General features: G+C 75.8%; 51 protein-coding genes (2 of these 51 only partly in view). 25 read left to right on the top strand and 26 right to left on the bottom strand.

The window, feature by feature from the left end; translation table 11 throughout:
• Positions 1–1,478, bottom strand: the 5' portion of a protein-coding gene (locus ACZ407_RS15125) for a collagenase (protein ID WP_468128500.1). Its footprint begins 886 nt before the window's first position; only the first 1,478 of its 2,364 coding nucleotides appear in the window; it begins with the start codon at positions 1,476–1,478; its stop codon lies beyond the left edge, outside the window.
• 200 nt (positions 1,479–1,678) lie between these two features.
• On the opposite strand from ACZ407_RS15125, the gene ACZ407_RS15120 reads away from it, so the two are divergent.
• The gene (locus ACZ407_RS15120) at positions 1,679–3,055 is read left to right on the top strand and encodes an aminopeptidase P family protein (RefSeq protein ID WP_468128499.1); all 1,377 of its coding nucleotides are present in this window, start codon (positions 1,679–1,681) and stop codon (positions 3,053–3,055) included.
• A gap of 28 nt (positions 3,056–3,083) precedes the next feature.
• Here ACZ407_RS15120 and ACZ407_RS15115 read toward each other — a convergent pair whose 3' ends face one another.
• A complete protein-coding gene (locus ACZ407_RS15115; RefSeq protein WP_468128498.1) occupies positions 3,084–3,482 on the bottom strand; it encodes a RidA family protein in 399 nt (132 codons plus the stop codon).
• On the bottom strand, positions 3,479–4,588 hold the full coding sequence (locus ACZ407_RS15110) for an acyl-CoA dehydrogenase family protein (protein WP_468128497.1): 1,110 nt from the start codon (positions 4,586–4,588) through the stop codon (positions 3,479–3,481). The genes ACZ407_RS15115 and ACZ407_RS15110 overlap by 4 nt, the downstream gene beginning before the upstream one ends.
• Before the next feature lie 304 nt (positions 4,589–4,892).
• On the opposite strand from ACZ407_RS15110, the gene ACZ407_RS15105 reads away from it, so the two are divergent.
• The 3 genes from ACZ407_RS15105 (at position 4,893) to ACZ407_RS15095 (ending at position 8,264) form a co-directional block, all read left to right on the top strand.
• On the top strand, positions 4,893–6,497 hold the full coding sequence (locus tag ACZ407_RS15105; RefSeq protein WP_468128496.1) for an AMP-binding protein: 1,605 nt from the start codon (positions 4,893–4,895) through the stop codon (positions 6,495–6,497).
• A 4-nt stretch (positions 6,498–6,501) separates the two neighbouring features.
• Entirely contained in the window at positions 6,502–7,332 is an 831-nt protein-coding gene (locus tag ACZ407_RS15100; RefSeq protein WP_468128495.1) for a PaaX family transcriptional regulator, read from the top strand.
• A gap of 95 nt (positions 7,333–7,427) precedes the next feature.
• Entirely contained in the window at positions 7,428–8,264 is an 837-nt protein-coding gene (locus ACZ407_RS15095) for a GNAT family N-acetyltransferase (RefSeq protein WP_468128494.1), read from the top strand.
• Positions 8,265–8,324: 60 nt separating this feature from the next.
• Here ACZ407_RS15095 and ACZ407_RS15090 read toward each other — a convergent pair whose 3' ends face one another.
• The 9 genes from ACZ407_RS15090 to ACZ407_RS15050 all read right to left on the bottom strand — a co-directional run bounded on the left by ACZ407_RS15090 (position 8,325) and on the right by ACZ407_RS15050 (position 20,558).
• A complete protein-coding gene (locus tag ACZ407_RS15090; protein WP_468128536.1) occupies positions 8,325–10,607 on the bottom strand; it encodes a bifunctional salicylyl-CoA 5-hydroxylase/oxidoreductase in 2,283 nt (760 codons plus the stop codon).
• Entirely contained in the window at positions 10,592–11,419 is an 828-nt protein-coding gene (locus ACZ407_RS15085; protein ID WP_468128493.1) for an enoyl-CoA hydratase family protein, read from the bottom strand. Before ACZ407_RS15085 ends, ACZ407_RS15090 begins: the two co-directional genes overlap by 16 nt.
• Before the next feature lie 129 nt (positions 11,420–11,548).
• Positions 11,549–12,559: an ornithine carbamoyltransferase gene (gene argF, locus ACZ407_RS15080; protein WP_468128492.1), complete on the bottom strand. Its 1,011-nt coding sequence runs from the start codon at positions 12,557–12,559 to the stop codon at positions 11,549–11,551.
• A gap of 144 nt (positions 12,560–12,703) precedes the next feature.
• Positions 12,704–13,933 (bottom strand): arginine deiminase, encoded by a 1,230-nt coding sequence (locus ACZ407_RS15075; RefSeq protein WP_468128491.1) that lies wholly within the window; start codon positions 13,931–13,933, stop codon positions 12,704–12,706.
• Positions 13,934–13,983: 50 nt separating this feature from the next.
• On the bottom strand, positions 13,984–14,451 hold the full coding sequence (locus ACZ407_RS15070) for a hypothetical protein (protein WP_468128490.1): 468 nt from the start codon (positions 14,449–14,451) through the stop codon (positions 13,984–13,986).
• Between the two features lie 190 nt (positions 14,452–14,641).
• Positions 14,642–17,191, bottom strand: a complete 2,550-nt coding sequence (locus ACZ407_RS15065) for a polynucleotide kinase-phosphatase (RefSeq protein WP_468128489.1) — start codon at positions 17,189–17,191, stop codon at positions 14,642–14,644.
• On the bottom strand, positions 17,188–18,666 hold the full coding sequence (locus tag ACZ407_RS15060; RefSeq protein ID WP_468128488.1) for a 3' terminal RNA ribose 2'-O-methyltransferase Hen1: 1,479 nt from the start codon (positions 18,664–18,666) through the stop codon (positions 17,188–17,190). The genes ACZ407_RS15065 and ACZ407_RS15060 overlap by 4 nt, the downstream gene beginning before the upstream one ends.
• Before the next feature lie 69 nt (positions 18,667–18,735).
• Entirely contained in the window at positions 18,736–19,608 is an 873-nt protein-coding gene (gene mmuM, locus ACZ407_RS15055) for a homocysteine S-methyltransferase (protein WP_468128487.1), read from the bottom strand.
• On the bottom strand, positions 19,608–20,558 hold the full coding sequence (locus ACZ407_RS15050; protein WP_468128486.1) for an LLM class F420-dependent oxidoreductase: 951 nt from the start codon (positions 20,556–20,558) through the stop codon (positions 19,608–19,610). The genes mmuM and ACZ407_RS15050 overlap by 1 nt, the downstream gene beginning before the upstream one ends.
• Positions 20,559–20,762: 204 nt before the next feature.
• Here ACZ407_RS15050 and ACZ407_RS15045 point away from each other — a divergent pair, with 204 nt between their 5' ends.
• Positions 20,763–21,035, top strand: coding sequence for a hypothetical protein (locus ACZ407_RS15045; protein ID WP_468128485.1), 273 nt, complete (start codon positions 20,763–20,765; stop codon positions 21,033–21,035).
• Between the two features lie 63 nt (positions 21,036–21,098).
• Here the strand turns inward: ACZ407_RS15045 and ACZ407_RS15040 are convergent, their stop codons facing one another.
• The 4 genes from ACZ407_RS15040 to ACZ407_RS15025 form a co-directional block, all read right to left on the bottom strand.
• Positions 21,099–21,608, bottom strand: a complete 510-nt coding sequence (locus ACZ407_RS15040) for a DUF6099 family protein (RefSeq protein WP_468128484.1) — start codon at positions 21,606–21,608, stop codon at positions 21,099–21,101.
• A 125-nt stretch (positions 21,609–21,733) separates the two neighbouring features.
• The gene (locus ACZ407_RS15035; protein ID WP_468128535.1) at positions 21,734–22,093 is read right to left on the bottom strand and encodes a nucleotide pyrophosphohydrolase; all 360 of its coding nucleotides are present in this window, start codon (positions 22,091–22,093) and stop codon (positions 21,734–21,736) included.
• Positions 22,094–22,260: 167 nt separating this feature from the next.
• On the bottom strand, positions 22,261–23,661 hold the full coding sequence (locus tag ACZ407_RS15030; protein ID WP_468128483.1) for an AAA family ATPase: 1,401 nt from the start codon (positions 23,659–23,661) through the stop codon (positions 22,261–22,263).
• Positions 23,662–23,717: 56 nt separating this feature from the next.
• On the bottom strand, positions 23,718–24,110 hold the full coding sequence (locus tag ACZ407_RS15025) for a cell division protein SepF (RefSeq protein ID WP_468128482.1): 393 nt from the start codon (positions 24,108–24,110) through the stop codon (positions 23,718–23,720).
• A 139-nt stretch (positions 24,111–24,249) separates the two neighbouring features.
• Here ACZ407_RS15025 and ACZ407_RS15020 point away from each other — a divergent pair, with 139 nt between their 5' ends.
• The 5 genes from ACZ407_RS15020 (at position 24,250) to ACZ407_RS15000 (ending at position 30,314) form a co-directional block, all read left to right on the top strand.
• Complete coding sequence (locus ACZ407_RS15020; protein WP_468128481.1) at positions 24,250–24,873, top strand: TetR/AcrR family transcriptional regulator; 624 nt, start codon at positions 24,250–24,252, stop codon at positions 24,871–24,873.
• A 127-nt stretch (positions 24,874–25,000) separates the two neighbouring features.
• The gene (locus ACZ407_RS15015; RefSeq protein WP_468128534.1) at positions 25,001–26,245 is read left to right on the top strand and encodes a YncE family protein; all 1,245 of its coding nucleotides are present in this window, start codon (positions 25,001–25,003) and stop codon (positions 26,243–26,245) included.
• A gap of 177 nt (positions 26,246–26,422) precedes the next feature.
• Positions 26,423–26,779, top strand: a complete 357-nt coding sequence (locus ACZ407_RS15010; protein WP_468128480.1) for a trypco2 family protein — start codon at positions 26,423–26,425, stop codon at positions 26,777–26,779.
• A gap of 3 nt (positions 26,780–26,782) precedes the next feature.
• Positions 26,783–29,713 carry a trypsin-like peptidase domain-containing protein gene (locus tag ACZ407_RS15005; RefSeq protein ID WP_468128479.1) on the top strand — a complete coding sequence of 977 codons (2,931 nt, stop codon included), beginning with the start codon at positions 26,783–26,785 and terminating at the stop codon, positions 29,711–29,713.
• 148 nt (positions 29,714–29,861) lie between these two features.
• A complete protein-coding gene (locus ACZ407_RS15000; RefSeq protein WP_468128478.1) occupies positions 29,862–30,314 on the top strand; it encodes a GNAT family N-acetyltransferase in 453 nt (150 codons plus the stop codon).
• 49 nt (positions 30,315–30,363) lie between these two features.
• Here ACZ407_RS15000 and ACZ407_RS14995 read toward each other — a convergent pair whose 3' ends face one another.
• The 8 genes from ACZ407_RS14995 to ACZ407_RS14960 form a co-directional block, all read right to left on the bottom strand.
• Entirely contained in the window at positions 30,364–31,035 is a 672-nt protein-coding gene (locus ACZ407_RS14995; RefSeq protein ID WP_468128477.1) for a hypothetical protein, read from the bottom strand.
• Positions 31,036–31,041: 6 nt separating this feature from the next.
• On the bottom strand, positions 31,042–31,578 hold the full coding sequence (locus ACZ407_RS14990) for a hypothetical protein (RefSeq protein WP_468128476.1): 537 nt from the start codon (positions 31,576–31,578) through the stop codon (positions 31,042–31,044).
• 113 nt (positions 31,579–31,691) lie between these two features.
• A complete protein-coding gene (locus ACZ407_RS14985; RefSeq protein WP_468128475.1) occupies positions 31,692–32,747 on the bottom strand; it encodes a pyridoxal-phosphate dependent enzyme in 1,056 nt (351 codons plus the stop codon).
• Complete coding sequence (locus ACZ407_RS14980; protein WP_468128474.1) at positions 32,668–33,753, bottom strand: GHMP family kinase ATP-binding protein; 1,086 nt, start codon at positions 33,751–33,753, stop codon at positions 32,668–32,670. The genes ACZ407_RS14985 and ACZ407_RS14980 overlap by 80 nt, the downstream gene beginning before the upstream one ends.
• Entirely contained in the window at positions 33,750–34,601 is an 852-nt protein-coding gene (locus ACZ407_RS14975) for a Rossmann-like domain-containing protein (RefSeq protein ID WP_468128533.1), read from the bottom strand. The genes ACZ407_RS14980 and ACZ407_RS14975 overlap by 4 nt, the downstream gene beginning before the upstream one ends.
• Positions 34,602–34,710: 109 nt before the next feature.
• The gene (locus ACZ407_RS14970; RefSeq protein ID WP_468128473.1) at positions 34,711–35,493 is read right to left on the bottom strand and encodes an ABC transporter ATP-binding protein; all 783 of its coding nucleotides are present in this window, start codon (positions 35,491–35,493) and stop codon (positions 34,711–34,713) included.
• A complete protein-coding gene (locus ACZ407_RS14965) occupies positions 35,490–36,578 on the bottom strand; it encodes a FecCD family ABC transporter permease (RefSeq protein ID WP_468128472.1) in 1,089 nt (362 codons plus the stop codon). Before ACZ407_RS14965 ends, ACZ407_RS14970 begins: the two co-directional genes overlap by 4 nt.
• The gene (locus tag ACZ407_RS14960) at positions 36,565–37,596 is read right to left on the bottom strand and encodes an ABC transporter substrate-binding protein (protein WP_468128471.1); all 1,032 of its coding nucleotides are present in this window, start codon (positions 37,594–37,596) and stop codon (positions 36,565–36,567) included. Before ACZ407_RS14960 ends, ACZ407_RS14965 begins: the two co-directional genes overlap by 14 nt.
• A gap of 253 nt (positions 37,597–37,849) precedes the next feature.
• Between ACZ407_RS14960 and ACZ407_RS14955 the strand changes: the two genes are divergently transcribed.
• Together ACZ407_RS14955 and ACZ407_RS14950 are read left to right on the top strand one after the other, a co-directional pair.
• On the top strand, positions 37,850–39,139 hold the full coding sequence (locus ACZ407_RS14955) for an MFS transporter (RefSeq protein WP_468128470.1): 1,290 nt from the start codon (positions 37,850–37,852) through the stop codon (positions 39,137–39,139).
• Positions 39,140–39,341: 202 nt separating this feature from the next.
• Entirely contained in the window at positions 39,342–39,536 is a 195-nt protein-coding gene (locus ACZ407_RS14950; protein WP_468128469.1) for a hypothetical protein, read from the top strand.
• Here the strand turns inward: ACZ407_RS14950 and ACZ407_RS14945 are convergent.
• Together ACZ407_RS14945 and ACZ407_RS14940 are read right to left on the bottom strand one after the other, a co-directional pair.
• A complete protein-coding gene (locus tag ACZ407_RS14945) occupies positions 39,520–42,789 on the bottom strand; it encodes an AfsR/SARP family transcriptional regulator (protein ID WP_468128468.1) in 3,270 nt (1,089 codons plus the stop codon). The two genes, ACZ407_RS14950 and ACZ407_RS14945, sit on opposite strands and share 17 nt — an antisense overlap.
• 179 nt (positions 42,790–42,968) lie before the next feature.
• Positions 42,969–43,964, bottom strand: a complete 996-nt coding sequence (locus tag ACZ407_RS14940; RefSeq protein ID WP_468128467.1) for a LuxR C-terminal-related transcriptional regulator — start codon at positions 43,962–43,964, stop codon at positions 42,969–42,971.
• Positions 43,965–44,238: 274 nt separating this feature from the next.
• On the opposite strand from ACZ407_RS14940, the gene ACZ407_RS14935 reads away from it, so the two are divergent.
• The 13 genes from ACZ407_RS14935 to ACZ407_RS14875 all read left to right on the top strand — a co-directional run.
• Positions 44,239–44,442 (top strand): hypothetical protein, encoded by a 204-nt coding sequence (locus ACZ407_RS14935; protein WP_468128466.1) that lies wholly within the window; start codon positions 44,239–44,241, stop codon positions 44,440–44,442.
• Positions 44,443–44,451: 9 nt separating this feature from the next.
• Positions 44,452–44,766 carry a hypothetical protein gene (locus ACZ407_RS14930; protein WP_468128465.1) on the top strand — a complete coding sequence of 105 codons (315 nt, stop codon included), beginning with the start codon at positions 44,452–44,454 and terminating at the stop codon, positions 44,764–44,766.
• Positions 44,767–44,777: 11 nt separating this feature from the next.
• Entirely contained in the window at positions 44,778–44,990 is a 213-nt protein-coding gene (locus ACZ407_RS14925; RefSeq protein WP_468128464.1) for an MbtH family protein, read from the top strand.
• A gap of 4 nt (positions 44,991–44,994) precedes the next feature.
• On the top strand, positions 44,995–45,843 hold the full coding sequence (gene ddaH, locus ACZ407_RS14920) for a dimethylargininase (RefSeq protein WP_468128463.1): 849 nt from the start codon (positions 44,995–44,997) through the stop codon (positions 45,841–45,843).
• Complete coding sequence (locus ACZ407_RS14915; protein ID WP_468128462.1) at positions 45,840–46,958, top strand: TauD/TfdA family dioxygenase; 1,119 nt, start codon at positions 45,840–45,842, stop codon at positions 46,956–46,958. Before ddaH ends, ACZ407_RS14915 begins: the two co-directional genes overlap by 4 nt.
• Positions 46,951–48,723: a non-ribosomal peptide synthetase gene (locus tag ACZ407_RS14910; RefSeq protein WP_468128461.1), complete on the top strand. Its 1,773-nt coding sequence runs from the start codon at positions 46,951–46,953 to the stop codon at positions 48,721–48,723. The genes ACZ407_RS14915 and ACZ407_RS14910 overlap by 8 nt, the downstream gene beginning before the upstream one ends.
• Positions 48,720–49,538 (top strand): thioesterase II family protein, encoded by an 819-nt coding sequence (locus tag ACZ407_RS14905; RefSeq protein WP_468128460.1) that lies wholly within the window; start codon positions 48,720–48,722, stop codon positions 49,536–49,538. Before ACZ407_RS14910 ends, ACZ407_RS14905 begins: the two co-directional genes overlap by 4 nt.
• Positions 49,535–50,617 (top strand): 4-hydroxyphenylpyruvate dioxygenase, encoded by a 1,083-nt coding sequence (hppD, locus tag ACZ407_RS14900; protein ID WP_468128459.1) that lies wholly within the window; start codon positions 49,535–49,537, stop codon positions 50,615–50,617. Before ACZ407_RS14905 ends, hppD begins: the two co-directional genes overlap by 4 nt.
• Positions 50,614–51,720: an alpha-hydroxy acid oxidase gene (locus ACZ407_RS14895; protein WP_468128458.1), complete on the top strand. Its 1,107-nt coding sequence runs from the start codon at positions 50,614–50,616 to the stop codon at positions 51,718–51,720. The genes hppD and ACZ407_RS14895 overlap by 4 nt, the downstream gene beginning before the upstream one ends.
• Positions 51,717–53,027, top strand: coding sequence for an aminotransferase-like domain-containing protein (locus ACZ407_RS14890; protein ID WP_468128457.1), 1,311 nt, complete (start codon positions 51,717–51,719; stop codon positions 53,025–53,027). Before ACZ407_RS14895 ends, ACZ407_RS14890 begins: the two co-directional genes overlap by 4 nt.
• A 103-nt stretch (positions 53,028–53,130) precedes the next feature.
• Entirely contained in the window at positions 53,131–54,657 is a 1,527-nt protein-coding gene (locus ACZ407_RS14885) for an AMP-binding protein (RefSeq protein ID WP_468128456.1), read from the top strand.
• Between the two features lie 52 nt (positions 54,658–54,709).
• The gene (locus ACZ407_RS14880; RefSeq protein ID WP_468128455.1) at positions 54,710–56,449 is read left to right on the top strand and encodes a condensation domain-containing protein; all 1,740 of its coding nucleotides are present in this window, start codon (positions 54,710–54,712) and stop codon (positions 56,447–56,449) included.
• Between the two features lie 67 nt (positions 56,450–56,516).
• On the top strand, positions 56,517–57,010 hold the start of the coding sequence (locus ACZ407_RS14875) for an amino acid adenylation domain-containing protein (protein ID WP_468128454.1). 7,396 nt of this gene lie beyond the right edge of the window; only the first 494 of its 7,890 coding nucleotides appear in the window; it begins with the start codon at positions 56,517–56,519; the stop codon falls past the right edge of the window.

Below are 57,010 nucleotides of genomic sequence, written 5' to 3'. Positions count from 1 at the left end.
CGCTCGATGTACACGCCGCCGTTGGCGGTGCCCATGCCGGTCAGGACCGGGTGCAGGTTCACGTAGTCGGCGCGGGAGGCGTACAGCACGATGTTCAGGGTGGAGTTGGGGTCCCCGGCCAGCGGCTGGTCGGTGCCGACCACCCGGTGGAACTGCGCCTTGACCCGCTTGCTCGCGTAGTACAGCTGGTCCACGGTGGCCCGGTCCAGAGCCGTGCGGACCTTGATGGCGCCGTTGTCGTACGTGTAGGTGTTCGGGAACAGCCAGGCCTCGATGTCCTGCTTGCAGACGCCGAACTGCGCGCAGGCCTGGTAGTAGTTGATCCAGGAGACCACGGCCGCCCAGTGCTCCCCGCCACGGCCGAACGCGCCCTGGACCCGCCCGAGCGCCCAGCCGAGGTCGGCGACGGCGGCGTCGCGCAGGCCGTCGACCTGGCCGAACCGGCCGAGCTCCTTCATCGCGTCGCGCACGACCCAGGCGTTGACGGAGTCCTTCAGGTGCCCGTACCCGGCGAAGGCCTTGAAGGCCTCGCGGTACGGGGCGTTCTGGCGGACCGCGTCGTGGAAGGCGGCGTCCCGGTTGCCGGGGTAGACGCCGAGGTAGTTGACCGAGAGGGCCGCGAGCGCGGCGCCCGCCCAGTCCGCGTCGTGGTGGGTGGCGGGGCGGTCCGGGCCCATCGTGGCGAGGACCTTGACGATCAGGCCGGTCTGGTGCTGGCGCAGGCCGGGGGCGCTGCCCGCGTACAGGGCCTCGCGCAGGGTGTTCGCGTTGGTGCGGGTGACGTCGAAGGTGCGGGCGGCGGCGCCGAAGTCGGCGATCGCGCGGCGCATGGCGTCGACGGTGGGCGCGTCGGTGACGTCGATCTCGGCCCGCGCGTGGTCGTGGTAGGCGACCGCGTGCAGGTAGGTGAACATCTCCTCCAGGTGGCTGCCGTTCTTCCCGTCGTGGGCGGCGGCCAGGGCGGATATGCGGCGGGAGACGGCCTGCACGTGGGCGTCGGACATCACCGGGGCGAGGCGGGCGTCCCAGGTCCATATCAGCGAGCGCAGACAGACGTTCGCGGTGACCGCGGGGTCGGCGAGGAAGTCGGCGAACTGCTCGGGGCCGAGCCCGGTGATCCCGTCGAGGGTGCAGGGGACGCCCGCGGCGGTGGCGGCGGGCGCGAGGAGGGCGCCCTTCGCGTTCTTCGCGGCGGCCGGCGGCTTGGTCTGCGGGCCGGCGACCCGGCCGGCGGCCTGCCCGCCCGGGGCGGCCGGGGCGACGGCCTTGGCCTTGGGGGCCCTGGCGAGGTGCTGGACCTCGTCGAAGGGGTTGGGGGCCTGCCGGGCCGCGGCCGGGGCCGGCTTGGCCGCGAGGGAGGCGGGCACGGACGGCGTGCTCTCGGCGGCCTGGACCACGGCCTGCCCGGCGGAGGCGAGGAGAGCGGCCGCGATGGCGGCGGCGAGGAACGGCTTGCGCAGAGCGCTGTGCTTCGACACCAAAAACTCCTGGTCTGAAAGCCGATGTGGGGGTGCGGGAAGGCCGAACTTCCCTGCGGGACCGGGGAGTTGACGGGGATGGGACTCACCGCGGTGTGAGCTGTAACATAGTAATGTGAAATTGCACTGACAAGAGCTGTGCACATGCCGTTTTTCGGAGCTTCACATTCCGCCCCCCGCCGCCCCGTTGGGAGTTCCCCGTGTCCGAGCGCCCCTCCGGCCTCCACACCGGCAGCCACGACCTGCCCGTATCGCCCGAGCTGTCACGGTTCATGGCCACCGGTTGGGCGCCCGCCCCGCTCCCGGCCGACCGCCGAGTGAGCGCGTACGAGGTCACCCCGGCCCGCCGCGCCCGGCTCTCGGCCCGCTTCCCCGGCGAGCGCCTGATCGTCCCGGCGGGCGAGCTGAAGGTCCGCTCCAACGACTGCGACCACCGCTTCCGCCCGCACAGCGCGTACGCCTGGCTCACCGGGCTCACCGGGGAGGACCAGGTCGGGCACGTGCTGGTGCTGGAACCCGCCGGTCCGCACGGCCACGAAGCGGTCCTCTACGTGCGCCCCCGCTCCCCGCGGTCCGAAGGCAGCGAGGAGTTCTTCCGCGACCGCCGCCACGGCGAGTTCTGGGTGGGGCGCCGCCCCGACCTCGGCGAGGCCGAGCGGCTCACCGGCCTGCGCTGCGAGCACCTGGACCGGCTCGGCTCGCCCGCCGGCCGCAACGCCGCCACCGACCCCGAACTGGCCGCCGCCCTCTCCGAACTGCGCCTGGTCAAGGACGCCTGGGAGGTGGGCCAGCTCCAGCTGGCCGTGGACCACACCGCCGCCGGCTTCGAGGACGTGGTCCGGGCCCTGCCGCAGGCCCTCGCCCACCCGCGCGGCGAGCGCTGGATCGAGGGGGTGTTCGGCCTCCGTGCCCGCGCCGAGGGCAACGGAACGGGCTACGACACCATCGCCGCCTCCGGCGCGCACGCGTGCGTGCTCCACTGGATCCGCAACGACGGCCGGCTGGACCGCGGCGAACTCCTCCTGCTCGACGCCGGGGTGGAGACCGACAGCCTCTACACCGCCGACATCACCCGCACCCTGCCCCTGTCCGGCCGCTTCTCACCCGTCCAGCGCCGGGTGTACGAGCTGGTGCTCGCCGCCCAGGACGCGGGCATCGCGGCACTGCGGCCCGGCGCGAGCTTCCGCGACTTCCACCGGGCCGGCATGCGCGTCATCGCCGAGGGCCTGGCCGAGTGGGGGGTCCTGAAGCACGCCGGGGACGACCTGTACCGCCGCTACACCCTGTGCAGCAGCGGGCACATGCTCGGCCTGGACGTCCACGACTGCGCCCGGGCGCGCGCCGCGACGTACCTCGACGGGGTCCTGGAGGAGGGCCAGGTGCTCACCGTGGAGCCCGGCCTCTACCTCCAGCCCGACGACGAGACCCTTCCGGCCGAGCTCCGGGGCATCGGGGTGCGCATCGAGGACGACCTCGTCATCACCTCCGACGGGGCCCGCCTGATGTCGGGCGCCCTGCCGCGCACGGTGGACGGCATCGAGGAGTGGATGGGCGGCCTCCTCGACGGGGCCCGCTGACCGGACCGCCGACCGCGGCAGGCGGACGTCAGTCGAGTACGGCGATCCCGTCCAGCTCGACCAGCGCCTCCTCGTCCCACAGCCTCGTGATGCCGACGACCGCCATCGCCGGATAGTCGCGGCCCGCCAGCCGCCGCCAGATGCGGCCGAGTTCGGGGGCGTGCGCGCGGTAGTCCGCCACGTCCACCGCGTACACGGTCACCCGGGCCAGCCTGTCCGGGGTGCCGCCCGCCGCGGCCAGGGCCGCGAGCAGGTTGCCGAGCGCGGTCTCGAACTGCTCGGGCAGGGTCTGCCCCACGACCTTGCCCGCGCCGTCCAGCGCGGTCTGCCCGGCGAGCACCACCAGCCGGCCGCCGGTGGCGACGACCGCGTGCGAGAAGCCGGTGGGCGGGGAGAGCTCCGCGGGGTTCACGCGTTCCAGGCTCACCGGTACAGCTCCTTCGCGATGATCGTGCGCTGGACCTCGCTGGCGCCCTCGTAGATCCGGGGTGCCCGCACCTCCCGGTAGAGGTGTTCCAGCAGGTGGCCGCGCTGGAGGGCGACCGCCCCGTGCAGCTGTACGGCGTGGTCCACCACGTACTGGGCGGTCTCGGTGGCGAGCAGCTTGGCCATCGCGGCCCGCTTGGGCACGTCCGCGGCCCCGCTGTCGTACGCGCCCGCCGCCGCGTACACGAGCAACCGGGCCGCTTCGGTGCGGGTGGCCATCTCGGCCACCCGGTGGGCGACCGCCTGGAGGTCCCCGAGCACCCCGCCGAACGCGCTGCGGCCCGCCGTGTGCCGCACCGCCGCGTCGAGCGCGGCCTGCGCCATGCCCACCGCGAACGCGCCCACGCTGGGGCGGAACAGGTTGAGGGTGCCCATGGCCACCCGGAACCCCCGGCCGGGCTCCCCGAGCAGGTCCTCGGGGCCCACCGGCACCCCGTCGAAGGCGACGCTGCCGATCGGGTGCGGGGAGAGCATGTCGAGCGGCTCCCCGCCGAGTCCGGGGCGGTCCGCCGGGACCAGGAAGGCGGTCACCCCGCGGGATCCGGGCGCCTCCCCCGTACGGGCGAACACGGTGTAGAAATCGGCCTCGGGCGCGTTGGAGATCCACCGCTTCTCCCCCGTCAGCCGCCAGCCGGCCCCGTCCGGTTCGGCACGCAGGGCCAGCGCGGCCGCGTCGGAGCCGGCCCCCGGCTCGCTCAGCGCGAAGGCCGCCACCGCCCGCCCGGCCCGCACCTCGGGGAGCCAGCGGTCCCGCTGGGCCGGCGAGCCGGCGCTCAGCACCGGGTGGGTGCCCAGGCCCTGCAGGGCGAGCGCGGTCTCCGCCTCGGTGCAGGCGTACGCGAGGGACTCGCGCAGCAGGCACAGGTCGAGGGCGCCCGAGGTGAACAGCCGGTCCAGCAGCCCGGTTTCGCCGAGCGCCGCGAGCAGCGGGCGGTTGACCCGGCCCGGCTCGCCCTTCTCGGCCAGCGGCCGCAGCCGTCCGGCCGCCAGCGCGCGCAGCTCGGCGCACCACTGCTCCTGTTCCGGTCCGAGCACGAACCCCGCCATTGCGGCCCTCTTCCTCTCGCCCGTGCGGCGAGCGCCCTCCGGTGAATGCGGTCCTGTGATTACGGTGCTGTGGGTGAGCGGTGGTGCGGTCGGTGCGGTGGTGCTGCCGGTGCGGCGGTGCCGTAAGGGCGGCCGTCGGCCGTGCGCCGGAGGCGGGGGAGGCCCCGCACGGAGTTCCGTACCGCACCCGGTCTATCGCGTTTCACTGATTGCCGTCACCATAACGCTACGCTCGTTTTCGCGACTGCACGGCCGCCGGCACCACATCTCCCTCCCGGACGACGCCGCAAGGGGGCGAACCGCCTTGGAGCTCAAGCCTTCCGCTCACGCAGACACCTTCGCGCGCGACCATCTGCCGCCCCCCGAGGACTGGCCCGAACTCGTCTTCCGGCTGCCCGAGCTGGCCTATCCGGACCGCCTCAACTGCGCCGCGGAGCTGCTCGACACGACCGTGGCGCGGTTCGGCCCGGACCGGCCGGCCTTCCGCACCGCGGACGGCGGGGTCTGGTCGTACGGGGAGCTCCAGGGGCACGTGGACCGGATCGCCCGGGTGCTCACCGGGGAGCTGGGCGTGGCCCCCGGCAACCGGGTGCTGCTGCGCGGCCCCACCAGCCCCTGGCTCGCGGCCTGCTGGCTCGCGGTGGTGAAGGCGGGGGCGGTGGCGGTCACGGTGCTGCCCCAGCAGCGGCCGCGGGAGCTGGCCGCGGTCTGCGAGATCGCCCGGGTCGGGCACGCCCTGTGCCACGAGTCCGTACGGGCGGACCTGGAGAAGGCCGCCGTGCCGGGGCTGCGCATCACCCCGTACGGCGGGCCCGGCGCGGACGACCTGCTGCGGCGGGCCGGGCGGCAGCCGGCGGGCTTCGGGGCGGTGCCGACCTCGGCCGACGACGTGGCGCTGATCGCCTTCACCTCGGGCACCACGGGCCGGCCCAAGGGGTGCATGCACTTCCACCGGGACGTGCTGGCCGTGGCCGACACCTTCTCCCGGCAGGTGCTGCGGCCGGAGCCGGAGGACGTGTTCGCGGGCAGCCCGCCGCTTGGCTTCACCTTCGGGCTGGGCGGGCTGGTGGTCTTCCCGCTGCGCGCCGGGGCCTCCGCGCTGCTCCTGGAGCAGGCCGGGCCGCGGCAGCTGCTGCCCGCGCTGGCGGCGCACCGGGTGTCGGTGCTGTTCACGGCCCCGACCGCGTACCGCACCATGCTCGACGAGCTGGACGGGCACGATCTGAGCGCCCTGCGCCGGTGCGTCTCGGCCGGCGAGAACCTGCCGGCCGCCACCTGGGACGCCTGGTACGAGCGCACCGGGCTGCGGATCATCAACGGCATCGGCGCCACCGAGCTCCTGCACATCTTCATCGCGGCCGCCGACGAGGAGATCCGGCCCGGCACCACGGGCCGCCCGGTGCCCGGCTGGCAGGCCCGGGTGGTGGACCGGGAGGGCAAGCCGGTCCCGGACGGCGTGCCCGGGCTGCTGGCCGTCCGCGGCCCGGTCGGCTGCCGGTACCTGGCCGACCCCCGGCAGCGCGAGTACGTGCAGGGGGGATGGAACATCACCGGGGACACGTACGTCCGCGAGTCGGACGGCTACTTCCGGTACGTGGCCCGCGCCGACGACATGATCATCTCGGCCGGGTACAACATCGCGGGCCCCGAGGTGGAGGAGGCCCTGCTGCGCCATCCGGAGGTGGCGGAGGCGGCGGTGGTGGGGCGGCCGGACGAGCTGCGCGGGCAGGTGGTGGTGGCGTACGCGGTGCTGCGGCAGGGCTCGGAGGCCACCGAGGAGGAGCTGCGGACCTGGATGAAGGCCGAGCTGGCTCCGCACAAGTGTCCGCGGGCCTTCGTCTTCCGGGCTTCGCTCCCCCGCACCGAGACCGGAAAACTTCAGCGCTTCCGGCTGCGCGATCTAGAGTGATCAGGTGGCCGAGCAGCACACCCCGCGATCCCTGATCGTCACGTTCTACGGCGCCTACGGGCGGCCGGAGCAGGGCCCCGTCCCGGTGGCCGCCCTGATCCGGCTGCTGGGCGCCGCGGGCGTCGACGCGCCCTCCGTACGCTCTTCGGTCTCGCGGCTCAAACGCCGCGGCTTCCTCGTACCGGCGAAGGCGGCGGACGGGGCTGCGGCGTACGCCCTGTCCGAGGAGGCCCGCGAGCTGCTCGCGGACGGCGACCGGCGCATCTACCGCGCCCCGGACGGCGGGCGGGCGCAGGCCGGGGAGGGCGCGGAGGCCGAATGGCTGCTCGCCGTGTTCTCGGTCCCCGAGCAGGAGCGGCACAAGCGGCACCTGCTGCGCTCGCGGCTGGCCCGCCTCGGCTTCGGCGCGGCGGCCCCCGGTGTGTGGATCGCCCCGGCCCGGCTGTACGAGGAGACCCGGCACACCCTGGACCGCCTGCACCTGGGCGGCTACGTGGACCTGTTCCGCGGCGCGCACCTGGGTTTCGCCCCGACCGCGGAGGCGGTCTCGCGGTGGTGGGACCTGGCGGCCATCGCCAAGCAGCACGAGGAGTTCCTCGACCGGCACGAGCCGGTGCTGCGCGGCTGGCAGGCGGGCCGGACCGGCGAGGTCGCGGAGCAGGCCTACCGGGACTACCTGCTGGCCCTGGACTCCTGGCGGCGGCTGCCGTACGCCGATCCCGGGCTGCCGGCGGACCTGCTGCCCTCGGACTGGCCCGGCGAGCGGTCCGCGGCCGTGTTCGCGGAGCTGCACGCGCGGCTGCGGGACACCGGGGCGGAGTTCGTGGGCCGCTGAGGGCCGACGGGGGGACGGGCCGACGGGGGCGGGGGCGGGGGCGGCCCGGCGGATAACCCGGTGCGCGAGTCCGCAGGGTCCGGCCATCATGGGCCATGCCGTGGACCTTCACCGAAGACTTCGACGCCTATCAGGCCGCCGCGGGCGCGTACGCGGCCTCCCGGCCCGACTCCCACACCGTGCTGCTGACGGTCGCCGACGCCCTGGCCCGGCGGGGCCCGCACGCCTTCGGGGAGGGAACCCCGTTCTTCGGCTGGTGGCGGGACGCGGGCGGGACCGTGGCCGGGTGCCTGGTGTGCACTCCCCCGTACGCGCTGATGCTGGGGGTGCTGACCGCGCCCGCGGCGGCCGAGCTCGGGGCCGCGTTCGCCACCGAGCCCCGGCTGGCGGCGGCCGGCGGCTTCAACGCGCGGCGCGCGGACGCCGAGGCGCTGGCCGCGGCCTGCGGGCGGGACACCGCGGTGGCCGAGGAGCTGCGGCTGTACCGGCTGGCGGCCCTGGTCCCCCCGGACCCGGCCCCGCCCGGGGCGGCCCGCGCCGCCACCGCGGCGGACCTGCCGCTGCTCATGGAGTGGTACGCGGCCTTCGGCGCCGACACCGGGCAGCCGGCCGGGATCCCCGAATCTGCGGTCCGCGACCGCATCTCCTTCGGCGGGCTGCTGCTGTGGGAGGACGCGGGCGTGCCGGTGTCCATGGCCGGCCGGTCCCGGGTGGCGCAGGGCACCAGCCGGATCGGCCCCGTGTACACCCCGCCGGCGCTGCGCGGCCGCGGGTACGCGGCGGGGGTGACCACCGCCGCCACGCGGGCGGCGCAGGCCGCCGGAGCGCAGGAGGTGCTCCTGTTCACCGACCTGGCGAACCCGACGAGCAACGGCATCTACCGGCGCCTCGGCTACCGGTCGGTCGAGGACCGGCTGCACCTGGTCCTGTGAGCGGGCCCGCACCGTCCGGGTCTGCGCCGTCCACGCCGTACGCCCCGCCCGGCGCCCCGGTCAGAGGCTGAGCCGCGGCTTCGGGGCGTCGGTGCGGCCGGTGGGCGGCCGCCGGGACCCGGCCCGGTAGGGGGCCGGCCAGGGCGCGGCGAGCCCCGTGTAGCCCTGCTCGGCGGCCGCGTGCAGGGTCCAGTGCGGGTCGTACAGGTGCGGCCGGCCCAGGGCGCACAGGTCCGCCCGGCCGGCCAGCAGCAGGGAGTTGACGTCGTCCCAGGAGGAGATGGCCCCCACCGCGATGACCGGGACGCCCACCGCGTTGCGGATGCGGTCGGCGAACGGGGTCTGGTACGAGCGGCCGTACTCGGGGCGCTCCTCGGCCACGACCTGTCCGGTGGAGACGTCGATCGCGTCCGCCCCGTGCTCGGCGAAGGCCCGGGCGATGGCCACGGCCTCGTCCGTGCCGGTGCCGCCGGGCGCCCAGTCGGTGGCGGAGATGCGGACGGTCATCGGCCGGTCCTGCGGCCACACCTCGCGTACGGCGTCGAAGACTTCGAGCGGGAAGCGCAGCCGGCCCGCGAGCGTGCCGCCGTACCCGTCGGTGCGCCGGTTGGTGAGCGGCGAGAGGAAGCCGGACAGCAGGTAGCCGTGGGCGCAGTGCAGTTCGAGCAGGTCGAAGCCGCAGTCGGCGGCCCGCCGCGCGGAATCGGCGAACTGCCGCCGGATGACCGGGAGTTCGCTGGCGGCGAGTTCGCGCGGCACCTGGTTGACCCCGTGCCGGTAGGGCAGCGGGGAGGCGGCGGCCAGCGGCCAGTTGCCGGCGGGCAGCGGTTCGTCCATGCCCTCCCACATCCGCCGGGTGGAGCCCTTGCGGCCCGCGTGCCCGAGCTGGATCCCGAGCGCGGTGCCCTCGGCGGAGGCGTGCACGAAGTCGACGATCCGCCGCCAGGCCTCGGCCTGTCCGTCGGTGTAGAGCCCGGCGCAGCCGGGGGTGATCCGGGCCTCGGGGCCGACGCACACCATCTCGGTCATGACCAGTCCGGGCCCGCCGAGGGCGCGGCTGCCGAGGTGCACGAGGTGGAAGTCGCCGGGCACCCCGTCGGTGGCGGAGTACATGTCCATCGGCGAGACGACCACCCGGTTGCGCAGGGTCAGTCCGCGCAGCCGGTACGGGGTGAACATCGGCGGGGTGCCCTCGGGGCAGCCGAAGTCCCGCTCGACCAGTCCGGTGAAGCGCTCGTCGCGCATCCGCAGGTTGCCGTGGGTGACCCGGCGGCTGCGGGTGAGCAGGTTGAAGGCGAACTGCCGGGCGGGCTGGTCCACGTATCCGGCGAGGTCCTCGAACCAGCGCAGGCTGGCGGCCGCGGCCCGCTGGGTGGATTCGACGACGGGGCGGCGCTCGGCCTCGTAGGCGGCGAGGGCGGCGGGCAGTCCGTCCTGCTCCTCGATGCAGGCGGCGAGCGCGAGGGCGTCCTCGACGGCCAGCTTGGTCCCGGAGCCGATGGAGAAGTGCGCGGTGTGCGCGGCGTCGCCGAGCAGCACGGTGCTGCCGTGGGACCAGCGCTCGTTGACGACCGTGCGGAAGGCGGTCCAGGCCGAGTTGTTGCCGCGCAGCGGGCGGCCGCGCAGGGTCTCGGCGAAGATCTTGGCGCAGCGGGCGGCGGACTCCTCCTCGTCGCACAGGTCGAGCCCGGCGGCCTGCCAGACCTCCTCGCGCATCTCGACGATGACGGTGGAGGACTCGGCGGCATAGGGGTAGCCGTGCAGCTGCATGACCCCGTGCGCGGTCTCCGCGATCTCGAAGCGGAAGGCGTCGAACGCGAAGTCGGCGGCCAGCCAGATGTAGCGGCAGCGGTGGGTCTCGATCCGGGGCCGGAAGGCGGCGGCGAAGGCCTCGCGGGTGCGGCTGTGCACCCCGTCCGCGGCGATCACCAGGTCGTGCCCGGCGGCCAGGGCGGCCGGGTCGGGGGCCTCGGTGCGGGTGCGCAGCTCCACCCCGAGTCCGGCGCACCGCTCGTGCAGGATCTCCAGCAGCCGGCGGCGGCCGACCGCGGCGAAGCCGTGCCCGCCGGAGGTCAGGATCCGGCCGCGGTGCAGGACCTCGATGTCGTCCCAGCGGACGAACTCCCGCCGGAGCGCGGCGAACACCTCCGGGTCGGCCTGTTCGATGCCGCCGAGGGTCTCGTCGGAGAGGACCACCCCGAAGCCGAAGGTGGCCGCGGGGGTGTTGCGCTCCCAGACGGTGATCTCCCGGTCCGGGCCCAGCCGTTTGAGGAGGGCCGCCGCGTACAGCCCGCCGGGTCCGCCGCCGACGACCGCGATCCGCACGGCTACCTCCCTCGCCAGTCGGGCGGCCGCTTGGCCGTGAACGCCGCGTGGAACTCGGCGTAGTCCTCGCCGTTCATCAGCAGGGCCTGGGTGGCCGCGTCGAGTTCGACGCTGGCGGCCAGCGGCATGTCGAGCTCGGCGGTCAGCAAGGCCTTGGTCTGGGCGTAGGCGAGTGCGGGGCCGGCGGCGAGGCGGGCGGCGAGCTCGGCGGCCCGCGCGTCGGCCTTGCCCTCGTCGGTGAGTTCGCTGAGCAGTCCGATCCGTTCGGCCTCCGCGGCGCGCACCGGCTCCCCGAGCATCAGCAGCCGGGTGGCGTGCCCGAGGCCGACCACCCGGGGCAGCAGGTAGGCGGCGCCCATGTCCCCGCCGGACAGCCCGACGCGGGTGAACAGGAAGGCGAAGCGGGCGGAGGGGTCGGCGATGCGGAAGTCGGCGGCGAGCGCGAGGACGGCCCCGGCTCCGGCGGCCACGCCGTGGACGGCGGCGACGACCGGGAAGGGGCATTCGCGGATCGCGCGCACGACCTGCCCGGTCATCCGGTTGAAGTCGAGGAGCTGCGCGGTGTCCATGGCGAGCGTGGCGCCGATGATCTCGTCCACGTCGCCGCCGGAGCAGAAGCCGCGCCCCCCGCCGCCGAGGACGAGGGCGCGCACGGAGCGCTCGCGGGAGAGTTCGGCCAGCAGATCGCGCAGGTCGGCGTAGGCGCCGAAGGTGAGCGCGTTCAGCTTCTCGGGGCGGTCGAGGGTGACGGTGGCGACCCCGTCCCGGCTGGTCAGCCGGAGGTGGCGCCATCGTTCGGTACGGGCTGCGGAACCGGTGAAGGGGCTCACCCCATGAGCGTATCACCGAGTTGTGACTTCCGTCATGGAAACGCGACAACCGAGTACCCGGCGGGGCACCCGGGGGCGGCCTCCACCACCGCCGCCCGGGCGTCAACCCCGACTTGACCTGCTGAATGACTATGCGGCCTCGCCCGCGAGGGTCGCGACGAGCACGGCCTTGATGGTGTGCAGCCGGTTCTCCGCCTCGTCGAAGACGACCGAGTGGGCGGACTCGAACACCTCGTCCGTCACCTCCAGGTGGTCCAGCCCGTGCCGGTCGTGGATCTCCCGGGCCACCGCCGTGCCCAGGTCGTGGTAGGCGGGCAGGCAGTGCAGGAACTTCACGTCCGGGTTCCCGGTGGCCCGCAGCACGTCCATGGTGACGGCGTACGGGGACAGGGCCGCGATCCGCTCGTCCCAGACCTCCTTCGGCTCCCCCATGGAGACCCAGACGTCGGTGGCCACGAAGTCGGCGCCGCCGACGGCCTCGGCGACCTCCTCGGTCAGGGTGACCCGCGCCCCGGAGGCGGCCGCGAGCTTCCGGGCCCGCGCCACGACCTGCTCCGCGGGCCAGTACCTGCGCGGCGCGGCGATCCGTACGTCCATGCCGAGCAGGGCGCCGGCGACCAGGTACGAGTTGCCCATGTTGAAGCGCGCGTCGCCGAGGTAGGCGAGGGCGATCCGGTCCAGGGGCTTGTCGCAGTGCTCGGTCATGGTCAGGGCGTCGGCGAGCATCTGGGTGGGGTGCCAGTCGTCCGTCAGGCCGTTGTAGACGGGGACCCCGGCGTGCGCGGCGAGCTCCTCGATGCTGTCCTGGCTGTCCCCGCGGTACTGGATCGCGTCGAACATCCGGCCGAGGACCCGGGCGGTGTCCTTCACGGACTCCTTGTGCCCGATCTGCGAGCCGGAGGGGTCCAGGTAGGTGGTGGAGGCACCCTGGTCCGCGGCGGCCACCTCGAACGCGCAGCGGGTGCGCGTGGAGGTCTTCTCGAAGATCAGGGCGATGTTCTTCCCGCGCAGCCGGGGGACCTCGGCGCCGGCCCGCTTGGCGGCCTTCAGCTCGGCGGACAGCTCGATGAGGCCGCGGAACTCGTCGGCGGTGAAGTCGAGCTCCTTGAGAAAACTGCGGCCGGCCAGGTGGGTGGCCATGGGCACTCCTAGGTCGCACAGGGCGGGGGGACCTTGGAAGTCTATACGAGCTACCGCATTGCTATGCAGCCCGTCCCGGCATGCGATCCCTCACACGGCCACCGCCCGGCCCGCACCGCTTCCGCCGTCCCCTCCGAGCCTGCCTCACTCCACCGCGTCGCGCTCCACGGGACAGCTCATGCAGCGCGGCCCGCCCCGCCCGCGGCCCAGCTCGCTGCCCGGGATCTCGATCACCTCGATCCCCTGCCTGCGCAGGTGCGTGTTGGTGGTCACGTTGCGCTCGTACGCGACGACCACGCCGGGCTCCACGGCCAGCACGTTGCAGCCGTCGTCCCACTGCTCGCGCTCGGCGGAGTGCACGTCCTGGGTGGCGGTGAGCACCCGGATCCGGTCCAGGCCCAGGGCGGCCGCGATCGCCCGGTGCATGTGCTCGGGCGGGTGGTCGGTGACCTTCAGTTCGGTCTCGCCCGCACCGGGCTCGATGGTGTACGAGCGCAGCATGCCCAGGCCCGCGTACTGGGTGAAGGTGTCCCCGTCGACCATCGTCATCACCGTGTCCAGGTGCATGAACGCACGCCGCTTGGGCATGTCGAGGGCCACGATCGTACGGGCCGACCCGGCGGCGAACAGCCCCCGCGCGAGCATCTCCACGGCCTGCGGGGTGGTGCGCTCGCTCATGCCGATGAGCACGGCCCCGTTGCCGAGGACCAGCACGTCCCCGCCCTCGATGGTCGAGGGGTAGTCGGCCTGCCCCTGCGACCAGTAGTGGAAGGCCCCGGAGGCGGTGAACAGCGGGTGGTGCCGGTAGATGGCCTCGAAGTGGACCGTCTCGCGCTGCCGGGCCGGCCAGCGCATGGCGTTGATCGACACCCCGTCGTAGATCCAGGCCGAGGTGTCGCGCGTGAACAGGTGGTTGGGGAGCGGGCCGAGCAGGAAGCCGTCCAGGTCCAGCGCGTGGAAGCGGACCGAGACGGGCTCCTCGAACCGTTCGAGGTACTCGCGCTTGGTCATGCCGCCGACCAGCGCGTCCACGAGGTCGGCCGCCGGGAGGTCCTCGAAGGCCGCGCGCAGGTGCCCGGTGGCGAGCGGCCCGTACTCCTTCTCGTCGAACACCCGGTCCAGCACGAGGCGTCTGGCCTCCGGCACGTCGAGGGCCTCGCGCAGCAGGTCCCCGAAGAGGTGGACCGCCACCCCGCGGTCCCGCAGGACGTCCGCGAACCCGTCGTGCTCCTGGCGGGCCCGGCGCACCCAGAGCACGTCGTCGAAGAGCAGGGCGTCCTTGTTGCTGGGGGTGAGCCGCTTCAGCTCCAGGTCGGGCCGGTGGAGGATGACGCGGCGCAGCCGCCCGGTCTCGGAATCGACATGGAATCCCATGTGTACACGGTCGCAGACCGGGCGGCCTTTGTGAGCAGGGCGGCTGACGGTCAGTGGAGACCGATGAGCGCCCCGGGGTCGCCCTGGAGGGCGGGGGCGATCAGGCCCAGCTTGGGGGTGACCAGCTCCGGCAGGCCCATGCGGGAGCCGTCGGGCATGCTCAGCGGGGCGCCGACGACCGCGCCGGGGCTCTGGGCGAGCAGCGGCGAGCGCTCGGAGGTGACCTCCGCCTCGTCGGGGTTGCCGGTGCCGAGCAGCCCCGGCAGCTCGGAGCCGACGACGGTGGGCGCCAGGTCCCCGGTCAGCGGGACCGGCGGCAGGAGCGGGCTCGGCAGCAGCTCGCCCTGGTGGTGCGTCGGGCCCTCGACGGCCCCGGGCGTCAGCAGCGGCACGCCGCTCGCGATCTTCGGGGCGGGCACGCCCACCGCCGTCTCCAGCGCCTCCAGGGGCACCGCCACCGGCACGTGTCCGTCGGCCAGGGCCGGCGACGCGGCCACCGCCGTGGCCATACACGTCATGAGCGCCGCAATGCTCCCGCGCGCGGTCATTTTCATTCTGCGTTCCGTCCTTCCAGGCATGCGGACACTCCGCTTCGCTGGAAGAAACGAGCCCGCACCCCGATTCCCCGAAAAGTTCCCCCATTTGCCGTAACCAAGCGGTGGACCGGACAGGTGAAACCAATGGTGGACCGGGGTGCGGCCGCGCCGGCTAGAGGCGCGGGTCGACGGGCTCCGATTCCAGCGCGAGCACCGCGAACACCGCCTCGTGGACCCGCCACAGGGGCTCCCCCGCGGCCAGCCGGTCCAGGGCCTCCAGCCCGAGCGCGTACTCGCGCAGGGCCAGCGACCGCTTGTGGCCGAGGTGCCGGCCGCGCAGCCGGGCCAGGTTCTCCGGGCGCGTGTACTCCGGACCGTAGATGATCCGCAGGTACTCGCGCCCGCGGACCTTGACCCCCGGCTGGACCAGGCGCCCGTCCGCGCCGCGGGCGTACGCCTCCAGCGGCTTGACCACCATGCCCTCGCCGCCGTCGGCCGTCAGCCGCAGCCACCACTGCGTACCGGCCCGCACCGACTCCGGGTCCCCGGTGTCCACGAGGATCCGGCCGGTGGCGCGCAGCAGCCCGGTGCCCGCCTTCTCGTCGGCGGCGACCAGCCGGTCCAGCCACGCGAGCTGCTCGTCGTGCGGCACCGTGGCCAGGTTGCGGCCCTGGCAGGCGAGCAGCTGGAAGGGGGCGAAGCGCACCCCCTCCAGCCCCCGGGTGGGCCAGCAGTAGCGCCGGTAGGCCTCGGTGAACGCGGCTGCGTCGGCGGCCCGTTCGCGCATGAGCCCGCCCAGGGCCCCGGTGTCCACGCCCCGGGCCGCGGCCGCCTCCACGGCCGCCAGCGCCGGGGGCAGCGCCGCGGCGGCGGCCGCCCCGACGGCGGCGTACTGGGTGCGCAGCAGTCCGGTGGCCTTCAGGGACCAGGGCAGCAGCTCCCCGTCGAAGAGCAGCCAGTCGGTGCCGAGCTCCTCCCACAGCCCGGCGTCGGTGACGGACCCGCGCAGCCGGTCCAGCACCTCCTCGGTGACCTTCGGGTCGTCGAAGAACGGGCGGCCGGTACGCGTGTACAGCGCGCCGGTCACCCCGGCGGCGCCGAAGCGTGCGGCGGCCGCGGCGGCGTCCCGGCAGAGCAGCACCACGGCCCGGGAGCCCATGTGCTTCTCCTCGCACACCACCCGGGCGATGCCGTCCGCCCGGTACTGGGCGAAGGCCTCGGCGGGGTGCTCCAGGTGGCCCTCCTCCTTCGAGGTGGCGGTGGGCGCCATCGTCGGCGGCAGGTACGGGACCAGCCGCGGGTCCACCGCGAACCTGCTCATCACCTCCAGGGCGGCCGCCGCGTTCTCCTCGCGCACGGTGACCCGGCCGTGGTGGCGGGTCTCGACGGCCCGGCGGCCCTGTACGTCGGCGAGGTCGAGGGGCCGCCCGTCGGACGCCCCGGGGGCCGGCGCGGCGAGCGGGCGCAGCGGCTCGTACCAGACCCGCTCGGCCGGTACGTCGACCAGCTCGCGCTCGGGCCAGCGCAGCGCGGTCATCCGGCCGCCGAAGACGGCTCCCGTGTCCAGGCAGATGGTGTTGTTGATCCAGGAGGTGTCGGGGACCGGGGTGTGGCCGTAGACCACGACGGCCTTGCCCCGGTACTCCTCGGCCCAGGGGTGGCGCACCGGCAGCCCGAACTCGTCGGTCTCGCCGGTGGTCTCCCCGTACAGGGCGTGCGAGCGGACCCGCCCGGAGGTGCGGCCGTGGTACTTCTCGGGCAGGCCGGCGTGGCAGACCACGAGGCGGCCGCCGTCGAGCACGTAGTGGCTGACGAGCCCGTCGATGAACTCCCTGACGCGGGCGGTGAAGGCCTCGTCCTCGCGGCCGAGCTGCTCCACGGTCTCGGCGAGCCCGTGGGTGAGGCGGACCTTGCGGCCCTTGAGCCAACGGCCCAGCTTGTTCTCGTGGTTGCCGGGCACGCACAGGGCGGTGCCCGCCTCGACCATGTCCATGACCCGGCGGAGCACGCCGGGGCTGTCGGGGCCGCGGTCGACGAGGTCCCCGACGAAGACCGCGGTCCGGCCCTCGGGGTGCGCCCCGTCCCGGTAGCCGAGCTTGGCGAGCAGGGTTTCCAGCTCGGAGCTGCAGCCGTGGACGTCGCCGATGATGTCGAAGGGCCCGGTGAGGTGGCGCAGGTCGTTGAAGCGGCGCTCGCGCACCACCTCGGCCCGGTCCACCTCCTCCTCGCTGCGCAGCACGTGCACCTTGCGGAAGCCCTCGCGCTCCAGTCCGCGCAGGGACCGGTGCAGGTCGCGGCGGTGCCGCTGGATGACCCGGCGGGGCAGGGCGGCCCGGTCGGGGCGGCCGGCGTTGCGCGCCGCACAGACCTCCTCGGGCAGGTCGAGGACCACGGCCACGGGCAGCACGTCGTGGGCCCGCGCCAGGTCGACGAGCTGCCGGCGGGCCTCCGGCTGCACGCTGGTGGCGTCGACCACGGTGAGCCGGCCGGCGGCGAGCCGCTTGCCGGCGATGTGGTGGAGCACGTCGAACGCGTCCTTGCTGGCGCTCTGGTCGTTCTCGTCGTCGGCGACCAGGCCCCGGCAGTAGTCGGAGGAGAGCACCTCCGTGGGGGCGAAGTGGCGGCGGGCGAAGGTGGACTTGCCGGAGCCGGTGGCGCCGATCAGGACCACGAGGGACAGGTCGGGGACGGCGAGGGTGCGCGCGTGGTTCTGCCCGGTCATGCGGCCTGCTCCTCCTTCGGTGCGGCGGCCGTGAAGACGGCCATCTGGGTGGGCGGACCCACCTCGGGGTCCTCGGGTCCCACGGCGGCCCACCGGACGGTGTAGCCGTGGCGGGCGGCGACGGCGTCCGCCCAGGTCCGGAACTCGGCGCGGGTCCACTCGAAGCGGTGGTCGCCGTGCCGGACGTGTCCGGCGGGCAGGGACTCCCAGCGGACGTTGTACTCGGCGTTGGGGGTGGTCACGATCACGCTCCGGGGGCGGGCGGCGCCGAACACCGCGTACTCCAGGGCCGGCAGCCGGGGCAGGTCCACGTGCTCGACCACCTCGCTCAGGACGGCCGCGTCGTAGCCGGCCAGCCGGCGGTCGGTGTACGCGAGGGAGCCCTGGAAGAGGCTGACGCGGGCGCTCTGCCGCTCGCCCATCCGGTCCAGGCGCAGCCGGCGCGCGGCCACCGTCAGGGCCCGCACCGACACGTCCACGCCGACGATCTCGGTGAACGACACGTCCCCCAGCAGCTCCTGGACGAGCTGACCCTGGCCGCAGCCGAGGTCCAGCACCCGGTGGGCGCCGGCGGCGCGCAGCTCCGAGAGGATCGCGGCCCGGCGCTGCACGGCGAGCGGCACCGGCCGCTCCTCGGTGTCCTCGATCTCGTCCACCGCGTTGTCGAGCGCCTCGGCCTCGATGTCGTCCACGGCGGCGAGCCGGGCGAGTTCGAGGCGCTCGATGGCGGTGCGGGTCAGGCCGGGGCGGCGTGTGAGGAACCGGGCGGTGATGAGCCGGTGCTCGGGGTGGCCGGGCAGCCAGCCCTCACCGGCGCGCAGCAGCTTGTCCACCTCGTCCGGGGCCACCCAGTAGTGCTTGGCGTCGTCGAGCACGGGCAGCAGCACGTAGAGCTGGCGCAGCGCGTCGGCGAGGACCAGCTCCCCTTCGAGGACCAGCCGCACGTACCGCGAGTCGCCCCACTCGGGGAACTGCTCGTCGAGCGGCAGCGGTTCGGCGTCCACGGTGTCCCAGCCGAGCGGGGCGAACAGCCGGCGCACCAGGTCGGCGCCGCCGCCGCGGGCCGGCAGGGCGGGGATCTCGATGCGCAGCGGCCGGGCCTGCCCGGCGAGTTCGGGGCGGGCCTTGCAGGTGCCGCCCAGGGCGGTGCGGAACACGGCGGCCAGGGCGACGGCCAGCAGCGAGGACGCCGCGTACGGCCGGTCGTTGACGTACTGCGCGAGCGCCGTGTCGGCCTGCCCGGCCGCCCCGCGCCCGCGGCCCTGCTCCCGTCCCTTGCGGACGAGTGCCACCGCGTCCACCTCCAGCAGCAGCGCGGCGGTGCAGCGCTCGTCGGAGGCCTCGGGATACAGCACGTGGGCGGTGCCGTGCGAGGTGCTGAACGACTGGGCGTTGCCGGGATGCTTGTGCAGCAGGAAGCCCAGGTCGGTCGCGGGTCGGTCAGGGGTGCCGGTGGTGGAGATCGTCAGGAACACCCGTACGAGTATTGCCGCGCCCCGGAGCGGCCACCACGCATTTTCCGCACCGCCCGCCGCCGCCCGGGCTCATCCCCCTCCGCCGCCTTCCAAGGCCGCCGCCAGGGCGGCGATCCGGTCCGGGCCCACCCGGCAGCAGCCGCCGATCAGGCGGGCGCCGTCCCGCTGCCACTCGGCCACCGGCCACGGCACCGGGGCGGCCGGGGGCCGCCACAGCCCGGTCGCCGCGTCCCACACGGAGCCGTCGTTGGGATAGGCCACCACCGGCTTGCCGGAGGCGGCGGCCGCGATCCGGACGGCCGGACCGACCTCCCGCGGATCACAGCAGTTCACCCCGACGGCCAGCACCCCGGGGACCCCGGCGGCCAGCCCGAAGGCCTCGTCGAGCGGCTGCCCGGCGCGGGTGCGGCCGCCCTCGACGGTGTACGAGAGCCAGGCCGGGACCGGGCAGTCCGCGAGCACCCGCAGCAGGGCCCGCGCCTCGTCGGTGTCCGGCACGGTCTCGACGGCGAGCAGGTCGGCACCCGCCGCGGCCAGGGCCTCGATCCGCGGCCGGTGGAAGGCCTCCAGCGCCGCAGCGCTCAGCCCGTACCGGCCCCGGTACTCGGAACCGTCCGCGAGCACCGCCCCGTACGGCCCGACCGATCCGGCCACCCACACCGGCCGGTCGGGCCCGGCCGCGGCCTGCGCGGCCAGGGACACGCTGCGGCGCACCAGGGACGCGTCCGTGACCTGGTAGCTCGCGGTGATCAGCACCTCGGCCCCCGCCCTCAGGTAGGCCGTGTGCGCCGCCACCACCTGTTCGGGCGCCTCGGCGAGCACCCGCCCCGTCCAGAGCGCTCCGGAGAGGTCGCAGCCCTGGTCGAGCAGCCGGTTGCTGAGCCCGCCGTCGAGGAGCACGGTCCGCCGGTCCAGGGGCGGCGGTCCGGACGCGCGGGCCATCAGCCGAGCCGGCCCATCACCTGGGAGGCGATCAGCTCCAGGTGGTCCAGGTCGTGCAGGTCGAGCACCTGGAGGTAGATCCGCGAGGACCCGGCGGCCCGGTACGCACCGATCTTCTCGACGACCTCCGCGGGGCTGCCCGCCAGACCGTTCGCCTTCAGTTCCGCAACCTCCCTTCCGATGGCCGCCGCCCGGCGGGCCACCTCTGCGTCGTTCCTGCCCACGCACACCACGAGGGCGTTGGAGTACACCAGCTCCCCGGGGTCGCGGCCGGCCTCCCGGGCGGCCGCCCGCACCCGCCCGAACTGCCGCTCGGTGTCCGCCAGCGAGGCGAACGGGATGTTGAACTCGTCCGCGTACTTCGCGGCGAGCCGCGGGGTGCGGCGCGCCCCGTGCCCGCCGATCAGCACCGGCACCTTCTCCTGGAGCGGCTTGGGCAGGGCCGGGGAGTCCGTCAGCCGGTAGTGCTTGCCGGTGTGGCTGAACGTCTCCCCCACCTTGGTCCCCCACAGGCCCGTCACGATGGCCAGCTGCTCCTCCAGCCGCCCGAACCGGTCGGCCGGGAAGGGGATCCCGTACGCCTCGTGCTCCCGTTCGAACCAGCCGGCGCCCAGGCCGAATTCGACCCGGCCCCCGGACATCCGGTCCACCTGGGCCACCTGGATGGCGAGGACCCCCGGGAGCCGGAAGGTGCCCGCCGTCATCAGGGTGCCCAGCCGGATCCGGCTGGTCTCCCGCGCCAGCCCGGCCAGGGTGATCCAGGCGTCGGTGGGCCCCGGCATCCCCGGCAGCTCCCCGTCCGGCCCGGTCCGGCCCCCGCCGCCCATCCGCACGAAGTGGTCCGAACGGAAGAAGGCGTCGAAGCCGAGGTCCTCGGCGGCCTTGGCCACCGCCAGCAGCGTGTCGTAACTGGCTCCCTGCTGGGGCTCGGTGAAGATGCGAAGATCCATACCTCCATCCTGCCGCGTGGGCACCCCGGCAGGGTGAATCTCCGTCAACCAGGCCGTCGGTGCCGGTCCGCGCCAGTGACCGCGGCCCGGGGAGATCGTTGGCTCGGACGGAGCCGGACCGCCCGGCCCGCGCGCCGGCGGCCTTTCGCCGGTGCGTCCACCGCACCCTTCCCCTGCGGAAGGGCCCGGGCCGAGGAGGCCGCCATGTCCCAGGAATCCGTGCCCGAGCACACCGGACAGGCTGCACACGACCACGTACGGCAGGAGCACCCGGTGCCCGCGCAGAGCGCACCGCCCAAGGGCCTGCTGCAGCAGATGGAAGAGCTGATGGCCGCACTCAACGCCGACCTCTCGCAGCTCGACGCGGACCTCCAGTCCTCGGCCGAGCGCCCCGCCGCCGGACCGGTGGCGCTGAACCGCTCGGCCCAGCCCGCCCCGGAGGCCGCTCCCGAGCGCCCTTCCTACCGCGGCTTCTGATCCCGCCGCCGCGGTGTGCTGGCCTGCCGGCGCCCCGGGGGCCGGCCGGTCATGCGGCGCGGGTCAGCTGGCGCCGGCCGTCGAGTCGCGGGCGGCGCCCGAGGCGCTGCCCCGCTCGCGGACCGCGAGCCGGCGCAGGATGCCGCGCACCCGGTCGCTCGACTCGTCCGCCGCGTCGATCGCCTCGATGCACTGCCAGTAGAGCCCCTCCTCGTCCGTCTCGCAGGCCACCCCCACCAGGGCTATGCCCACCTCGCCCAGCAGCGCCCCGAGTCCCAGCAGCGCCTGCCGGGGATCGGAGACCCCCGTCAGCTGCGCCGCCCTCGGCACGTAGTCCCCGGTTCTCCCCTCCAGGGCGAGGGCAGGCCGGTCGAGGACCCCGCATCCCCGGCCGCCGGCCTCGCCCAGCCCCCTCGCCTCCGCTCTCAGTTCCGGCGGCCCGGTGACCGCCATCCAACTTCCCACCGCCTGGGCGAGCGCCTGCGCCTGCCAGGCCTCCACCACGATGTCCAGTGCCGCCCGGCTCTGTGCAAGAGCATGGCGGCCGGCCGCGATGAGCCGCACCGCATCCATGAGCCGTCCCCCGTTCGTACGACTTACGCCGTCCCTCCATCACTACCCAGCGTGAAGGCAATGGGACCGTAAAGCCAGGGGTATTCGGAAATCTGTGGACACTCTCGCGGTTGTGGACAGCGCCATCACTCCGAAGAGTGACGATCTCCCCCTTTTTCGCCCTCCTGAGCGCTTCCTGAGCGGGTTTCGGGCACCGGGAAGCGGGTTTCGTTCCGTTCGATCTTGGCGGCGAGCGCGGCCAGCGGGTCCACGCCGAGCACCTCGCAGAACTGGAGGAGGTAGGCCAGGACGTCGGCCACCTCGTCGGCGACCCGGTGGGCGGACCGGGAATCGGCCATGACGCGGGCGGACTGCTCGGGCGTCAGCCACTGGAAGATCTCGACCAGTTCGGAGGCCTCCACGCTCAGGGCCACCGCGAGGTTCTTGGGCGTGTGGTACTGCTCCCAGGACCGGGCGGCCGCGAACTCGGCGAGCCGCCGCTGCAGCGCATCGAGGGTGGGGCGCTGCCCGGCGGGGCCGGGCGCAAGGCCTGGGGCCGCGGGGCCGGCGGACGGGCCGCCGGCCGGGTCGGGGTACGGGCGGCCGGAGGGGCCGGAGGGCGGCCTGCCCTCCGGGCCGGGGGACGGACTGGTGGACGGGTTCTCTGATGGGCTCACGCCACCAGGTCTACCACCGAGACTCCCGGCAGCTCTCGGGCCTGGGCGGCGCCGGCCGCCCCGAGGGTGCCGACCAGCCTGATGTGGCCGCGGGCGCACGAGGCCAGGGCCAGGCGCAGCAGTTCGCCGGTCTGGCGGTGGTCGAGCCCGCGGTCGATGCCGTCCGCGAGCACGGCCAGGGCCTGGCGGGCGGGCAGGAGTTCAGCGGCCGGGTCCACGGCGAGCACCCCCGGGCCGGTGAGCAGCACCAGCGCCAGGGCCAGGAAGCGCAGCTCGCCCTCGGCGAGCCGGCCCAGCGGGGTGCCGGCCGCCGCGCCGCCGCGGCCGAGGACCGCGAGGATCCGCCCGTCGGGCAGGGTCCGGGCGTCGAGGTCGAGCACCGGCCCGGCGCAGCCCCGCCGGGCGGCCTCGACGAGGGCGGCGTGCCGCGTGGCGCACTCGTGCCGGGTGCGGCGCAGCACCTCGGCCAGGTTGTCGCATCCGCCGCGCAGCCGTCCGGTGCCGGCGGGCACCGGCTCGCGCATCCGGCGCGGCTGCGGGTCGCACGCGAACACCGAGCGGAGGGCGACGACCAGTTGCTCCGCCGCTTCGAGCACCTGGCGCTGGCCGGCGGTGCTGCCGGCCACCCGGAGCGGGAGCAGGGAGGTGCCGAGCCGGTCGTCGGGGAGCGGGGCGCGGGTCACGCCGACCGCTCCGCCGGTGAACCAGGCCGCCTGCACCGAGCGGCGTCCGGGGTCGCGCAGGGCGGTGGTCAGCAGGGTCTGCCCGCCGGCGGTCAGGCGTTCGCCGACGATGCGCAGTTCGGGATCGGCCTGGATCGCCACGTCCAGGCGGACCGGTCCGGCCGGGCCGTCCACGGTGCAGCCGATCCGGAAGCCGCGTCTGCCCTGGGCGTCGGGGGCGGCCTGATCGGGCACGCAGGCCTCGGGGTCGGGGAAGACGTCGCCGAGCGCGGCGCCGGAACCGAGCCGGGCGAGGGCCTCGTACGCCTGGAGCACGTTCGATTTCCCGCTGCCGCTCGGACCGGCGAAGAGGGTGACGGGGCCGAGGCGGAAGGCGGCTCCGCGGTGCGACTTGAAGGCGGACAGCCGCAGTTCGGTGACGGCGGGCCGGGCGGGCGGGGCGGGGCGCGCGTCCGCGCGGGCGTGGTCGGCGGCGCGGGTCGGCCCGGAGCCCGGCGGGCCCGCCGGTCCCGCGGCCCGGGCGAACGGCGGCGCGGCCGGCGCGGGGACGGTGGCGATGGCGGCCGGCGGCCCGGCCGGCACCGGCCCCGGGGCAGACCCGGGCCCGCCCGCGGCGAGGGTGCGGGACCCGGCCGCGAGCCCGGCCGGGCCGGCCGGAACGGACCCGGGCGTACGGGCCGGGGCGGTGTGGGCGGTGGTGTGGGGGGAGGTCATGGGGCGGACGGTACGCACCCCCCGTCACGGCGAACCGTTCCGTCCCCCGCGCCTTCCTACGATTGGGGGACGGCCGCCGCGGCGATGCCCTCGACCTCGGTGCCGACCGGGGCCAGCAGGAAGACGTTGCGGTCCACGCGGTGCATCCCGCTGCCGAGCCCGAAGACCACCCCGCTGCTGAAGTCCAGGATCCGCTTGGCCACTTCGGTGTCCGCGCCGGTCAGGTCGAGCAGCACCGGGATCTGCGCGATCAGGTAGTCGGCCACTTCCCGCGCGTCCGCGAAGACCTGGACGCGGAGCACGACGAACCGCCGCTGCTCGGCGGCGAGCTCGCCGGACCGGGGGATGGTGCGGTGGTCGACCCGCGACGGCCATTCGTTGCGGCTGCGCAGGGGCACCACCTGGGCAAGCCCCTCCCACTGCTCGTCGGTGACGTCGTACCTGCTCACCGGCCCACCTCGGCCCCATGCGTCTTGTGCATCCACCCATCCTCTCGCGTTTCACCCGTTCAGCCCAACACCGACACGGCCCGTCCGGCGGGTCTCGGTCACGGATCCGCCGCCGTTCGCCCCGCGTAAGGTCTTGGCCATGACTGACGGTGAGGTGCTCCGGCTGCCGGGCGAGGTACCGGCCGCCGGCCGGCGCACCCCGCGCCGCCGGCCGCGGGCCGACGCCGTGCGCAACCGCGCCCAGATCCTCGCCGCCGCGGAGCAGCTGTTCGCCGAGCAGGACCCGGGCACGGTGACGATGGACCAGATAGCGAGGTCCGCGGGGGTAGGACGAGCCACCCTCTACCGGCGGTTCCCCGATCCGGCCTCGGTCGCCGCAGCCCTGCTCGACGAGCACGAGCGGCTGCTGCAGGGCCGGCTCGCGTACGGGCCTCCCCCGCTGGGCCCGGGCGCCCCGGCGGCCGAGCGCCTGGCCGCGTTCTACGCCGCCTCGGTCGAGCTGCTGGAACGTCACCTCCCGCTGGCCCTGGGGGCGGAGGCGGGCGCCGCGCGCTTCACCACCGGCGCCTACCGCTACTGGCGGGCGCACGTGCGGAAGTTGCTGACCGAGGGCGGCTGCCCGGATCCCGAGGCCTGCGCGGACACCCTGCTCGGCCCGCTGGCCCCCGAGGTGTACCGCTTCCAGCGCCGGCAGATGGGCCTGGAGCCGCAGCGCATCATCAACAGCCTCACGCTTCTGGCCCACCGCATGCTCGACCGCTAGGTTACCGGCGGTAAGTCTTCGTTCCTCCCCTCAGGAGCAGACTGTGAACGCTGGAAACGGAATCCCCGCGAGCAGCACGTCCCAGCACCCCCGCCGACCGCGCCGGACCCGGCCGCGGCGCGCCGCCCTGGCGGCCGCCCTGCTGGCCGCGCTGGCCGCCACCGCCGCCGCCCCGTCCGCCGAATCCGCGGCCGCCCCCGCACCGGCGGTCCCGCGGGCCGCCGGGGAGCTGCGCGAGGTGCTCTTCGTCGGCAACAACTGGGAGGGCACGGCCGATGTGCTCGCCTCCACCGGCAACCTGGAGAAGATCGGCCGGATCAACGTCATACCCGACAAAGCGGAACGACTCCGCGAGATCTGGCTCAACCCCGTGAAGCTCGGCTACTTCCTGGGCATCCGCAACACGGCCGGCGAGGGGCACGACCAGTACGTGGACGACATGTACGCCACCCCCGACGGCACGGCGGTGGTGGCCTCCCGCCCCAGCTTCGCGGACGTGGTCTCGATCGACCTCGCCACCGGCCGCCTGAACTGGCGCTTCCCCGTGTCCGGCTACCGGGCCGACCACATGGCGGTCTCGCCCGACGGCACCCGGGTGGCGGTCTCCGCCTCCACCTCCAACACGGTGCACGTGCTCGACATCGCCACGGGCCGCGCCGTCGGCTCCTTCGGCACCGGGGACAAGCCGCACGAGAACGTCTTCACCGACGGCGGCCGCCTCCTGTGGAACATGTCCATCGGCGACGTCACCAGCTCCCTCGACGCCCCGTGGCTGGACTGGACGAAGGGGGACCGGCGCATCACCGTCGTCGACGCCGAGACCTTCCGCCAGGTGAAGGTCATCGACATGCGGCAGCGGCTCGACGCCTTCGGCCGCCCCGACCTCTCGGACGCGGTCCGCCCGGTCGCCTTCACCCCCGACGGCTCGAAGATGTACTTCCAGGTCTCCTTCTTCAACGGGCTGGTCGAGTACGACGTCGCCGCCGACCGCATCACCCGGGTGCGCACGCTGCCCGCCGACCCGGAGACCAGCAGCGACCGGACCACGTGGGTCAACGACTCGCGCCACCACGGCATGTCCGTGAGCCCCGACGGCAGCAAGCTGTGCGTGGCGGGCACCATGGACGACTACGCCACCGTGGTCGACCGCGCCTCCCTCCTGGAAGGTCCGCTGGTGCCCGCGTCGAAGCCGTACTGGGCCACCGTCAGCGGGGACGGGCGCGCCTGCGTGATCTCCGAGAGCGGCGCCGACCGGATCACGGCCATCGACTTCGCGACGGGGCGGCCCACGGTCTCGGTGCCGGTCGGCGACCACCCGCAGCGGGTCCGGCTCGGCCGCGTCCCGGCCGGCTGGACGGGCCCCGCCGCCTGAGCCGCCGGCCGGGCCGCCGGCCCGGCCGGCCTGCCCGGTTGCCGGGCCGCGGCGCGGGGAGTTGGGCAAACCCCGGGCCGCCGCCCGGCCCTCCGTGGTTAGGTTCGGTGAGGAGCGATCCGGATTCCGGATGGCGGGTCCGGCGGGTCCGGACCGGGGCGAGGACGAGGGGGCCGAATGACGGACACGGGGGCGGCCGCGGACGGCACTGCCGCGGCGGCGGGCGGGGCGCTCGACCTCGCCGACGCGATCACGCTGCTGCGGGACCAGATCGCGGAGGCCCAGCGGCGGTTGGCTGCCGGGGGCGACCGGGGGGTCCGCTTCGGACTGGGCGAGATCACCGTCGAGCTCGGGATGGAGCTGGCCAGCACCCGCGGCGTGGACGGCGGGCTCCGCTTCAGCGTTCTCAAGTGGGGCGGCAGGCGGGAGGACGCGGACAAGGCCACCCACAAGGTCACGGTCCGGCTGGAGCCGCGCCGGTCCGACGGTTCCGGCGCGCCCGCCGGTGACGTGGAAATCGGCGACGAGGAGTAGCCCGTGGAGCTGGGGCGCCGGGTACAGGTCCGGCTGCACCGGCCGGACGGCAGCGGCACGGGGTTCGGCTCGGGCTACCTCCTCGCGCCGCGCCTGGTCCTGACGGCCGCCCACGTCGTGCTGGGACCGGGCCGGCTGACCGTGTGCCGCCCGGACCTCGGCCCGGACCGCCTCCCCGCCGTGCTCCGCTGGAGCCGCCGGGACCCCGCCTGCGACGCGGCCCTCCTGGAACTGCCGGAGGGCGCGTCCTGGCCCGAGCCGCAGGACCCGGCCGGGCCCGCGGTCCCCGGATCCGCGGCCCCCGCACCGCCGGGGCCGCCGCGGACGCCGGTCCTCCCCGCCCCGCGCTGGGGGGCCCTGGCCGGGGTGCGGCCGCACCCCGTGACCGCCCTCGGGTTCCCGCGGATGCAGCGGGACGCCGAGCAGGGCGGGCGGATGGACGAGCAGCTGGTGGGGTCCATCCGGCCCGGTACCGGCTCGCTCGCCGGGCGGTACGAGGTGGTGGCGGGCGGTACGGCCGTGCCCGGGGAGCCGCTGCCGCCCGGGGCCACCCACTGGTCCGGCATGTCCGGGGCGCCGGTGTTCTCGGGAGACCTGCTGTGCGGGGTGGTCCGGCGGGACCGGCAGGCCCTGGGCGGCACCCGGCTCACCGCCACGCCCGCCGCGGTCCTCCTGGCCGACCCCGGATTCCGGGCGGTGGTGGCCGGGCACACCGGCCGGGAGCCGCTGGTGGAACCGGCCGAGGCCGCCCACCTGCTCTCCCCCGCGGCCCCGGAGCGCGACCTCCGCTCCCCCGCGATGCTGCTGCGCGCCGAGGCGGAAGCGGTGGCCTTCCACGGCCGCACGGAGGAACTGCGCATGCTGGCCGACTGGTGCGCGGGCCCCGAGCCGTTCTCGGTGCGGGTGCTGACCGGGCCCGGCGGGCAGGGCAAGTCCCGGCTGGCCCGGCAGCTCGCCGACGGCCTGCGCCGGGCGGGCTGGATCACCGGGCACCTCCGTCCGGACCTCCGCGACGGCCCCGGGGCGCAGCCGGAACTGGCCGCCCTGGACACCCGGCACTGGCTGCTGCTGGTCGTGGACTACGCCGAGACCCGCCCGCACCTCGTACGCCGGATCGTCGAGCGGCTGCGCACCACCCGCAGCCGGGTCCGGCTGCTCCTGCTGGCCCGCTCCGACGGGGAGTGGCGTACGGACGTGCTGGGGGCCACGGCCGCCTGCCGGGAGCTGCTCGCTCAGGCCGTCGTCTGCCCGCTGGCCGCGCTGACCGAGGCCCCGGCCCGCGCCGCCGCGTTCCACCGGGCCGCCGCCGATCTGGCCGCGCTCCTGGAGGAACTGCCGGGCGTGGCCGGCCGGGCGGCGGGCGGCTGGCCGGCCCTCGCCGCGGCCCTGCCCCCGCCCGGGGACCTGGCGGACGCGCGCCACGAGTCGGCGCTCACCCTCCAGATGACGGCCCTCGCCGCGCTGCTCCAGCAGGGCCCGGCCCCGGTGGGCGCGGTCGCGGGCGAACCGGCCGAGGCCGCCCTGCTCGGCCACGAACAGCGCTACTGGGAGGACACCGCGGCCACACCCGCGTTCCGGCTGGACGGCCTGCGGACCACCACCCTGCGCCGGGCGGTGGCCGTGGCCGCCCTGTGCGGGGCGGCCGACCGGGCCGAGGCGGAGGCCGTGGTCGGCGCGGTACCGGGGCTGCCGCCCGAACGGGCCCTGGACACCGCGGAATGGCTGCACGCCCTCTACCCGGCGGACGAGGGCCGCTACTGGGGTTCGCTCCAGCCGGACCGGGTGGCCGAGTTCCACGCCACCCGGGCCCTGGCCGGCACGGGGGTGCTGCCGGAGCTGCTGCGGGCGGCATCGCCGGCCCAGCAGGTGCAGCTGTTCACCGTGCTCACGCGCGCCGCGGCGGCCCACCACGGCGCGGGCCGGGTCGGCGAGGGGGCGCAGGTCACGGCCGAGCTGTCGGCAGCGCTCGAGGCCGCCCCCCTGCGTACGGAGGCCCTGGTGCAGGCGGTCTGGGTGATCCCGCCGCAGGCGCCGTCCCCGGCGCTGGCGCAGCTGGGCCTGGACCTCAACGCCCGCGTTGCGGCGCGGTGCCGGGCGGATCTGGACGAGTTCCCCGAGGCAACCGACGGCGGGCTGAGCCTGGGCATGGCCCTGGTCACCCTCGGCGCCCGGCTGAAGAACCTGGGCGACCACGCCGCCGCAGCGGTCAGGGGGGCCGAGGGGGTCGCGGCCATCCGCAGGGCGGATCCTGCGCACGAGGACCGGGATGCCGTCCTCGCCGCTGCGCTGCGGGCCCAGGCCGAGCACCTCCGGCGGGCAGGCCGGCCCGGCCAGGCCCTGAGGTGCGCGGAGGAGGAGGTCGGCCTGCGCCGTGCCCTGGCCGCCGCGGGCACGTACGAGGGCCGTGCCCAGCTCGCGGCCGCCCTGCGGTGCCTCGCCCACGCGTGGCAGGCGTGCGGGGCGCAGGGGCACGGCCCGGGACCGGGCATCCCGGCGGACGGGGTCCGGGCCGCGTACGAGGCATCCGTCGCGATCCACCGGCAGCTCGGCCCCGCCGGCGCGGACGTCCACCGGGCCTGCGAGTACGGCCTGTCGCTGATCGGGCTCGCCATCCATCTGGCCGGGAGGGAGGGCGACGCACACCGGCTGGAGCTGCTGGACGAGGCGGCCGCGGTGTACCGGGCCGTACCCCCGCCGCTGCCCGTGGAGTTGCGCCTGACGCAGGCCCAGGGGCTGGCACTGGCGGCGCTGCTGCACCGCAAGGTGGCCGCGTCCCCCGAGAAGACGGTCATGCTGCACCTGGAGGCGCTGGAGGTCATGGCGACCCTTCCGCGGGCGGCACAGGAGGAGATGGCCCCGCTCCGGGACGCCCTGCTGCCCGTCGTCCGGTCCCTCGCCGAACGCCCGGGCGGCGGGGCGGGGCCGGAGGGCTGAGGCACGCTTGCGGCGGGCCGAGCCGGGGCTCGAGCGCCGGACCCCGGAGCTCGGGCACCGGACGGGCCGGAGTCGACGGCGGCCAGGTCGCGCGGACGGAGCCCCCGGGGCAGGAGCGCCGCACGGGCCCGCGGATAGCATGCGCGCCATGACGAAGATCGAGATCCGGCCCGCGACCGAGGCCGACCTGCCGGCCATCGTGGCCATGCTGGCCGACGACGAGCTCGGGGCCACCCGCGAGTCCCCCGACGACCTCACCCCCTACCTCGCGGCCTTCACGCGGCTCAAGGACGACCCCAACCAGCGGGTCGTCGTGGCCGAGCGGGTCGGCGAGGTGGTCGGGACCCTCCAGCTGACGATCATCCCGGGGCTGTCCCGCAAGGGCGCGACCCGTTCCGTCATCGAGGGCGTACGCGTCCACGGCTCGGTCCGCGGCGAGGGCCTCGGCGCCCAGCTGATCGAATGGGCCGTCGCGGAGTCCCGCAGCCAGGCCTGCCAGCTCGTCCAGCTCACCTCGGACCGGCTCCGCGAGGACGCCCACCGCTTCTACGAGCGCCTGGGCTTCACCGGGTCCCACGTGGGCTTCAAGCTCCAGCTCTGACCGGGGGGCGGGCGGCCCTCCGCGGACACCCCCGCCCCCGCCCCGCGGTTCAGGTCCGCAGCAGCCGGTCGAAGAAGGACCGGTAGCTGCGGAGGGCGAGCCGCAGGTCCTCCGTGGCCACCTCTTCCCCCTGCCGCCACTGCCCTTCGAGTTCCTGCTTGTACGAGGAGAAGGTGCCGGCCAGGTCCTGCATCACCTCGGCGACCAGCAGGTCGGCATCACGCACCGCGCCGCGCGGGTCGTCGACGAACCGGCCCTGGATCCCGGCCCAGTTCTGCCGGTACTGCTCCGCCCGGTCGCCGTCGACCAGCGCCACGCCCTGCCCGTCCCCGCCCGCACCGGAGTCACCGGCACCATCCGCCGCGCTGCCCCCGCCCGCCGTCTCCGGCCGGACCAGTGCAGCCGTGCCCTCGGCCGGACCGCCGTCCGGACCGCCGTCCGGGCCGATGTCCGGGCCGACTCCCTCCGCGCCGCTCACGCCTCCCGCTCCGGTGCCGGTGCCCGCGTTCCTGCTCTCCTCGTACGCGGCCTCCTTGGCGTCGGCCGCGTCCCGCTCCTGCCGGACCTCCTCGGCGGCGTCCTCGCGCTCACCGGTGGCCTCACCCGGATACAGCGGGGCCCGCGCCCCGTCTCCGTCCCGCTCCGCTCCCGTGTCCGGCTCCACCCCGGAATCCGCGGGCCCTTCGGTGGTCGGGCCGTAGCGGTCGTTCCCGTTCGTCATCTCGGCTCACCTCGCCGTTCCGATCAGATCGTCGAAGAGCGCGCGGTAGTGGACCATCGCCCCGCGCAGCTCCTCGGTGGTCGCCCGGCCCTGCCCGCTGCGCTCGTTCACCTCGTGGGCGGCCCGGTAGTGCTCCAGGGTCCGGCCGTGCTCCACCGACAGCTCGCGCAGCTGGTCCTCGTAGCCCCGGGTGGGGTAGCCGCGGTCGCGCATCAGCCGCGTGAGCAGGTCGTCCGCCCGCCCCACGGCGCTCTCCGGGTCGTCCACGAAGCGCTGCTGGACCGCGATCCACGCCTCCTCGTACCGGTGCCGCCGGTCGTCGGGCAGCTCCTTGATCTCGAGGTGGTCGTGGCGGGTCTCGCGTTCCCGCAGCTCGGCCTCGGCGGCCCGCTTGCTCCCCGTCTCCTCGACGGTCCGGTCGTACTCCGGCCCGAACCGTTCCCGGAGCGCGCGCCTGCGCCGGATCATCCACGCGGCGATGCCGACGAGGACCAGGACGACCGCGACCGGGATGAGGACGGCGAGCAGTGTGGTGGTGGACATGGGAGCCTCCACGTCTCGAAGACCTGTGCGCCTGCCCGCCCGTCCCGTCCCCAAACCGCCCCCGGTCCGTACGCCGTCCGGCCCGTACTCGACCCGCCCCGGCCCGCCCGCCCTCAGACCTGCCGCGGCACCGCCGCGGCCGCCGGCGCCGGTGCCCGGTTCCACGCCATCCGGGACCACGGGAGCGCCAGTCCCGCCTGGTCGGAGACCTCCTGCGGCACCAGCGAGGAGAGCGCCGCGGCCTCCGCGTGCCGCGCGTACACGCCGTCCACGTAGCGGTGGCCGGTGTCGGCCGCGACGAAGAGGACCGTACGGCCCGGGGAGCGCCCGCGCTCGTGCCGGGCGGCGAGGTAGCCGGCCCCCGCGGACAGCCCGGCGAAGACCGCGTGCCGCCGGAGCAGGTCCACGCTGCCGGCGAGTGCCGCGTCGAAGGAGACCCAGTGCAGGACGTCGTACAGCTCGTGGCGGACGTTCCCGAACGGGATCGAGCTGCCGATCCCGGCGATGATGATCTCGGGATCGCTCACGTGCTCGGCACCGAAGCTGACGCTCCCGTACGGCTGCACCCCGACGAGCTCCACGTCGCACGGCCCGCCCGCACCCCCGGTACCGCCCGCCCCGCCCCCCGCGCGCAGATAGCGGGCGAGGGCCCCGGTGGAGGCCCCCGAGCCGACCCCGCCGACGAGGGTCAGCGGCTCCCCGCCGGTCTCCGCCCGGATGCGGTCGGCGATCGGGCGGTAGCCGAGGTGGTGGATGTCGTCGTGGTACTGGCGCATCCAGTGGTACTCGGGATGCTCGGCGAGGATCTCGTGGATCCGCGCGACCCGCCGCTTCTGGTCGAGCTTGAGGTCGCTGCACGGCTCCATCTGCTCCAGCCTCGCGCCGAGCACCTCCAGTTGGACGCGCAGCGTGCGGTCCACCGTGCTGGACCCCACGATGTGGCAGCGCATCCCGTACCGGTGGCAGGCGAGCGCGAGGGCGTACGCGTAGATGCCGCTGGAGCTGTCCAGGAGCGTGTCCCCGCGGCGGACCGCACCGGTCTCCAGGAGGTGGCGTACGGCGGCGAGGGCGGAGACCGCCTTCATCGTCTCAAAGCGCAGGCAGACCAGCCGGTCGTCGAGTCTCATCAGGTCCGGCCGGCCGACCGCCTCGGCGACGTGCTCGTCCATGGGGGATCTCCTTGCTGCTCGGGAGGGCTGCCGGGGCCGCGGGGGCCGTGAAGACCCCGGCGCCCGGAAGCTCTCCGGATTCCGTGAAGGTGGCGAAGGTCCGGGTGGCGGGGATGCCGTGGACGTCGAGCGCGCGCAGGCAGCTGCGCACCCGGTACCGCAGGCCCGGCGCCGCCGGATCGAAGAGCACCCCCGCCACCGCACCGCTGTGCGCGATCTGCACTCCGACCGCACCGACCCGGCGCGCGATCCCGGCCAGTGCCTCGAACTCCGGGTGTGCCAGCACGCGTTGGCCCCGCCAGGCGCTCGCGGTGGCCACCTCGCCGAGCAGGGCCGCGTCCCCGGTGGCGACGGCCCGGCGCAGCCGCGTGCGCAGCCGCTCGTACGCCCGTACGTCCTCCTCCCCGGCCTCGCGCACCGGCAGGGCCAGGGTGTCCACGGGCGCGCCGCCGCCGAGGGCGCAGCCCACCACCACCAGCGGCGGGAGCTGCGGCCCGAGGACCTCCAGCACCCGGCCCTCGCGCTGCGCGAAGAGCACGGGCCGGCGGCTGCCCCACATCAGGGGATCGGAGGCGAGCTCGGCACGCACGGTCAGCCCGGCCACCGCGTCCGGCCCGAGCCGCACCCCGTACGCGTCCGCGACCGCGCGCACGGCGGCGGTCACGTCGCTGGTGGAACTGCCCATGCCCCAGCCCACCGGCACGTCCCCGCTCAGGGTCAACTCCCCGCCGCAGGGCGGCAGTCCGGACCGCCGTGCGCACTCGGCCACCGCGAGCGCCGCCGCGCGGGCGGCCTTCGTGCGGCCTGCCGGCACGACGGTGAGCTCCTGCGGCGGGCTGCCGGGCCGGCGGACGAACCCGGCCCGGGTGCCGGGCCCGGGCATCGGCAGGGTGACCAGGCCCGCGCACCGGCGGCCGTCCCCGTCGAGGAAGACCCCCTGGAGGATCTCGCCGTGGTGGCAGGGCGCGTACCCGGTGCCGGAGGTCCGGCGGGGTGCGGGGATCACGCGCCGCCCGCCGTCCGGTAGCGGTACAGGACCGTCTCCTCCGCGCTGAACTGGGAGAACGGGAAAGGTTCCGCGGACAGGGCGGTCACGCCGGAGCCGAGGAAGGCACGGGCGACCGCGCTGCCGCTCTGCGCATAGACGACCAGCGGCACTCCGCGGGACCGGCAGCGCCGGAGGATGGTGTCGAACGAGCCGTTGCCCAGGGTCATTCCGGTGGCCACGACGGCGTCGGCCCGGTCCAGCACCTCGTGCATGTCGTCGGTCACGGGGTCGCCCCACTGGGTGGCCTTGAGGTTGAAGTCGCAGGGCAGCGGTTGCCCGCCGCGCGCCCGGATCGCCGCGACCAGCGGGTTCACCACCCCGATGAGGCCGACGGCGGCGCCCTCCTCGATGTCGAGCAGCCCGGCGATGGCGGCGTCCCGGGCCCGGGCGCGGACCTCGGGGGCGCCGGCGGGCAGGGTGACCGGCTCGGCCGCGCCCGCCCGGGCGGCCGCCGGGTGCGGACGGGCCTCGGCGAGGCAGGCGTCGAGGGCGGCGATCCGCAGCGGGCGCGGGCCCTCGCGCAGCAGCACGTCGAGCGGGGCGCCGGAGAACTCCCCGCAGACCGCGGGACCGATCTCGCCGGACTCGAACGCGCAGCCGCCGAAGGATCCGCCGAGGCGGACGAGGACGTACTGGTTGAGGTAGGTCGTGTCCCCGCCGGCGAGCCGGGTGCCGTGGTGGATCCGGAACACGCTGGTGGCGGTCAGCTCGGCGGGCGGCCTCCCGTACTCCCCGGCGAGCACGGCCTCGAAGAGCGCGTCCACGGACGCGAGCGGGGCGGAGGTCGGGACGGGGGTCGGGGCGATGGCGGGAACGGGAGCGGGGACGGGGGTCGTCGGATTCACGGGTCGGTTCTCCTCTTCTGCTGCGGCTTGCGCTTCTGCTACTGCCGCTCTTCTGCTTCTGCTTCTGCTTCTACGGATGACGGGCCGGGCCGCGGGGAGCCCGGTAGGCGAGGTGCGGATGTCCCAGCGCATCCGCGGCGAGTACGGCGTCCACCTCGAACACCTCGGCCAGCCGCACCTGCGTCAGCACCTCGGCGGGCGGACCGGCGGCGACCAGGCGGCCGTGGTGCATGAGCAGCAGCCGGTCGCAGTAGCGGGCGGCGAGGGACAGGTCGTGCAGGGCGACCAGCACGGTCTGCCCGGTCCCGGCCAGCAGTTCCATCAGCTCCAGCCGGTGCCTGATGTCGAGGTGGTTGGTCGGCTCGTCGAGCAGCAGCGCCTGCGGTTGCTGGGCCAGCGCGCGGGCGAGGTGGGCGCGCTGCCGCTCCCCGCCCGACAGCGCCCGCCAGGAACGGCCGGCCAGCGCCGTGAGCCCGACCCGCTCCAGGGCCTCGGCGACCGCCTCCCGGTCGGCGGCGTCCGGCCCGCGCAGCCGGCCCCGGTAGGGGGTCCGGCCCAGGCCCACCACGTCCGCGACCCGCAGGTCGCCGTCCGCGCCCGAGTCCTGCGCGACGAAGGCGGCGTGGCGGGCGATCCGCCGGGCGCTCCAGTCCCGTACGCACCGGCCGTCGTAGCGGACCGTGCCCGCATCGGGGGCCCGCAGGCCGGCCAGGCAGCGCAGCAGCGAGGACTTGCCCGAGCCGTTCGGGCCCAGCAGTCCGACCGTCTCCCCGGGGGCGATCTCGGCGCCGACCCCGCGTACGACGGTCCGGCCCGCCACCGACCAGCTCAGCCCCTCGGCGGTGATCCTCACAGGTCCCCCCTCTTGCCCAGCACGCACAGGAACAGCGGTACGCCGAGCAGCGCGGTGATCACGCCGACCGGGACCTCGCGCGGGGCGAAGGCGATCCGCGCCAGCGCGTCCGTCCACACCAGGAACACCGCGCCGGCGAGGGCGGCGCACGGCAGCAGCACCCGGTGCAGCGGCCCGACGAGGAAGCGGACCCCGTGGGGGACGATCAGCCCGACGAAGCCGATGGCGCCGACGGTCGCGACCGCGACGGCGGTCAGAGCGGCCGTCACCACGAGCAGCACCATCCGGGTACGCCGTACGCCGATCCCCAGCGAGGCGGCGGTGTCGGCGCCGAACGCGAGCCCGTCGAGGTCGTTCGCGCACAGCCACGCGGCGGCCAGCCCGAGCGGGGTGACGACCGCGCACACGGCCACGGTGTCCCAGCGGGCCGGGGCCATCGAGCCGAGCAGCCAGTGGGTGACGGCGCGCGTGGTGTCCGCGTCCGCCGAGGCCATCAGGACGAGCGAGGTCAGTGCGGTGAACAGCTGCCCCACGACCACCCCGGTGAGCACGATGCGTACGGAGTCCAGTCCGCTGCGCCTGAGTAGCAGCAGGAGCAGTCCGAAGGAGAGCAGCGCTCCGGCGAGCGCCCCGCCGGTGAGCCCGAGGGTGCCCGCGCCCACTCCGAGGACGAGGACGGCCACGGCTCCCGCCGAGGCGCCCGAGGAGACCCCGAGCAGGTACGGGTCGGCCAGCGCGTTGCGGGTGACCGCCTGGAGCACGGTGCCGGACACGGCGAGCGCGGCCCCGACCAGGGCGGCCATCAGCACCCGCGGCAGCCGCAGGTCCCAGACGAGGGAGTCGAGCAGCGGGGGCAGCGGTTCCACGGCCGGCCCGAGGCGGCTGCCGAGGGCCCGGGCGAGTCCGCCCCAGCCCACGTCCGCGGTCCCGAGGCGCACCCCGGCGAGGACCGAGAGGCCGAGCACGGCCAGGGCGAGGGGGAGGAAGACCGCGGGGCGGCGGGCCACGGGGCGGCGGGCCGCCAGGAGGAAGTCCGCCGCCCGCCCGCGCCCGCCGGGCGGGCCGGCCGGGTCAGCGGCGGACACGGTCGAAGTCCTTCATGCCGGCGGCCAGCAGCCCCAGGGCGTGCACGGAGCGCACGGAGGGGTCGAGTTCGATGCCCGGCACCTCCAGGATCCTGTTCTCGCGGACCGCGGCGAGCTTGGACACGACGGGGTGCCGGGCCATCACGGCCCGCTTCTCGGCGGCGCTGTCCCCGGGCCGGCCGCGTTCGGACAGGTCCCCGATCACGAGGAAGTCGGGGTTGCGGCGGGCCACTTCCTCCCAGGTGACCTCGGGCCAGTCCTCGGCCACGTCGTCGAAGGCGTTGCGGGCCCCGACGATCCGGCTCATCTCGCTGGGCAGTCCGGTGCGGCCGGCCACGTACGGCAGCCCGTTGAAGACGGAGTACAGGTAGACCACGCTGGGCCGCCGGCCGCCGGAACCCGCGCTGTCCGCAGCCGCCTTGGCGACGGCGGCGCGCTGGGCGGCCGCGAGCCGGGCGGCCCGGTCCTCCACTCCGAAGATCCGGCCGAGCTTCTCGTAGTCGGAGAAGAGCAGTTCGAACGGGCTGCGGACGGCCGGGTTCTGCTGCGGGCAGTCCACGGCGCTGACGAAGGCGGGGACCTTGAGCGCACCCAGCTCCTCACGGGTGCCGGCCCGGTCGGCGGTGTAGAGGTCGGCCGTGCCGGCCACGACGAAGTCCGGTTGCGCAGCGCGCAATTGCTCGGCCGAAGCGATCTTCGGCGCGAGGACCGGGATCCGGGCGTAGGCGTCGGCGTACCGCGCGGGGATCTTCGTCTTGAGGTTGGCCGTTCCCGCCATCCGCCCCTGGAGGCCGAGTTCGAGGAGGGTCTCGGTCGAGGCCTGGTCCAGCGAGACGGTCCGCTCCGGGACCCGGCCGAAGGCGAGGGTGCGGCCGCAGCTCCCGACGGAGACGCTCCGGGCGGCGGCCCGCCCGTCCTCCCGGTCACTCCGGCCGCCACCCCCTCCGGCGGCACAGCCCGCGGCGGCGAGGGACAGGACGACGGCCAAGGCGGCGCCGGTACGGGCGGGGTGACGCATGGGGAGATCTCCGGTCTGAAGAGGGGGGCAGGACGGCCGGCGGCAGGACGCGCGGAGGCGTACGCGGCTGCACGGGGGCCCACGGGCGCCCGAGGGCGCGGTGGACCGCACCCGTGCATCCGCCCGGCGCATCTGTCATGCACCTGGCAGAACCGCACGGCTCACAGGGTACTGTAATGGCAATCATTTTCATTTACGACCCCGGGGGGCGCCCCTTTCCCGCCCCCTGCGCACCTCCGAGGAGCTCCCACCCGTGGCGACCAAACCCGCCCCCGCCCCCCTCAGCTCAGGCCCCCGGCCCCGGCGTTCGGTCCTGCGCGACACCGCGTTCCTGCGCCTGTGGGCCGGCACCACCGCCTCGGGCCTCGCGACCTGGGCCCTGCCCTTCGTCCTGGGACTCGCCGTACTCCACCGCGACCTCGACGCAGCCGGCCTCGGCCTGGCCCTCGCCGCGCGCACCGCGGGCTTCCTCCTCGCCGTGGCGGTGGGCGGCGTCCTTGCCGACCGGCACTCCCGCCGCGCCGTCGTCCTGTGGTCGGCCCTGGCCGCCGCGCTCTCCACCCCCCTCCTGGCCCTGGGCCTCGGCCACTCCCCGGCCCTCATGACGGCCGCCGCCGCCCTGGCCGGGGCCGGGCAGGGCGCCTGCCGTCCGGCCTTCCAGGCCCTGACCGCGGAGACCGTCGCCCCCGAACACCGCCCGCAGGCGAACGCCGCCATGACCATGGCCGTCCGCTCCGCCACCCTCGCCGGTCCCGCCCTGACCGCCCTCCTCGCCACCGTCCTCGACGTCCGCACCCTCCTCCTCGGCATATCCCTCCTCTGGCTCACCACCGCCCTGGCCCCGAGCCGGACGACGCGGCAGGCGGCCGCGAACGGGGAGCCGAAGGGCGAGGGGGCGGACCGGGGGAACTCCCGCGGCCTGAAGGGGGTGGGCACCGACTTCCTGGAGGGCGTACGAGAAGCCCGCCGCCACCCCTGGTTCCTCGCCGGCCTCGCCGCCCTCGTCACGGTCATCGCCTTCGGCTACTCCGCCACCAGCGTGGCCCTGCCCCTGATCAGCCGCGACCGCTACGGCACCGGGTGGGTCCTGGCCGCCGCCATGACCGCGTACACCCTCGGCGCCCTCGGCGGCGCCTTCCTCATCGCCCGGCTGCGCCCCCGCGCCCCCGGCTGGGCCGCCCTCGCCGGCCTCGCCGCCTACGGCTTCGCCCCCCTGAGCCTGGCCCTCCCCGTCCACCCGGCCCTGGTCGTCGCCGCGTACGCCGTCGCCGGCATCGGCATCGAGCTCTTCAACGTCCCCTGGTTCACCGCCACCCAGCGCGAGGTCGCCCCGGACAAACTCGCCCGGGTCTCCTCCCTGGACTTCCTCGTCTCCTACGGCCTGGCCCCCCTGGCCCTCTCCCTGATGCCCCCCGCCCTCGCCGCCTTCGGCCCCACCCCCGTCCTGGCCGCCTGCGCCGCCGCCTGCCTCCTCGCCCCCCTCGCCGCCGCCCTCGTCCCCACCACCCGGCACTTCGCGAAGGGGCCGGCCCCGACCCGCTGACCACGACCCCGCGGCCCTCCCACCGGAGCCCGGTGGGAGGGCCGTCACGAGCAGGCCGACGACCGGTCGGACCCGGGACCGCCGGGGGCGGGCGGCGGCGTATATGAAACGTAGATGGGCCTCTGCGAGTCTCCTCGGCAGAACAACCCGCTAGCCAGCCAGGGGCCGCACACGGCGCCTGGACCGACAGACAGGATCCACCGTGCCGCACCCCCGCACGTCCGTCACGCGCCGTCTGGCCCTCCTCGTCCCCGCCGCGCTGCTGGCGCTGCTCGCCGTCGGCGCCACCGCCGGTGCCCCCGTCCTCACCGCGGACCGCGACACGAGCGTCTCGGCCGACGAGGTCACCGCGCCCCGCCCGCGCCTGGACCACAACGAGTTCAACACGAAGGCCTGACCGCCGCGCGCGTCTCGAGCAGGGTGCGGGCCTCCTCGGCCTCCGGGAGGCCCGCCCGCTCGAAGACCTCCAGCGCCTCGCCCGCGTGCTGCAGCCCCTCCTCGCGGCGGCCCGCCGCCAGGCAGAGCCCGGCGTGGATCAGCAGGGCGTAGCCGCGGTCCCGGCCCCGGCCCGGCACCGTGCGCAGGCGGTCCACGGCCCGGGCCGAGGCCTCCAGCGCCTCGCCGGTCCTGCCGAGGTCGCTCAGCGTCCGGGCGCGGCGGTAGTCGGCCTGCGCGCGCTGCACCGGAATCCGGGCCGCGTCGCACAGGTCCAGGCACGCCTCGTACGCGGCCAGCGCGTCGTCCAGCCGGCCGAGTTCGTGCAGGGCCTGCCCGCGCACGCACAGCGCGTGGGCGACTCCGTGGGCGTCGGCCATCTCCCGCAGCGCCTCCAGGGCCTCCTCGCACGCGGGCAGCGCCTCGGCCGCCCGGCCGCCGCGGACCCGGGCCAGGGCGGCGTTGAGGGTGATCGTCAGGGCGCCCGAGCGGTGGCCCTGCTCCCGCGCCAGGACGAGCGCCTCGTCGAAGCAGTCGGCCGCCTCGCCGAAGCGGTGCTCGAACTGGGCGATCACCCCCAGGTCGTTGTACGCCTGCTGGAGGATCGCCCGGTCGCCCGCCCGGCGGCAGGCCCGCACGGCCAGCTCGGCGCTCGCACGGGCCCGGCCGAGATCGGTGGCCTGGAGCGCCGCGTTCCCGATGAGGAAGTGGGCGCGCCCGGCCGCGCGGTCGTTGCCCTGCACGGTCGCGGCCCGGGCCAGTTCGGCGGCGGTCGCGATGACCCGCGCGTACGGGATGTCCTGCCCGAAGGAGCTGAGCGCGACCAGGAGGTCGGCGGCCATCGTCAGCTGCTGCGGGTCCGCGGTGTCCGGCCGCCGCACCGCGAGCTGGACGGCGTGCAGTGCGCAGTCGAACTCCGCGACCACCCAGGCGCGGGCCTCGGACAGGTCCGCGAGCCGCCCCTCCCCCGGTTCGGTGGCCGCCGCGACGATCGACCGGTGCACCGGGTCCCCGGGGACCATCCACTGGAAGGCCTCGGCCGCCATGCCCAACAGGTGCTGCAGGAGCCGGTGCTGCACCGGCGGGGCGGTCTCGCCGGCCGGGGCGGGCAGGTTGAGCGCGAAGTCCCGGCCCAGCTCGTGGTGGCGGTAGCGGCCCGGCTCGGGTGATTCCAGCAGTGCGGCGTCCACCAGGGCTTCGAGCAGCTCCTCGGCCTCCGGCTCGGCCAGGTCCAGGGTCGCGGCCGCCGCGGTGAGCCCGATGCCGGGCCGGGAGACGGGGGCGAGCCGGCGGAACACGCCCGCCTGAGGCCCGGTCAGCTGGCGGTATCCCAGCTCGAAGACGGCGGCGACGGCCAGGTCGTCGGCCCGCAGCTCGGTCAGCCTGCGCCGTTCGTCGGCGAGGCGGGACACCAGGTGCGCGACGGTCCAGCCGGGCCGGGCGGCGAGGCGGGCGGCGACGATGCGGACCGCCAGCGGCAGCAGGGCGCAGGCCGCGACCAGCGCGGCCGCGGCCTCCTCCTCCCGGTCCACCCGGTCGGCGCCGACGATCTGGCGCAGCAGCCCGAGCGCCTCCGCCGGGGTGAACTCGGCGAGCTGGACGTGGCGTCCCGACAGCAGCCCGCCCAGGCGGGCCCGGCTGGTGACGACGGCGGCGCAGCCCGCGGCGCCCGGGAGCAGCGGTTTGACCTGGGATATGTCCCGGGCGTCGTCGAGCAGCAGGAGCAGCCGGCGGCCGTCCAGGACGGTGCGGAAGAGCCGGGCGCGGTCCTCCGTCGACGGCGGCACCTCGCGGCGGGGCACGCCGAGGGCGCCGAGCAGGCTGGCCAGGACGGTGCCGGGGTCGACGGGGTCGCTGCCGGTGCCGCGGAGGTCGGCGTAGAGCTGGCCGTCGGGATAGGCGTCCTTGACGTGGTGCGCGACCCGCAGGGCCAGGGCGCTCTTGCCGATGCCGCCCATCCCGCTGACCGCGGCGACGGCCAGGGCGGTGCGGGCCGGGTCGCTCAGGGCGCCGGTGAGGGCGGCGAGTTCGGCGGCCCGGCCGCTGAAGTCGGCGATGTCGGCCGGGAGCTGGGCGGGCCGGACGTACCCCGCCGCGCCCTGCCCCTGCTCGGGGCCGGGCGCCGCGGCGGCGCCGGGCCCCGCCGCCCGGGGCCCGCCCGGCAGCGCGGCCCCGTCGGCTCCCGGGCTCCCGGGGACCCGCGGACCCCCGGGGGCCGACGGGACCCCCGTCCCGTGCGTCCCCGGCCCGGCGGTGTCCGGCGCCCCGGCCGGACCGCCGGCGGACGCCGCCGGGGCCTCCTCGGGTCCCGCGGGTGCGCCGCCGGAAGCCGGAACACCGCCCGGGGCCGCGTCCTGCGCTCCCGCGGCTGCCGTCGGCGCGGCGGCAGCGGGCGCCGCCGCGAGCCGGGCGGGCACCGGTGCCCCCGGCCCGGGGGCGGGGGCTGCGGGAGCGGGCAGCAGCGCGGGGTCGCCCGACAGGATGCGGGCGTGCAGGGAGCGGAGGTCCGGGCCCGGGTCCAGGCCGAGTTCGTCGGCCAGCACCTCGCGGGCCCGGCCGAAGACGGCGAGGGCGTCGCCCTGCCGCCCCGCGGCGTACAGCGCGCGCATCAGGAGCCCGTACGGGCGCTCCCGCAGCGGCTCCTCGCGGATGAGGGCGGTGAGCTCGGGGACGGCCCGCTCGTGCCGCCCGAGCAGCAGGTCCACCCCGAGGCGCTCCTCCAGCAGGTGCAGCCGCAGCTCCGTCAGACGCGAGCGCTGGCTCTCGGCGAACGGCCCCGGCACCCCGGCCAGCGGCTCGCCCCGCCACAGGGCCCCGGCCTCGGCCAGGGCTGCGGCGCAGACCTCCAGGTCCCCGGCCGCGTGGGCGCGCGCGGCCTTCGCGGCCAGTTCCTCGGCCCGTACGGCGTCGACCGTTCCCGGCGGCACTGCGAGCCGGTAGCCGTCGTTCGCGGACTCCAGGGCCTGGGCCCCGGCCTTGCCGGGCTCCGCTTCCTCCAGCAGCTTCCGCAGCCGCCAGACGTAGGTCCGCAGGATCATCACCGCGGAGCCCGGGGCGGACTCCCCCCAGACCGCGGCGGTCAGTTCGTGCAGCGGCACGACATGGCCCGCCCGGAGCCCGAGGACGGCGAGGGTCGCCTGCTGCTGCGGCGGCCCGGCGGTCAGCACCGGTCCCCCGTGGGACACCCCCACGGATCCGAGCACGAAGATATTCACGAATTCCCCCTGTGCGCACGCACAGCTCCACCCGGCGGTGGGTCCCCAGCCGCACTGGCCCGCCGATGTACGGAGCGTCATCCTAAGCGGTTCACATGGGCATGCCATCGGAGTGGGCCGCGGCGGCGCGGCGCGCCCCGGCAGGGCCCGTACGGCGGAGTGGAGGAACCGCGTCCGGGTCACACCCAGCCGAGCCGGGCCGCGCGCAGCCCGGCCTCGAACCGGCTGCGGGCGCCCAGCCGCTCGATCAGCGAAGCCATGATCCGCCGGGCGGTGCGGGCCGAGATGTGCAGCTGTCCTGCGGCGGACTCGTCGGTGTGGCCCTCGGCGAGCAGGCCCAGCAGGGACCGCTCCTGCTCGGTGGGGACGTACCCGGCCTCCGACGGATCCGCGCCCAGCGGTACGGCCGCGCCCCACTCCCGCTCGAAGAGCGCGACCAGTGGCGCGATCATGCCCGGCGCGGACAGGAACAGCGCGCCCTGGCGGCTGTCCGCCGGGTCGATGGGGACGAGGGCGTGGGTGCGGTCGACCAGCACCATCCGGGTCGGCAGCGCGGGGACCGTGCGGAAGGCCCCGCCGCCCGCCAGCAGCGCCCGGCCGTAACGCAGGGTGCCCGGATCCTCCCGGACGAGGTCCAGCCCGATGGTGCGGATGGCGACGCCGCGGCCGAGCACGAGGGCGTCGTTGCGTTCGGCGGCCTCCAGCGCGGCCGCGGACTGGGGGCCGCCCGGCATGAAGGTCAGCACCTCGGTCCGGGCCTCCAGCGCCAGGCGCTCCAGCCTCCGCTGCACGGCGTCGAGTCCGGTCAGCCGCTCGACGCCCTCGGCGGGCCGGCCGGCGGCGCCGGTCCCGGCGCCGGTCCCGGCGCCGGCGAGGATCCGGACCAGGGCCTGCTGGTGGTCCGCGGCCTGGCGGTGCCGGCGCAGCAGTTCCTCGTGCTGCTGGTCCAGGAGCCGCTGCATCCCGAGGACCGGGTCCACGACGGTGAAGCCGCCGGGCGTCTCGAAGGACGACTGGACCAGGCGCAGCGCGAACAGCCGGTCGAGGCACTCGCGGATCCGGTCGGGCTCCACCCCGAGCCGGGCGGCGAGTTCGGCCAGGCCCAGTTCGGGCCGGGCCAGCATCTCCTCGTACACCGTCTGGTCGAGCTCCTCCAGGCCGAGCGTCACGGACATCGTCTCCCCCTCTTGGCTTGCGGTCGCCCCCGTCGTTGTGCGAGCAGCCTGCCTGCCGGACATCTACGTGCCATAAACGCGCCCTCTACGCGCGTCAACGCGGCTCCGCCCGGCGCCGTGGACCGGGTCCGGGCAGGGCCGGCCGGGGACGGCTGTCCCAAAGCGTCCTGGCCGCTTCCGCCACCCCTGAACCCGTTCCCCCAGGTCAACGCCTTGGCCAGGATGGAGGCGTGCCGCTCGGCACCCCTTCCCCACTCCCGATGAGGGCACCGCCATGACTTCTTCCGTCCACACCGCCGTCCGTCCGCTCCGCACCGCGGCGGCGGCCGTCGCCGCGGCCGTCGCCTGTGCCGCGCTCGCGCTCACCGGCGGCGGGCCGTCCGGGGCGGACACGGCCGGGGCGGGCACCGTACGGGCGTCCTCGGCGGCCCTCCCGGCCGCCCCGGGCGCGGTCGCGTACGGCCTCATCTGGGACTGACGCGGGCGCATGGAGCTGACCCTCTTCTCCCTCGTCCCGCCCGGGCCCGGCGCCGGTCCCGCGGACGACGGCCGCCTGGTCCGCCTGCTCTGGGACGCGGCCCGCCCGGGGGAGCGCCTGGAGCACGTCAGCGTGCGGAGCGGTCCGCACGGCGTGGACCTCGGACTCTTCACCGTGGCCACGCCCGGAAGGACCGCCGCGGAGGCCGCCCTGGCCATCTGCCGCCGCGCGCTCGCGCCTCCTTCCCCCCTCCACGGCTGGCACCTCGCCACCCGGCACACGAGCCTCGCGCGACCCGGCGCGATCGCCACCACCACGACCTGACAGGAGCACCCGTGACGAACCCCTTCGAGGACGAAGAGGGCACCTACCTCGTTCTCGTCAACCAGGAGAACCAGCACTCCCTGTGGCCGGCCTCGATCGAGGCGCCGGCCGGCTGGACGGCCGTCCACGGCCCGGCCGGCCGCCAGGACTGCCTGGAGCACATCGAGGAGAACTGGACCGATCTGCGTCCGGCCGGCCTGGTCGCCGCACTCGGGGAGGTCTGAGCCGATGACCGTCCAGCGCACCGCCCGTCCCCGGCACTACCTGATGTGCCGCCCCTCCCACTTCACCGTCGACTACCGCATCAACCCCTGGATGGACCCGGGCAAGCCGACCGACACCGGCCTCGCCGTCCTGCAGTGGGAGCGGCTGTACGCCCTCTACCGGGAGCTCGGGCACACGGTCGACCTGATCGACCCGGTCCCGGGGCTGCCCGACATGGTCTACTCGGCCAACGGCGCCACCGTGCTGGGCGACCGCGTCCTGATGGCGCGGTTCCGCCACCCCGAGCGGGCCGCCGAAGCCCCCGCCTACCAGGCCTGGTTCGAGGCCAACGGCTACACCGAGGTGGTCGCACCGGAGCACGTCAACGAGGGCGAGGGCGACTACCTGGTCGCCGGCTCCCGGATCCTCGCGGGCACCGGCTTCCGCACCGACCCGGCCTCGCACGCCGAGGCCGAACGGGTGCTCGGCGCCCCGGTGGTGGGGCTGACCCTGGTCGACCCGCGCTTCTACCACCTGGACACCGCCCTCGCCGTCCTCGACGACGACGAGATCATGTACTTCCCCGGCGCCTTCTCCGCCGAGTCGCAGGCCGTACTGCGCGAGCTGTACCCGGACGCGCTGCTGGCCACCGAGGAGGACGCCGAGGTCTTCGGGCTGAACGCGCTCTCCGACGGGCGGAACGTCCTGCTCGCCGAGGCCGCCCGCGGGCTCGCGGACCGGCTGGCCGAACGCGGTTTCACACCGATCGGCGTCGACCTGTCCGAGCTGTTCAAGGGCGGCGGCAGCGTCAAGTGCTGCACCCTGGAGCTCCGCCACGCCGCGCAGGCACCGGCCGCGGGCGGTTCCGCATGAGCCCGCACCAGGCCACCGCGGCCGAAGCCGGCGCGGCCGAAGCCACCGCCGCCGGAGCCACCGCGGCCGGAGCCACCACCGCGGAGGCCTCCTTCGCGGGCGTCCTCGACTGGCTCACCGAGCCCGGCGCCCCGGCCACCGTCCGCGCCCCCCGGCTGGCCGACGCGGCCGCCGCCCGGGACTGGCTCGCCGAGCACCGCGCCGAACTGCGCGCCGGGCTCGACCGGTTCGGCGCCGTGTACGTGAGCGGGCTGCCGGTCCGCAGCGTCGAGGACTTCGCCGTCGTCCGCGACGAGCTGGTCCGCCGGGCCACGCCCTACCGCGAGAAGGCCACCCCCCGCAGCGACTTCGGCTCCGGCGTCTTCTCCTCCACCGACCTGCCCGCCGCGCAGGCGATCCGCCCGCACAACGAGAACAGCTACACGCTGACCTTCCCCGGCCTGCTGCTCTTCGGCTGCCTGACCGCCCCCGAGGAGGGCGGCGCGACGCCCGTCACCGACTGCCGCGAGGTGCTGCGCGCGCTCCCCGCCGCCCTGGTCGAGCGGATGCGCACCTCCGGCTGGGTCCTGACCCGCACCTACTCCGAGACCCTCTCGGTCGCCTGGCAGTCCGCCTTCGGAGCCGCGACCCGCGAGGAGGTCGAGGCGTACTGCGCCGAGAACGCCATCGCCTGCGCCTGGGACGAAGCGGGCACGCTGCGCACCAGCCAGGTCCGGCCGGGCATCGTCCGCCACCCGCAGACGGGCGAGGAGGTCTGGTTCAACCACATGGCGTTCTGGAACCGCTTCTCGCTGGACGAGGAGCTGCGCGAGGTCCTGCTGGACGAACTCGGCCCCGACGGGCTGCCCTTCGACACGGGTCTCGGCGACGGCGTCCCGCTGACGGAAGCGGACCTGGCGGCCGTCAACGCCGCCTACGAGGGGGCCACCGTACGCCGTGCCTGGCAGCCGGGGGACCTGCTGCTCGTCGACAACGTCCTGACCGCACACGGCCGCGACCCCTTCCGCGGCGACCGGCGGATCGTCGTCGCGATGGGCGACCCGGTCGCGGTGGCGGACTGCGCCCCGACCGTCGCCCCGCGCGCCGGAACCGTGGCGGCGGTGTCCCGTGGCTGAGCCGACGAACCTGGTGCAGCGGTTCCTGGAGGCCGCCCGGACCTTCCCCGACCGGGCCGCGGTGCACGCCGCGGACGGTTCCCTGGCCTTCGGGGAGCTGGCCGGGCGCACGGCCCGGCTGGCGGCGGCGCTGCGCGCGCTCGGCGTCCGCCCGGGGGACCGGGTCGGCGTGAGCCTGCCCCGCGGCACGGCCTGGGCCGCGGTCCCGCTGGCCGTGTGGCGCGCCGGTGCCGCCTATGTTCCGCTGGACCCGGCGTACCCCGGCGAGCGGCTGGCGCACATCGCGGCCGACGCCGGACTGCGTGCGGTGGTCGCCCCGGCGGGCGCCGCGGCCGCGTGGGCCGGGGGCCTGCCGGTCCTGGACCCGGACCCCGCCGCCGCCGACCCGGCGGCGCCCTCCGCGCAGGCCGGCGCGGAGCCGTCCGGCCGCGCCGGGCACCCGGCCACCGCGGCCTACCTCATCCACACCTCGGGGTCGAGCGGCGCGCCCAAGGGCGTGGAGGTCACGCACGGCGGTGTCGCCGCCCTCGTCGCCGGCCTGGAGGAGCGGGGCGTCTACCCGTCCGGCCACCGGGTCGTCGCCTGGAACGCCAGCCTGTCCTTCGACGCGTCCGTGCAGCAGCTGGTCCGCGTGTGCCGCGGCGACACCCTGGTCGTCCTGGACGACGAGGACCGCACGGACCCGGCCCGGCTGGACGCGCTGCTCGACGCGCACGGGGTGACCGACCTCGACTGCACCCCCTCGCACTGGCAGCTGACCGGACCGCGGCTGCGCCCCGGGCGTCCGCTGCGGCTGCTGCTGGGCGGCGAGCCGGTGCCGGTGCCGATGTGGCGGGCGCTGGCCGAGGACCCGGCCGTGGAGGCCTGGAACCTGTACGGGCCCACCGAGTGCACCGTCGACGCCACCGCCACCCGGATCACCGGGGCCGACCCGCGCCTGGGCGAGCCGCTGGCCGGGGTCCGCGCCCACGTCCTCGACGAGGAGCTGCGGCCGGCCGACACGGGCGAGCTGTACCTGGCCGGTCCCGGCGTGGCCGCCGGCTACGCCGGGAAGCCCGGGCTGACCGCCTCGCGGTTCGTCGCGGACCCCTTCGCCGCCGACGGGAGCCGGATGTACCGCACCGGCGACCTGGTGCGGCGGGACGGTTCCGGACTGGAGTTCCTGCGCCGCACCGACCGGCAGCTCAAGATCCGCGGCTTCCGGGTGGAGCCGGGTGAGCTGGAAGACCGGCTGCGCGGCCACGCCGCGGTGGCGGCGGCCGTCGCCGTGGCCCGGACCGGGCCGGACGGGGACGCCCTCCTCGCGGCGTACTGGGTCCCGGCCCCCGGGGCCCGGGCGACCGAAGCGGAGCTGCGCCGGCACTGCGAGGCCGCACTGCCCGCGCACTTCGTCCCGTCCGCCTTCGTCACGGTCGACGCGCTCCCGCTGACGCCGAACGGGAAGGTGGACACCGAGGCGCTGCCGCCGCTGCCGACGGCCCCCGCCGCCGGGGCGGAGTCCTCCGGGCGCGCGCCCGAGGGCCCGCTGGAGGAGCTGATCGCGGCCGTGTGGGCCGAGGTCCTCGGCCGGGACGGCATCGACGCGGAGGCGAACTTCTTCGCGCTCGGCGGCCATTCGCTGCTGGCGCTGCGCGTGGTGTCCCGGCTGAAGAGGAACGCCGGGGTCGCGCTGCGGACCAAGGACGTCTACCGCTTCCCCGTCCTCGCCGACCTGGCCCGGCACGCGCACTCGGTGCGGGCCGCGGCCGCCGGGGAGGTCTCGTGAGCGTCCTCGACACCACCGCGGTGCGCCTGAAGGAGACCGCGGAAGGGGCGCCCACCCTGGTCTGCCTCGCCTTCTGCGGCGGGGGCACCGCCACCTTCCACGACTGGATCCCGGCGCTGCCGGACGGCGCCGGCCTGGTGGCCGTCTGCTATCCGGGGCGCGAGGGGCGGTTCGCCGAGGAGTACGCCCGCACCTGGGACGAGCTCGCGGCGGACGCCGCCGCCGGGGTCGCCGCGGTGGCCGGCCAGGGCCCGTACGTCCTGTTCGGGCACAGCATGGGCGGCTGGATGGCCTTCGACGTGGCCGTACGGCTGGCCGCGGCGGGCGCGCCCGCACCGCGCGCCCTGGTCGTCTCCGCCTGCAACGCCCCGGACCGGGGGGTCACCGACCGGGACCGGTTCCTGGACCTGGGACAGCGCGACGAGGAGCTGCTCGGCTGGATGAGCACCCACGGCCTGCTGCCCGAGCACGTCCTCGAAGAGCCCGAGCTGACCGAGATGGCCGTGGAGCTGATGCGGGCCGACCTGGCCGCCCGGGACACCTTCGCCCCCGTCCCCGGCGCCCGGACCGGCGTCCCGCTCCAGGTGTTCTCCGGGGACGCGGACCCGGTCATCGACCGGGACGCGGGGCCGCGCTGGGCGGCGCTGACCGACGGCCCGTTCCGTCACGACGTCCTGCCCGGCGGCCACTTCTACACCCCGGAGGTGTGGCGGGCCCTGCCCGCCCGGATCACCTCCCTGACGAGCGGGGCCACCGCGGCGCCCGCCCCCGTCCCCTCCGTGTCCGCCGCCCCGCGAGGGACGGCGGCCCCATGACGAACGGCAGTTCCATGACCTTCTCCCCCGCCTTCGGCATCAGCCACGTCGAGTCCTACGTCGCCGACCTCGCGTCGGCGGCGGCCGAGCTGACCGGCCGCTTCGGCTTCCGCGCGGTCGCCCGCGCCGCGTCCGCCGACGCGGAGTCCCTGCTCCTGCGGCAGGGCCGGATCTCCCTCGTCCTGACCCAGGCCCGCTCGCCGCACCACCCGGGCGCCGCCTACGTCCTGGCCCACGGCGACGGCGTCGCCGACATCGCTCTGGCGGTTCCGGACGTGACCGCCGTCTTCGACGAGGCGGTCTCCCGCGGCGCGGTTCCCCTGGCCGTGCCGCGCCGGGAGACCGACGGCCGTACCCGGGCCGTGGTCGCCGGGTTCGGCGACGTCGTGCACACCCTCGTCGAGCCGGACCCGGCCGGGCTGCCCCCGGGCTTCACCCCGCTGCCGGACGCCGCCGCGCCGGACGCGGACGGCGAACTCCTGGAGGAGCTCGACCACTTCGCCGTCTGCCTGCCGGCCGGAGAGCTCGCCAGGACGGTGGAGTTCTACACCCGCGTCCTCGGCTTCCGCATGATCTTCCAGGAGCTCATCCGGGTCGGCGCGCAGGCCATGGACTCCAAGGTGGTGCAGAGCGCCTCCGGCGAGGTCACCCTGACCCTGATCGAGCCGGACACCTCCCGGGAGCCGGGCCAGATCGACCGGTTCCTCGCCGAGCACGGCGGCGCCGGCGTCCAGCACATCGCCTTCGCCTCCCGGGACGTGGTCCGGGCGGTCTCGGCGCTGCGCGACCGCGGGGTCGAGTTCCTGAGCGTCCCCGACACCTACTACACGATGCTCGCGGACCGGCTCGCCCTGACCCGGCACTCCACCGAGGAGCTCCGGCGCATCAGCGTCCTGGTCGACGAGGACCACGACGGGCAGCTCTTCCAGATCTTCACCCGCTCCACCCACCCGCGCCGCACCCTCTTCCACGAGGTGATCGAGCGGTTCGGCGCCCGCACCTTCGGCAACGGCAACATCAAGGCCCTGTACGAAGCCGTCGAGGCCGAGCGGCTGGGCGCCGGAGAGGTCCTGCGGTGACCGCCGGACACGACATCGCGCCGGCCCCGGTCCGGCCGGCGGACTTCGCCGGTCCGGCCCGCCGGGCCCTGCCTCCGGAGGTCTGGGACTTCATCGCGGGCGGCAGCGGCGAGGAGCTGACCCTGGCCGCCAACCGGGCCGCCCTGGACCGGATCCGCCTCGTCCCGCGCGTCCTGACGGGTCCCGGGGGCTGCGACACGTCGGCCGAACTCCCGGGCGGCCGGGCGGCCCTGCCCGTGGCGGTGGCGCCGATGGCCTACCAGCGGCTGCTCCACCCCGAGGGCGAGCTGGCCACGGCCCGGGCGGCCGCGTCGGCCGGGGTGCCGTTCACCGTGAGCACGCTGAGCAGCGTGCCGGTGGAGGAGGTCACGGCCCTGGGCGGGACCACGTGGTTCCAGCTGTACTGCCAGCGGGATCCGGGGCTCACCGCCGAACTGGTGCGGCGCGCCGAGGACGCGGGCTGCGCCGCGGTGATGGTCACGGTCGACGTCCCCTCGATGGGCCGGCGCCTGCGCGACCTGCGCAACGGCTTCGCACTGCCGGCGGGCGTGGCGGCCGCGCACCTCGACCCGGCCACGACCGGCCGGGCCGCCGAGCGCCGGGCCGGGACGTGCGCGGTGGCGGAGCACACCGCCGAGTCCTTCGCCCGCACGCTGGGCTGGGAGGACCTGGCCCGGCTGCGGGAGCAGACCCGGCTGCCCCTGATCGTCAAGGGGATCCTCGATCCGGGTGACGCCGCGGCCGCGGCCGCGGCCGGTGCGGACGCCGTGGTCGTCTCCAACCACGGCGGGCGCCAGCTCGACGGCGCGGTCGCCAGCGCGGACATGCTGCCCGCGGTCCGGGAGGCGGTCCCGCCGTCCTGCCGGCTGCTGCTGGACAGCGGGATCCGCAGCGGTACGGACGTGCTGAAGGCCCTGGCGCTCGGCGCGGACGGGGTGCTGCTGGGCCGCCCCGTCCTGTGGGGCCTGGCCGCGGACGGCTCGGCGGGCGTCTCCCGGGTGCTGGACCTGCTGGCGGCCGAACTGCGCTCCGCCCTGGAGCTGTCGGGCTGCGGCACCCCCGCCGACGCCCCGTGGCTGACGGTGCTGGGGGTGGACCGGTGACCCGCACGGCGGTGGCCCTGGACCGGGCCGACCTGCACCCGTCCCTCGCGGACCCCGCGCTGCTGTCCATGACCTTCCTCAACGAGATCGCGGGACGGTTCCCGGAGGCGGTCTCCTTCGCCCCCGGGCGGCCGGCGGAGGACTTCTTCGACCCGTCCGACCTGCACCGGTACCTCGACGCGTACATCGGCCACCTCACCTCGGACAAGGGCTACGACGCCGCCGGGGTGCGGCGGGAGCTCTTCCAGTACGGCCGCACCAAGGGCGTCGTGCACGAGCTGATCGCCCGTCAGCTCGAACGGGACGAGGGCATCGTCTGCGACCCCGAAGCCGTCCTCGTCACGGTGGGCGCGCAGGAGGCGCTGTGGCTCGTGCTGCACGCGCTGAAGGCCGGCCCGCGGGACGTGGTGCTGGCCCCGGACCCGACGTACGTCGGGCTGACGGGCGCGGCCCGGCTGCTCGACCTCCCGGTGCGGTCGGTGCCCGAGGGGCCCCGCGGAGTGCGTCCGGAGCAGGTGCGCGAGCGGATCCGCGAGGTCCGCGCGGCCGGGGAGCGGCCCCGCGCGCTGTACCTGGTGCCGGACTTCTCCAACCCGAGCGGCCACTCCCTGGGGACGCAGACGCGCCTGGAGCTGCTGGAGGTCGCGGAGCAGGAGGACGTGCTGCTGCTGGAGGACAACCCGTACGGGTTCTTCCGGATGACGGACGGCTCCCGGCCGCCGACGCTGAAGGCCCTCGACACCGGGCAGCGGGTCGTCTACCTGGGCTCGCTGGCCAAGACCTGCTTCCCCGGCGCCCGGGTGGGCTTCGCCGTCGCGGACCAGCGCGTCACGGGGGAAGGCGGCCCGGCGCTGCTGGCCGACGAGCTGGCCCGGTCCAAGAGCATGCTGACCGTCAACACTCCGCCGGTGGCGCAGGCGCTGGTCGGCGGCATGCTGCTGGAGCACGGCGGCAGCCTGCTGGCGGCCAACCGCCGCCAGACGGGCGTCTACCGGCGCAACCTGCGCTGCCTGCTCGAAGGGCTGCACCGGCGGTTCGCCGGGGTGCCCGGGGTCTGGTGGGTCGCCCCCGCCGGGGGCTTCTTCGTCGTGCTCGACGTGCCGTTCCCGGTGACCGATGCCCTGGTCGAGGAGGCCGCCGTCCGGCACGGGGTGCTCTTCACCCCGATGCGCCACTTCAGCGGCCACGAGCGGGCCGAGCGCCAACTGCGGCTGTCGTGCAGCTCCTTGGATCCCGAGCGGATCGAGGACGGCCTCGACCGGCTGGCGGCCCTGGTCGACGAGCAGCGGGCGGCGGCGCATGGCTGAGCCGACCGTCCCGCCCGCGCCCCTCCCGGCCCCGCCCGCACCCCTCCCCTCCCTGACCGCACCTCTCCCCTCCCCGCCCGCACCATCCCCGGAAGGACCGTCCATGCACACCGCCGACGCTCCCGGCCCGCGGCGTTCGCTCGTCCGGTCCCTGATCCGCGCCGTCCGGCGCGACCCCGCGGCGGTGGCCGTCGTCGACGGCGGCCTCGCCCGCACGTACGGCGAACTCGACCGGCTGTCCGCCGAGATCGCGGGCGGGCTCGCCGCCCGCGGCCTGGGACCGGAGGACGTGGTCGCCGTCCACGGCGAACGGTCCTGGGAGCGCTGCGCCGCGGTGCTCGGCGCCTGGCGGGCCGGCCTGGGCGTGGTCTGCACGGACCCGGGCATGCCCGCCCCGCGGGCCGCGCGGATCGCCCGGCTCTGCGCCCTGCTGGTCCGCCCCGACCACACCGCACCGACCGGGCTCGGCCCCGCCGAGGTCGCCTCCGGCGAGCTGCGCGGCGCCCCGCTGGAGGAACTGCGCGAGGGGACCGTCGGGTACGTCATCCCCACGTCCGGATCGACCGGCGAGCCCAAGTCGGTGGCCGTTCCCCCGTCGGTGCTGGCCGCGCTCGGCGACTGGCACGTACGGCACTGGGCGCACGACCGGCCGCCGCACACCCTCCAGGCCGCCTCGATCGGCTTCGACGTGGGCTACGAGGAGATCGTCGCCACCTGGCTGGCCGGGGCCGCCCTGGTCGTGGTCTCCGACGAGGAGCGCCAGGACCCCTTCGCGCTGATGGACCTGATCCGCGAACAGCGCGTCGCCCGGCTGTTCCTGCCGGTGGTGGGGCTGCACGCGCTGGCCACGGCCGCCGTCCTGGAACCGGGGGCGATGCCCGACCTGCGGGAGATCGCGGTCGCGGGCGAGCGCCTCGTCGTCAACTCCGAGGTGCGGGAGTTCTGCGGCGCCGCCGGGGTCGCGCTGGTCAACGAGTACGGGCCCAGCGAGACCCACGTGGTCACGCAGTACCGGCTGGATCCGCAGGAGGCCGCGTCCTGGCCCGAGCACCCGCCGATCGGCGGCGCCGTGGCCGGGGCGGAGCTGCTGCGCGAGGCGGGCGGCGTGCTGCGGCCGTTCGCGGCGGGCGAGGAGGCGGAGCTGATCGTCGGCGGGGGCAGTGTCGGCCTCGGCTACCTGGGCGACCCGGAGCTGACCGCCGCCCGCTTCCGGACCCTGCCGCACCGCGACGGGAGCCCGCGCCGCACGTACGCCACGGGTGACGTGGTCCGGTTCGACGGGGCGGACTTCCACTTCGTGGCCCGGGCCGACGACCAGCTCAAGGTGAGCGGCTACCGGGTCGAGCCCGGCGAGGTCGAGGCGGTCCTGGGCGCGGTCCCGGGGGTCCGCCGGGCCGTGGTGGTGGCGGTGGAGCTCGCGGGCTCGCGCCGGCTCGCGGCCGTGTGGACCCCGACGGCGGCGGACGGCCCCGGGCCCGAGGAGCTGGCCGCGGCGTGCGCGGCGCAGCTGCCCGCCTACATGGTGCCCCGGCACTTCCGGTCCGTGCCGGAGCTGCCGGTGACCGCCAACGGAAAGGTCGACCGGGCCGCGCTGCGGGCCCTGTTCGCCCCGGCCGGCACCGCCGTCTGACAAGCCCGCGAGAGGCCCCGGAGGCCCGCGGAGAACGAGAACGAGGAAGACCATGAGGGGAATCGACGTGACCGAGGCGGAGCGGATCCTGTGCGGTGTCCTGGCGGACCTGTTCGGGATCCCGGAGGTCGGCCCGCAGGACGGCTTCGTCCGGCTCGGCGGTGACAGCATCATCGCCGTGCAGGTGGTCGGCGCGGCCCGGCGGGCCGGGCTGCGCATCGCCGTCCGGGACGTGCTGGCCCTGCCGGACGTGGCGGCGCTGGCCGCCGCCGCGCGGCCGCTGGCCCGGCCCGCCGGGCCGGGTGCCGACGACGGGGTCGGGCCGGTCCGGCAGACGCCGGTGATGCACTGGCTCGACGGCCGCGGCGGGCCCGCCGACCGCTACTGCCAGTACCTGGTGGTACGGACCCCGGCCGGGCTGACCGCGGAGAGCGCGGCCGAGGTGCTCCAGGCCGTCCTGGACCGGCACGACATGCTGCGCGTGGTCCGGGACGCCTCCGGATGGCGGACCCGCCCGGCCGGGTCGGTGCGCGCCGCGGAGTGCCTGCGCCGGGTGGCGACGGAGGGCCGCGAGGCCGCCCCCGAGGAGGTCGCGCGGGAGGTGCACGCGGCACGCGACCGGCTCTCGGTGCACGGCGGGGTGATCGTGCAGGCCGTCTGGTTCGACGCCGGGGCCGGGCTGCCCGGGGCGCTGGCCCTGGTCGTCAACCACGTGGTCGTGGACGGGATCTCCTGGCGGGTCCTGACCGGGGACCTCGCCCGGGCCTGGGAGGCGGTCGCCGCCGGACGGGCCCCCGCCGGCGCCCTCGACCCGGTGGCCACCTCGTTCCGCCGCTGGTCCGAGCTGCTCACCGCCGAGGCGGCCGCGGACCGGACCGCGGCCGAAGCCCCGTACTGGCGCGGTGTGGTGCGGCCGGGTGCGGGCATCGCGGGCCGCCGCCCGCTGGACCCGGCCCGCGACCACGAGGACCGCGCCGGGCACCTCGTCCTGAGCCTGCCCGCGGCCACGGCCGGACCCCTGCTGACGTCGGTGGCCGACCGGCTGGGCGCCGACGCCAACGAGGTGCTGCTGACCGGGCTCTCCCTGGCCCTGGCCCGCTGGCGGCCCTGCGGCCCCGAGGTCCTGGTGGAGCTGGAGGGCCACGGCCGGGAGGACATCGGCGCCGAGGCCGACCTCTCCCGTACGGTCGGCTGGTTCACCACGCTCTTCCCCACCCGCTTCGCCCTGGACGGCCTGGACGCGGCCGACGCCGAGGAAGGCGGCCCCACCGCCGGCGAGGCCCTGCGGCGGGTCCGGGAGCAGCTGCGGGCGATCCCGCGCAAGGGCCTCGGGTACGGCCTGCTGCGCCACCTCGACCCGGTCGCCGGCGCGGAGCTCGCCGCGGCGGAGCCCGCGGGCCTCGGTTTCAACTACCTGGGCCGGCTGGGCGGTCCGGGCGGCGGCGACTGGCAGCTGCTGCCCGCCCACGGGGCCCGGCTCGACGCCCCCGGCCCGGGCATGCCGATGGCGCACGCCGTCGAGGTGAACGCCTTCGTCCTGGAGTCGGCGGACGGGCCCGTCCTGCACGCCGACTGGGCCTGGGCCGAAGGCGTCCACGAGGAGGCGGACGTGCGGGCGCTGGCCGAGGGCTGGTTCCGGATGCTCGGCGCCCTCGTCGCCCACGCCGACCGCACCGGCCCCGCCGTCCCGGCCGCCGTGCCCGCCGCCGTCCCGGCCGCCTCGGGCCTGCTGCTCGACGCGATCGGACAGGACGAACTGGACGAGCTCGCGGCCTCCCTCGACCTCCTCTGATCCCGACCGGACCGCCACCCCCGCCCCGCCGCCGCCCTCCCGCGGTCTCCCAGAAAGCGAGCAACACATGAACACCAGCCGGCCGGCCATCGAGGACGTCCTGCCCCTCTCCCCGCTGCAGGAGGGCATGCTCTTCCACTCCGGGTACGACGAGGAGTCGAAGCACCTCTACATCGCCCAGTTCACCGTCGACCTGGACGGGGCGCTCGATGCGGGACGGCTGCGCCGGGCCGCCGGCGAGCTGCTGCGCCGCCACGCCAACCTGCGGGTGGTCCTCACCCACCGCAAGAACGGCGACCCCGTCCAGGTGGTCCGCCGGGACATGGAGCCGGCCTGGCAGGAGCACGACCTCGGCGCCCTGCCCGCCGGCGCCGCCGAGGAGCGGGCCGCGGAACTGACGGAGGAGGACTGGGCGCAGGGCGTCGACAGCCGCCGCCCGCCGCTGCTGCGGTTCACACTGCTGCGGCTGGCGGACGACCGGCACCGGCTGCTGGTGACGGCCCATCACATCCTGCTGGACGGCTGGTCGTTCGGACTGCTGTTCCGCGAGCTGTTCACCCT

Source organism: Streptomyces sp. NPDC030809 (genome assembly GCF_055572195.1).
Note: the sequence above shows the minus strand (reverse complement) of the source record. Positions and strands in the feature narration are given on the sequence as shown.

What these genes read in the sequence shown, in the direction of transcription:
- ACZ407_RS15110 (WP_468128497.1), bottom strand. Translation starts at nt 4,588, where the DNA reads ATGGCGGGGTTCGTGCTCGGACCGGAACAGGAGCAGTGGTGCGCCGAG.
- ACZ407_RS15095 (WP_468128494.1), top strand. Translation starts at nt 7,428, where the DNA reads ATGCCGTGGACCTTCACCGAAGACTTCGACGCCTATCAGGCCGCCGCG.
- argF (WP_468128492.1), bottom strand. Translation starts at nt 12,559, where the DNA reads ATGGCCACCCACCTGGCCGGCCGCAGTTTTCTCAAGGAGCTCGACTTC.
- ACZ407_RS15075 (WP_468128491.1), bottom strand. Translation starts at nt 13,933, where the DNA reads ATGGGATTCCATGTCGATTCCGAGACCGGGCGGCTGCGCCGCGTCATC.
- ACZ407_RS15070 (WP_468128490.1), bottom strand. Translation starts at nt 14,451, where the DNA reads ATGACGTGTATGGCCACGGCGGTGGCCGCGTCGCCGGCCCTGGCCGAC.
- ACZ407_RS15065 (WP_468128489.1), bottom strand. Translation starts at nt 17,191, where the DNA reads ATGACCGGGCAGAACCACGCGCGCACCCTCGCCGTCCCCGACCTGTCC.
- mmuM (WP_468128487.1), bottom strand. Translation starts at nt 19,608, where the DNA reads ATGGCCCGCGCGTCCGGACCGCCGCCCCTGGACCGGCGGACCGTGCTC.
- ACZ407_RS15050 (WP_468128486.1), bottom strand. Translation starts at nt 20,558, where the DNA reads ATGGATCTTCGCATCTTCACCGAGCCCCAGCAGGGAGCCAGTTACGAC.
- ACZ407_RS15045 (WP_468128485.1), top strand. Translation starts at nt 20,763, where the DNA reads ATGTCCCAGGAATCCGTGCCCGAGCACACCGGACAGGCTGCACACGAC.
- ACZ407_RS15040 (WP_468128484.1), bottom strand. Translation starts at nt 21,608, where the DNA reads ATGGATGCGGTGCGGCTCATCGCGGCCGGCCGCCATGCTCTTGCACAG.
- ACZ407_RS15030 (WP_468128483.1), bottom strand. Translation starts at nt 23,661, where the DNA reads ATGACCTCCCCCCACACCACCGCCCACACCGCCCCGGCCCGTACGCCC.
- ACZ407_RS15020 (WP_468128481.1), top strand. Translation starts at nt 24,250, where the DNA reads ATGACTGACGGTGAGGTGCTCCGGCTGCCGGGCGAGGTACCGGCCGCC.
- ACZ407_RS15010 (WP_468128480.1), top strand. Translation starts at nt 26,423, where the DNA reads ATGACGGACACGGGGGCGGCCGCGGACGGCACTGCCGCGGCGGCGGGC.
- ACZ407_RS15000 (WP_468128478.1), top strand. Translation starts at nt 29,862, where the DNA reads ATGACGAAGATCGAGATCCGGCCCGCGACCGAGGCCGACCTGCCGGCC.
- ACZ407_RS14995 (WP_468128477.1), bottom strand. Translation starts at nt 31,035, where the DNA reads ATGACGAACGGGAACGACCGCTACGGCCCGACCACCGAAGGGCCCGCG.
- ACZ407_RS14990 (WP_468128476.1), bottom strand. Translation starts at nt 31,578, where the DNA reads ATGTCCACCACCACACTGCTCGCCGTCCTCATCCCGGTCGCGGTCGTC.
- ACZ407_RS14985 (WP_468128475.1), bottom strand. Translation starts at nt 32,747, where the DNA reads ATGGACGAGCACGTCGCCGAGGCGGTCGGCCGGCCGGACCTGATGAGA.
- ACZ407_RS14960 (WP_468128471.1), bottom strand. Translation starts at nt 37,596, where the DNA reads ATGCGTCACCCCGCCCGTACCGGCGCCGCCTTGGCCGTCGTCCTGTCC.
- ACZ407_RS14940 (WP_468128467.1), bottom strand. Translation starts at nt 43,964, where the DNA reads ATGTCCGTGACGCTCGGCCTGGAGGAGCTCGACCAGACGGTGTACGAG.
- ACZ407_RS14935 (WP_468128466.1), top strand. Translation starts at nt 44,239, where the DNA reads ATGACTTCTTCCGTCCACACCGCCGTCCGTCCGCTCCGCACCGCGGCG.
- ACZ407_RS14930 (WP_468128465.1), top strand. Translation starts at nt 44,452, where the DNA reads ATGGAGCTGACCCTCTTCTCCCTCGTCCCGCCCGGGCCCGGCGCCGGT.
- ddaH (WP_468128463.1), top strand. Translation starts at nt 44,995, where the DNA reads ATGACCGTCCAGCGCACCGCCCGTCCCCGGCACTACCTGATGTGCCGC.
- ACZ407_RS14915 (WP_468128462.1), top strand. Translation starts at nt 45,840, where the DNA reads ATGAGCCCGCACCAGGCCACCGCGGCCGAAGCCGGCGCGGCCGAAGCC.
- hppD (WP_468128459.1), top strand. Translation starts at nt 49,535, where the DNA reads ATGACGAACGGCAGTTCCATGACCTTCTCCCCCGCCTTCGGCATCAGC.
- ACZ407_RS14885 (WP_468128456.1), top strand. Translation starts at nt 53,131, where the DNA reads ATGCACACCGCCGACGCTCCCGGCCCGCGGCGTTCGCTCGTCCGGTCC.
- ACZ407_RS14880 (WP_468128455.1), top strand. Translation starts at nt 54,710, where the DNA reads ATGAGGGGAATCGACGTGACCGAGGCGGAGCGGATCCTGTGCGGTGTC.